This window comes from Pseudomonadota bacterium, from assembly GCA_039024915.1.
In the GTDB taxonomy this organism is placed as follows: domain Bacteria; phylum Pseudomonadota; class Alphaproteobacteria; order Rhizobiales; family MH13; genus MH13.
The window spans coordinates 1-57,671 of sequence record JBCCPK010000008.1; the positions used below are offsets into that span (position 1 = coordinate 1).

50 protein-coding genes and 1 tRNA gene are annotated in these 57,671 nt (G+C 59.7%); 25 read left to right on the forward strand and 26 right to left on the reverse strand.

The window, feature by feature from the left end; all coding sequences use genetic code 11:
• From AAF739_15530 to AAF739_15585, 12 genes are all read right to left on the reverse strand, one after another.
• Window positions 1-2,195 (reverse strand): calcium-binding protein (locus tag AAF739_15530; GenBank protein ID MEM6384083.1); only part of this gene is annotated, 2,195 nt, incomplete at its 3' end.
• Between the two features lie 425 nt (window positions 2,196-2,620).
• A complete protein-coding gene (locus AAF739_15535; protein ID MEM6384084.1) occupies window positions 2,621-3,589 on the reverse strand; it encodes a helix-turn-helix domain-containing protein in 969 nt (322 codons plus the stop codon).
• Between the two features lie 736 nt (window positions 3,590-4,325).
• Complete coding sequence (gene denD / locus AAF739_15540) at window positions 4,326-5,291, reverse strand: D-erythronate dehydrogenase (protein MEM6384085.1); 966 nt, start codon at window positions 5,289-5,291, stop codon at window positions 4,326-4,328.
• Window positions 5,292-5,296: 5 nt separating this feature from the next.
• The gene (locus tag AAF739_15545; protein MEM6384086.1) at window positions 5,297-6,076 is read right to left on the reverse strand and encodes a TIM barrel protein; all 780 of its coding nucleotides are present in this window, start codon (window positions 6,074-6,076) and stop codon (window positions 5,297-5,299) included.
• Window positions 6,073-6,720 (reverse strand): aldolase, encoded by a 648-nt coding sequence (locus AAF739_15550; protein MEM6384087.1) that lies wholly within the window; start codon window positions 6,718-6,720, stop codon window positions 6,073-6,075. Before AAF739_15550 ends, AAF739_15545 begins: the two co-directional genes overlap by 4 nt.
• Window positions 6,717-7,955: a 3-oxo-tetronate kinase gene (gene otnK, locus AAF739_15555; protein MEM6384088.1), complete on the reverse strand. Its 1,239-nt coding sequence runs from the start codon at window positions 7,953-7,955 to the stop codon at window positions 6,717-6,719. The genes AAF739_15550 and otnK overlap by 4 nt, the downstream gene beginning before the upstream one ends.
• Window positions 7,952-8,872, reverse strand: coding sequence for an L-threonate dehydrogenase (gene ltnD / locus AAF739_15560; protein MEM6384089.1), 921 nt, complete (start codon window positions 8,870-8,872; stop codon window positions 7,952-7,954). Before ltnD ends, otnK begins: the two co-directional genes overlap by 4 nt.
• A 2-nt stretch (window positions 8,873-8,874) precedes the next feature.
• The gene (locus tag AAF739_15565; protein MEM6384090.1) at window positions 8,875-9,843 is read right to left on the reverse strand and encodes an SMP-30/gluconolactonase/LRE family protein; all 969 of its coding nucleotides are present in this window, start codon (window positions 9,841-9,843) and stop codon (window positions 8,875-8,877) included.
• The gene (locus AAF739_15570) at window positions 9,840-10,808 is read right to left on the reverse strand and encodes an ABC transporter permease (GenBank protein MEM6384091.1); all 969 of its coding nucleotides are present in this window, start codon (window positions 10,806-10,808) and stop codon (window positions 9,840-9,842) included. The genes AAF739_15565 and AAF739_15570 overlap by 4 nt, the downstream gene beginning before the upstream one ends.
• A complete protein-coding gene (locus AAF739_15575) occupies window positions 10,805-11,770 on the reverse strand; it encodes an ABC transporter permease (GenBank protein MEM6384092.1) in 966 nt (321 codons plus the stop codon). The genes AAF739_15570 and AAF739_15575 overlap by 4 nt, the downstream gene beginning before the upstream one ends.
• Window positions 11,763-13,274: a sugar ABC transporter ATP-binding protein gene (locus AAF739_15580; GenBank protein ID MEM6384093.1), complete on the reverse strand. Its 1,512-nt coding sequence runs from the start codon at window positions 13,272-13,274 to the stop codon at window positions 11,763-11,765. The genes AAF739_15575 and AAF739_15580 overlap by 8 nt, the downstream gene beginning before the upstream one ends.
• 106 nt (window positions 13,275-13,380) lie before the next feature.
• On the reverse strand, window positions 13,381-14,460 hold the full coding sequence (locus tag AAF739_15585) for a sugar ABC transporter substrate-binding protein (protein MEM6384094.1): 1,080 nt from the start codon (window positions 14,458-14,460) through the stop codon (window positions 13,381-13,383).
• Between the two features lie 189 nt (window positions 14,461-14,649).
• Between AAF739_15585 and AAF739_15590 the strand changes: the two genes are divergently transcribed.
• Window positions 14,650-15,630, forward strand: a complete 981-nt coding sequence (locus tag AAF739_15590) for a LacI family DNA-binding transcriptional regulator (protein ID MEM6384095.1) — start codon at window positions 14,650-14,652, stop codon at window positions 15,628-15,630.
• 361 nt (window positions 15,631-15,991) lie between these two features.
• Here the strand turns inward: AAF739_15590 and AAF739_15595 are convergent.
• Both AAF739_15595 and AAF739_15600 read right to left on the reverse strand, forming a co-directional pair.
• Window positions 15,992-16,067, reverse strand: a tRNA-Ala gene (locus AAF739_15595).
• Between the two features lie 212 nt (window positions 16,068-16,279).
• Window positions 16,280-16,714, reverse strand: a complete 435-nt coding sequence (locus AAF739_15600; GenBank protein MEM6384096.1) for a TIGR02300 family protein — start codon at window positions 16,712-16,714, stop codon at window positions 16,280-16,282.
• A gap of 179 nt (window positions 16,715-16,893) precedes the next feature.
• Between AAF739_15600 and aroA the strand changes: the two genes are divergently transcribed.
• The 7 genes from aroA to AAF739_15635 all read left to right on the forward strand — a co-directional run bounded on the left by aroA (window position 16,894) and on the right by AAF739_15635 (window position 23,746).
• Complete coding sequence (gene aroA, locus AAF739_15605) at window positions 16,894-18,261, forward strand: 3-phosphoshikimate 1-carboxyvinyltransferase (protein MEM6384097.1); 1,368 nt, start codon at window positions 16,894-16,896, stop codon at window positions 18,259-18,261.
• Entirely contained in the window at window positions 18,254-18,907 is a 654-nt protein-coding gene (gene cmk, locus AAF739_15610; GenBank protein MEM6384098.1) for a (d)CMP kinase, read from the forward strand. Before aroA ends, cmk begins: the two co-directional genes overlap by 8 nt.
• Before the next feature lie 202 nt (window positions 18,908-19,109).
• A complete protein-coding gene (rpsA, locus tag AAF739_15615) occupies window positions 19,110-20,822 on the forward strand; it encodes a 30S ribosomal protein S1 (GenBank protein MEM6384099.1) in 1,713 nt (570 codons plus the stop codon).
• Window positions 20,823-20,967: 145 nt separating this feature from the next.
• Window positions 20,968-21,939 carry a signal peptide peptidase SppA gene (gene sppA / locus AAF739_15620; protein ID MEM6384100.1) on the forward strand — a complete coding sequence of 324 codons (972 nt, stop codon included), beginning with the start codon at window positions 20,968-20,970 and terminating at the stop codon, window positions 21,937-21,939.
• 158 nt (window positions 21,940-22,097) lie between these two features.
• A complete protein-coding gene (locus AAF739_15625) occupies window positions 22,098-22,391 on the forward strand; it encodes an integration host factor subunit beta (protein MEM6384101.1) in 294 nt (97 codons plus the stop codon).
• Window positions 22,392-22,754 (forward strand): lipopolysaccharide assembly protein LapA domain-containing protein, encoded by a 363-nt coding sequence (locus tag AAF739_15630; GenBank protein MEM6384102.1) that lies wholly within the window; start codon window positions 22,392-22,394, stop codon window positions 22,752-22,754. It abuts the gene before it with no gap.
• Between the two features lie 29 nt (window positions 22,755-22,783).
• A complete protein-coding gene (locus tag AAF739_15635) occupies window positions 22,784-23,746 on the forward strand; it encodes an ornithine cyclodeaminase family protein (GenBank protein MEM6384103.1) in 963 nt (320 codons plus the stop codon).
• A gap of 21 nt (window positions 23,747-23,767) precedes the next feature.
• Here the strand turns inward: AAF739_15635 and AAF739_15640 are convergent, their stop codons facing one another.
• The 5 genes from AAF739_15640 to AAF739_15660 all read right to left on the reverse strand — a co-directional run bounded on the left by AAF739_15640 (window position 23,768) and on the right by AAF739_15660 (window position 27,786).
• Complete coding sequence (locus tag AAF739_15640; protein MEM6384104.1) at window positions 23,768-24,061, reverse strand: HPr family phosphocarrier protein; 294 nt, start codon at window positions 24,059-24,061, stop codon at window positions 23,768-23,770.
• A 26-nt stretch (window positions 24,062-24,087) separates the two neighbouring features.
• On the reverse strand, window positions 24,088-24,486 hold the full coding sequence (locus AAF739_15645) for a PTS sugar transporter subunit IIA (GenBank protein MEM6384105.1): 399 nt from the start codon (window positions 24,484-24,486) through the stop codon (window positions 24,088-24,090).
• A gap of 145 nt (window positions 24,487-24,631) precedes the next feature.
• Complete coding sequence (locus AAF739_15650; GenBank protein ID MEM6384106.1) at window positions 24,632-25,150, reverse strand: hypothetical protein; 519 nt, start codon at window positions 25,148-25,150, stop codon at window positions 24,632-24,634.
• Window positions 25,151-25,201: 51 nt separating this feature from the next.
• Window positions 25,202-27,001, reverse strand: coding sequence for a sensor histidine kinase (locus tag AAF739_15655; GenBank protein MEM6384107.1), 1,800 nt, complete (start codon window positions 26,999-27,001; stop codon window positions 25,202-25,204).
• A gap of 50 nt (window positions 27,002-27,051) precedes the next feature.
• Window positions 27,052-27,786 (reverse strand): response regulator transcription factor, encoded by a 735-nt coding sequence (locus AAF739_15660; protein MEM6384108.1) that lies wholly within the window; start codon window positions 27,784-27,786, stop codon window positions 27,052-27,054.
• A 597-nt stretch (window positions 27,787-28,383) separates the two neighbouring features.
• Between AAF739_15660 and AAF739_15665 the strand changes: the two genes are divergently transcribed.
• The 3 genes from AAF739_15665 (at window position 28,384) to AAF739_15675 (ending at window position 32,692) form a co-directional block, all read left to right on the forward strand.
• The gene (locus AAF739_15665) at window positions 28,384-30,009 is read left to right on the forward strand and encodes a phosphoenolpyruvate carboxykinase (GenBank protein ID MEM6384109.1); all 1,626 of its coding nucleotides are present in this window, start codon (window positions 28,384-28,386) and stop codon (window positions 30,007-30,009) included.
• Window positions 30,010-30,057: 48 nt separating this feature from the next.
• Window positions 30,058-31,575, forward strand: coding sequence for a gamma-glutamyltransferase (locus AAF739_15670; GenBank protein ID MEM6384110.1), 1,518 nt, complete (start codon window positions 30,058-30,060; stop codon window positions 31,573-31,575).
• 103 nt (window positions 31,576-31,678) lie between these two features.
• The gene (locus AAF739_15675; protein ID MEM6384111.1) at window positions 31,679-32,692 is read left to right on the forward strand and encodes a VOC family protein; all 1,014 of its coding nucleotides are present in this window, start codon (window positions 31,679-31,681) and stop codon (window positions 32,690-32,692) included.
• On the opposite strand, the gene polA is transcribed toward AAF739_15675, so the two are convergent.
• Both polA and AAF739_15685 read right to left on the reverse strand, forming a co-directional pair.
• A complete protein-coding gene (gene polA, locus AAF739_15680; GenBank protein ID MEM6384112.1) occupies window positions 32,689-35,598 on the reverse strand; it encodes a DNA polymerase I in 2,910 nt (969 codons plus the stop codon). The two genes, AAF739_15675 and polA, sit on opposite strands and share 4 nt — an antisense overlap.
• Before the next feature lie 42 nt (window positions 35,599-35,640).
• Window positions 35,641-36,768, reverse strand: coding sequence for an acyltransferase family protein (locus AAF739_15685; protein ID MEM6384113.1), 1,128 nt, complete (start codon window positions 36,766-36,768; stop codon window positions 35,641-35,643).
• Between the two features lie 397 nt (window positions 36,769-37,165).
• Here AAF739_15685 and AAF739_15690 point away from each other — a divergent pair, with 397 nt between their 5' ends.
• The gene (locus AAF739_15690; GenBank protein MEM6384114.1) at window positions 37,166-39,220 is read left to right on the forward strand and encodes a PBP1A family penicillin-binding protein; all 2,055 of its coding nucleotides are present in this window, start codon (window positions 37,166-37,168) and stop codon (window positions 39,218-39,220) included.
• 9 nt (window positions 39,221-39,229) lie between these two features.
• Here the strand turns inward: AAF739_15690 and AAF739_15695 are convergent, their stop codons facing one another.
• Window positions 39,230-39,925, reverse strand: coding sequence for a SprT family zinc-dependent metalloprotease (locus AAF739_15695; GenBank protein ID MEM6384115.1), 696 nt, complete (start codon window positions 39,923-39,925; stop codon window positions 39,230-39,232).
• 163 nt (window positions 39,926-40,088) lie between these two features.
• On the opposite strand from AAF739_15695, the gene AAF739_15700 reads away from it, so the two are divergent.
• Window positions 40,089-40,520, forward strand: coding sequence for a VOC family protein (locus tag AAF739_15700; GenBank protein ID MEM6384116.1), 432 nt, complete (start codon window positions 40,089-40,091; stop codon window positions 40,518-40,520).
• Between the two features lie 139 nt (window positions 40,521-40,659).
• Here AAF739_15700 and AAF739_15705 read toward each other — a convergent pair whose 3' ends face one another.
• Together AAF739_15705 and phaZ are read right to left on the reverse strand one after the other, a co-directional pair.
• Window positions 40,660-41,121: a DUF2852 domain-containing protein gene (locus AAF739_15705; protein MEM6384117.1), complete on the reverse strand. Its 462-nt coding sequence runs from the start codon at window positions 41,119-41,121 to the stop codon at window positions 40,660-40,662.
• Between the two features lie 218 nt (window positions 41,122-41,339).
• A complete protein-coding gene (gene phaZ, locus AAF739_15710) occupies window positions 41,340-42,917 on the reverse strand; it encodes a polyhydroxyalkanoate depolymerase (GenBank protein ID MEM6384118.1) in 1,578 nt (525 codons plus the stop codon).
• Window positions 42,918-43,504: 587 nt separating this feature from the next.
• Between phaZ and AAF739_15715 the strand changes: the two genes are divergently transcribed.
• Together AAF739_15715 and AAF739_15720 are read left to right on the forward strand one after the other, a co-directional pair.
• A complete protein-coding gene (locus AAF739_15715; protein ID MEM6384119.1) occupies window positions 43,505-44,875 on the forward strand; it encodes an ActS/PrrB/RegB family redox-sensitive histidine kinase in 1,371 nt (456 codons plus the stop codon).
• Between the two features lie 132 nt (window positions 44,876-45,007).
• Window positions 45,008-45,616, forward strand: coding sequence for an ActR/PrrA/RegA family redox response regulator transcription factor (locus AAF739_15720; GenBank protein MEM6384120.1), 609 nt, complete (start codon window positions 45,008-45,010; stop codon window positions 45,614-45,616).
• Between the two features lie 46 nt (window positions 45,617-45,662).
• On the opposite strand, the gene AAF739_15725 is transcribed toward AAF739_15720, so the two are convergent.
• Window positions 45,663-46,499 carry an EAL domain-containing protein gene (locus AAF739_15725; protein MEM6384121.1) on the reverse strand — a complete coding sequence of 279 codons (837 nt, stop codon included), beginning with the start codon at window positions 46,497-46,499 and terminating at the stop codon, window positions 45,663-45,665.
• A 299-nt stretch (window positions 46,500-46,798) separates the two neighbouring features.
• Between AAF739_15725 and AAF739_15730 the strand changes: the two genes are divergently transcribed.
• Window positions 46,799-47,134 (forward strand): BA14K family protein, encoded by a 336-nt coding sequence (locus AAF739_15730; protein ID MEM6384122.1) that lies wholly within the window; start codon window positions 46,799-46,801, stop codon window positions 47,132-47,134.
• Between the two features lie 73 nt (window positions 47,135-47,207).
• Here the strand turns inward: AAF739_15730 and AAF739_15735 are convergent, their stop codons facing one another.
• Window positions 47,208-47,702, reverse strand: a complete 495-nt coding sequence (locus AAF739_15735) for an MmcB family DNA repair protein (GenBank protein ID MEM6384123.1) — start codon at window positions 47,700-47,702, stop codon at window positions 47,208-47,210.
• Between the two features lie 164 nt (window positions 47,703-47,866).
• Between AAF739_15735 and AAF739_15740 the strand changes: the two genes are divergently transcribed.
• The 9 genes from AAF739_15740 to AAF739_15780 all read left to right on the forward strand — a co-directional run bounded on the left by AAF739_15740 (window position 47,867) and on the right by AAF739_15780 (window position 57,581).
• Complete coding sequence (locus tag AAF739_15740; GenBank protein ID MEM6384124.1) at window positions 47,867-48,199, forward strand: BA14K family protein; 333 nt, start codon at window positions 47,867-47,869, stop codon at window positions 48,197-48,199.
• Between the two features lie 137 nt (window positions 48,200-48,336).
• Entirely contained in the window at window positions 48,337-50,109 is a 1,773-nt protein-coding gene (locus tag AAF739_15745; GenBank protein ID MEM6384125.1) for a hypothetical protein, read from the forward strand.
• Window positions 50,106-50,441 carry an EscU/YscU/HrcU family type III secretion system export apparatus switch protein gene (locus AAF739_15750; protein MEM6384126.1) on the forward strand — a complete coding sequence of 112 codons (336 nt, stop codon included), beginning with the start codon at window positions 50,106-50,108 and terminating at the stop codon, window positions 50,439-50,441. Before AAF739_15745 ends, AAF739_15750 begins: the two co-directional genes overlap by 4 nt.
• A gap of 322 nt (window positions 50,442-50,763) precedes the next feature.
• Complete coding sequence (locus AAF739_15755) at window positions 50,764-51,177, forward strand: hypothetical protein (GenBank protein MEM6384127.1); 414 nt, start codon at window positions 50,764-50,766, stop codon at window positions 51,175-51,177.
• Between the two features lie 63 nt (window positions 51,178-51,240).
• Window positions 51,241-51,864: a L,D-transpeptidase gene (locus tag AAF739_15760; GenBank protein MEM6384128.1), complete on the forward strand. Its 624-nt coding sequence runs from the start codon at window positions 51,241-51,243 to the stop codon at window positions 51,862-51,864.
• 214 nt (window positions 51,865-52,078) lie between these two features.
• Window positions 52,079-52,732 carry a RecX family transcriptional regulator gene (locus AAF739_15765; protein MEM6384129.1) on the forward strand — a complete coding sequence of 218 codons (654 nt, stop codon included), beginning with the start codon at window positions 52,079-52,081 and terminating at the stop codon, window positions 52,730-52,732.
• Window positions 52,725-54,254, forward strand: coding sequence for an NAD(P)H-hydrate dehydratase (locus AAF739_15770; protein ID MEM6384130.1), 1,530 nt, complete (start codon window positions 52,725-52,727; stop codon window positions 54,252-54,254). Before AAF739_15765 ends, AAF739_15770 begins: the two co-directional genes overlap by 8 nt.
• A gap of 335 nt (window positions 54,255-54,589) precedes the next feature.
• Window positions 54,590-55,582, forward strand: coding sequence for a hypothetical protein (locus AAF739_15775; GenBank protein ID MEM6384131.1), 993 nt, complete (start codon window positions 54,590-54,592; stop codon window positions 55,580-55,582).
• Between the two features lie 190 nt (window positions 55,583-55,772).
• Entirely contained in the window at window positions 55,773-57,581 is a 1,809-nt protein-coding gene (locus AAF739_15780; GenBank protein ID MEM6384132.1) for a DNA polymerase Y family protein, read from the forward strand.
• The last annotated feature ends 90 nt before the right edge of the window (window positions 57,582-57,671 follow it).

The following is a 57,671-nucleotide window of genomic DNA, read 5'->3' on the forward strand; positions in this document are numbered from 1 at the left end:
AAGGTGTCGTCGCCAGACCCACCCTGGAGAAAGTCCTGACCGCCCTGGCCGTTCAGCGTATCGTTGTCCGCCCCGCCGAACAGCTGGTCGTTGTCACTGCCGCCATTGATGGTGTCGTTCCCGGCGTTGCCGTTCAGGACGTCAGTACCGAAGCCACCATTGACAAGGTCGACGCCGCCGCCGCCGCTGAGGATGTCGTTCCCCATGGCGCCGCTGAGCGTATCATCGCCGCCATCGCCATTGAGGGTATCGTTGCCATCCTGACCCACCAGACGGTCGTTGCTCGCGCCGCCCGACAGAACGTTGGCGTTCGCATCACCGATGATGATGTCTTCGGCAGACGACCCCGTTACGTTCTGGATGTTGCGCAGCGTATCGCTGCCTTGGCCGATCGCGTTGATAAGATTGCCTGATGTCCCGGTACCCGGGATTCCATCGAGTAGCACGATGACCCCCAGCGCATTGGACGCAAACGAAGCGGTGTTGGTGCCAAAGCCTCCATCGATGAAATCGTTGCCAAGGCCGCCATCGAGGATGTCATTGCCGCCGGATGTGGAAGACACACCGGTAAACGTCGCTCCTGCGACAACGTCGCCATGGATAAAGTCGTTGCCATCTCCGGCATTGATTATGTCGTTACCGAAGACTACGGCGGAAGGCGTCGCGAAGCTGATGCCACCGCCGCTGACGTCGCCAAAGATGAGGTTGCCCGTATCGCCCAGGATGTTGATCCTGTCATCGCCGAACGTCATCGTGTAAGAGTTGGACGAACTCGAAGAGACCGTACCTGCATCGGCGAGGATTTGCCCGATCGTTGGCAGGCTACCACGCGTATCCAAATTGATGACATCGTTGCCAAAGGTAGCGTTGGCCGAACTCACGGACGCGAAATCACCGAAGATGAATGGGCCACTCGACGCGTCGGGGCGGTTAAACGTGACGTTTATCGTGTCGTTGCCGCCGCGGAGCACGGCGTCCGGCCCAGTAGTTCCGTTCGCGTCGCCGTAGATCACATTGTATCGGGTGTTCAGGAGCGTGACCGTGTCATTGCCGCCTGTAAACGTGTTGTTCAGGCCTGTTGAGAAGGTGTCGACATCGAGAAAGATTCCTGTGACGGAGCCAGTGACCATAACGCCCGGAAGGGCCTGGTTTGGTTGGAAGGTCGATTCAACAATGATCGTGTCGTCACCACCAACGATGTTGCGGTTGCCCGCGTCGTTGAAGTCCGCGTAAATGTTTTGCGCTGAGGTATTGCGCAGGGTGACGGCATCATTGCCACCACGCACCGCGGCCGCGCTACTGAATTGATCGAGCGAGACCTGGTCGGCATCGCCAAAAATGTCACCCACCGTTGTGAAGGCGCGTCCGAAGATGTTCGTTTCGATCTGGAGGATATCGTTACCGCCGACAAGCGCGCCGGCCGTGTCGTCCATATCGAGATAGATTGCGGCGGCGCTTCGCAAGTTCGTCAACGTAACCGTATCAACGCCGCCGGTTACGTTACCCAACCCGCTACTGTCGTCAGCGTCGCCATAGATCTCCGCCTGCTGGCGCTGTGCCGTGACACCTAGGTCGGTCGTAATGATTGTGTCGTTGCCGCCAACGAGGGAATCATCCAGGCTAAAGAAGGTGTCGCCGTAGATGACGCCGAGCACGTCTGTGAAGGTATCGTTGCCGCCGTTCAGGGTGCTGTTGTTGGCAAGAACAACATAGTCGCCAATGTACGTGCCGTTCGTGTCAGAGACGGTAAAGCTTCGACCCTGAAAACTGTCGTTGCCCCCAACCGTGGGGGCATTGCCGGCAGTTGCTGTGATCCCATCGCCGGCCATTCTGATCGTGGGGTTGTCGGCTGGCGCCAGGATCGTGGTGTCGCCCGCAAGCACGGTCGTCCAGAACTTCTCAGCGCTGGTGCCAACACTGCTGGCATCGATGAAGTCGGGGAGCGGATTGATGAGGCCCGTGATGTCAAGCAGGGTCGCAAAACTGGTGTCGCGAACGGTGAAACCATTCACCGTCCCGGACGGTGCGCCGGTGAAATCTCCAAGGAAACCGATAGCCGTGATCTGGTTGGTCGCGGGAGCCGGGGTCGTCCAGGTGTAGGTGAAGGGTGTGAAGGTGCCAGTCGCGAAAGCAACATTGCTCGCGACAAGGATATCAAAGGAGCCTTGGAGGCCGGTTGCGTCTACGGTTGCCATGGTGGAGCCCCATCGTGAGAATTCTTGTCAATGGTTTGCCCTCAAGACATGAGGGGCGGACATCTGCTTTCGCCGAGCCGGTTCCAATTGGTCTTTCCTGTCAACACGCCCGTCGCGCATGGAGGCGCGGTCAATCGGTGGGTGGGTTCAGCCCGGGGGTGTTGTGACGAACCCAACTCGGCTGACCTGTTGCCCTGCCCAGCGCCCAGGTTCCCCAGGCTGACGCAGCGGGTCGAAAGAGACGTGGAGACGGCTCCGTAGCTAAGCAAATGTTGCGCGCGTAAACCTAACGCACGGAGCAAGCTATCGAAATCCGATAAGAATCTCTTCGACTATGTGATTTGTCTCATCCACGCGGGGCCCGAGCGAGCTCCAATGCTCGTGCAGTCTTCTTGTGTCGGCTTGAAACCCGAAAGGGTGTGCGCTCAGGAACTACGCGTGTTGAACCAGTCACGAACAAAGCGGGCCTTTTCTGATAAACAGGCGTGAGCAAGTGCCCTTCGCCCGTTCGAGACCTCTGAGGGAGAAATGCCGAAGCGCTCGCGGAACAGTCGGCTGAAATTGGCTGCATCATGGAAGTGCCACCGCCGAGCCACCGCTGCGACCCGGCCACGCTCGCCGCTTGGTATGGACAGCTCAAAAAAACAGCGCTCAAGTCGGGCGTTACGAACATAGCGCGCCACGCCCCGGCTTTCTTCAAAATGCCGATAAATCGTCGGACGGGACACATTGAAGGTCATTGCCAGCGTCTCGGCCCCCAGATCAGGACGATGGAGATTGACCGCGATATGATCTTTCAGGAGCACCCGCATGGGCAACTGAGCTGCGAGCTCATGGTCGTTTTTTCCACTTTGCCCCAGCATCAACTTGCGTACGAGATCAACGAACACCGCGGCGAGTAGTTCCTCGTCGGCAGCCGAGCCATTTTGTTTAGCCGCCCAGAGCTCATCCTGAGCGGACGCCAGCAACCGTCCTTGCGGGCTATCCAGGTCAAGGGTCACAAAGCTTGGGTGTTTGCTTGGATCAAACCCAATTAACTCATGTGGGATGCAAACGCCGCGGCTTTGACATCGCGTTTTCTCAGAAACTAAACGCTTCGAATAGTCCACAAGTTGCAGTTTTGAAGGCCGAACGTCAAAACCGACGCCGTCAACTTCGCTTCTGCCACTGCCGGAAAATATGCGTCCAAAAAGAAGGTAGTCGTGGCGTACAGATTTCTGGATCTTTGGGTCGTGAACAACCCGTTCATGCGGCGTGACGACCTTGCTGATAAAAAGACCACCAGCGTTCTCGACTTCGATATCGACACGTGCATTTTTCGATTGATCATGGCGATAGACTTCGAACATCGGTGATGCCAAGTCGCGCCATCTCTCCAGATCCAACTGCATCATCGAAAGTCCATGCCAGAACCGTTGCGTAGCTTACTGGAATTGACCGCATGCATCGCTCATAAATGCACGATCTCACGATGATTGCATCATCGGGCATGCTCACGTCGCTTCTGTGACATCGATCACAAAAAGCTTTCACGATTTCATAAGACGCGGTGATATCTGTTCAGCAGCCGCGCCTGTGTGGTTCGGTTCAATTGCGAATGGATGGCCGACCTCTGCTTTATCGAGACGATGGCTTCGTGCGTTAGGCTTGAAGCGGCTCCACAAAGCGGCTGTCTTTCGGGATATTCGCTTCACCGACGGGAAGTGGACACCTAACGGCAAAGCATGACATGGACCCGCATGGTCGGCGAAGTCAGCAGAGTGCGCCTTCTCTGCCGGGCGCGCCCGCCGGGTCACGAGTGGTCGGGGTTCGACGTCAAAGTCCCGATCGATTGGGTTCCCTCCAATCTGGGTTGCGTCCGCCCCCTATTCTCTTTGCCCGACAGTTAAGACCGGTCAGCCATGTGGAAGACAAGTCACTAAACTGCATGGGGAAATGCCTTTGCCTGCGGCCGAAGTGATGGGCTTGCCCACCCAGGCCAATCCGAGCTGAGCCGTTCACCAAAAACCTGCAAGACTGCGGAGAGAAGCAAGTTTATCGGCAGAAACGATGGCACTCCTAGGGACCTACAAGTGCCGACACCCCACTTGCAGCCACAGGTGGGTCGCCTCACATTCCTGCAGGTGGCTGCTATCCGTGCGCAAGCCGGTGCTGTTGGTGCTCCCGAATAATCGCATCGATATCTTGATCAACCACAAAACCCAGGCGCTTGACGCGCACGGTATCCAGGTGTTGCGGCCAGGTGCGTACAATTGCATCGATAGCCGGGTCGCTGCTGAACGAAATAAAGCTCGTGTCAATGCCCGCGCGTTCGGCGGCAGAAATCATCTCTGCGACCTCTACCGACAGCCCCGGAAGATTGATCATGCGCGGAAAGTCCAGCGCACCAGACGCCAAGTCAGCCGCATGGATCAAATTGGCGCAAACAGTCTGAGGAGATGAGACCCACATCGCTAAATCGGTGGAGACCGGACAAACGGCTGCCCTTCCGGCGAGCGGCTCCCTTATGATCGAACTGGCAAAAGATGATGCAGCTGCGTTTGGCTTTCCTGGTCGCACCATCACTGTTGGAACGCGGACACTTACGCCGTCGATAAAGCCTCTACGGCTCATGTCATTGATCAGTAGTTCCGACATGGCCTTTTGCGCACCATAGGACGAGTTGGGCAAAGTGGCCGTCTCATCTCCGATGATGTCTGGCGCATGCCCAAAGACAGCGATTGAACTGGGATAGACCAAGCGGGGAACTTGCCCGCCCCTGTGCAGGTTCTCCAGAAGCGCTCTCGTGGCATCAATGTTGACACGCATGCCCAGTTCGAAGTCCGCCTCCGCCTGCCCGCTGACCACCGCGGCCAAGTGAAATACATGAGTGGCTTCAGCAAGCACCGCCTCAGCGATGAAATTGGGACTGGAAAGGTCTCCGATGAGAACCTTTGCCCCACTTGGTGCAAACTTCGGCGCAACAACGTCAATCAGCTTGAACCCGGTGATCGGCTGTTGAGCGCCGTCCGTGTCTCCAATCGTGCCTCGATCAGCGAGCGCCTTGATGATCTTTTGGCCAAGGAAACCAGCCGCGCCAGTGACAACAACGTGCATAGAGCTCAATCCCCGTTGGAGAGATGCTTCATCGACATCCAGCCAAGGGAGTCGGACGTCGGGCCTTTCGGCTTGTACTCAGCGCCGATGGGCCGTTTCCACCCAAGGTCGATCAGCTTTTTGAACACATCCCGGTAGTCAAGCTCGCCTTCATCGGCAGGCCCACGATCAGGCACCGACGCGAATTGTACATGGCCTATGATCGGCATGAGTTGTTCCAAGCGACTGATCACTCCACCTTCGGTTCGGGCCACATGGTAGCAATCGTACATGAGCTTGAGTCGATCAGACCCAACAGCGTTTATGACGGCCTGCGCCTGTTGCGTCGTTCTTAGGAAGTAGCCAGGCGCGTCCACCGGGTTCAGCGGCTCAATCAATATGGTGAGGCCGTGGGCTTCGGCTCGCTGGCAGGCATATTTGAGGTTTGCCTCGAAGGTTGCTTCCGCTTGTGAGCCGTCGGCGACGCCAGCCATAACGTGGACCGAGCCGGCGCCAACAGCCACCGCATAATCAACAGCTTGGTCAATCGCTGCCTTCGCTTCGGACTCACGACCTGGAATGGCTGCCAAGCCGTTCTCACCACTAGCGGTGTCTCCCCGTATCGTGTTCAGCCCCAACATGGGAAGGCCGGTCTCGTCGAGTGCCGCGCGAACATCGGCGGCGGGGAAAGTGTAGGGCCAGTGACACTCGACGGCATCGAAGCCGGCGTCTGCTGCGGCCCTGATGGCATCAGGCAAGCTGAGGTCTGACCACAGGAAACCTAAGTTAGCCGAGAACGAGATCATTCGTCCCACTGGATATCGAACTTGGTCACGACAGCCTTCACTTGATGCGGCGACAAACCGATAGGACCCAGGCCCCTGGTTAACAGAGCAAGGCGAGCGGTGGCTTCGAGTTCCTCGATCGCATTGCAAGCGGCTTCAACGCTTTTCCCGGCAACGACAGGGCCGTGGCTGGCCAACATGACGGCGCTTCGCTTTCCGGCAAGGCCGCGGACCGCATCGCCCATGGCAGGATCGCCAGGAACAAAGAAGGGAAGCAGTTTGACCTTGCCCAGCAGCATGACCGCATAGGGCGTGAACGTCGGCAGGAAATTGTCCTGATCAATGCCCGGCAGAATGGAAAGCGCCACCGAGTGGGCCGAGTGCAAATGGACAACGGCTCCGGCAGCGCTGCGGGTTTCGTAGAAAGCCGAATGGAGCGGCATCTCCTTGGTCGGCTTATCGCCGCTGATATGCTGTCCGCGCGCGTCGAACCGGCTCAGCTTTTCGGGGTCCAGACGACCAAAGCTCGTGCCAGTTGGCGAAACCAGAAGCCCGCCATCTTCAGTGCGAGCCGAGATATTGCCAGTGCTGCCATGGGTTAAGCCGCGATCAAAAAGAGATTTGGCCAGCGAGCACATTTGCTCGCGCAGCTTCAATTCGCTCACGCGCTGGACTCCAGAACCGCTGCTGCCTTTTTGAAGAAGTCCTCCGCGCCAAAATTGCCGGATTTAAGCGCGACATTCAAAGACGCCGATGCTCGCAAGGCAGGTACGCCGGGATCAATCTCTGGCCCGATGTTGAGGGTAGAAAGCCCCAGAGCTTCAACAACCGCGCCGGATGTCTCGCCGCCGGCAGTAATGACCCGCTCAAACCCCGCTGTCAGAGCTGCCCGGGCAATGTCCGCAAAAAACGACTCCAGTCGCTGCGATGTCAGCTCTTTACCGAATCTTGCTTGCGCTTCAGCGACCTTGGCGGGGTCAGCGGAGCTATAGATCAGCGGTATGCCGGGCTGCTGCAATGCCCAATCTGTCAACGACTTCGCCTCGATCGCTCCATTAATCACGGCCTCAACATCAAGCTCGTGGGTCGGGTGTTCCTGGGAGTGCAGGGCCACCTGCGCGCGTGTTGCGTTGGAGCATGAACCCGACAACGCGATCACCGGCCCCTTCTGACCCCGCCAGTCAAACTCACCGGGCATGTGACCGAAGTTTGCCGGCAAGCCAATAGCAATGCCTGAACCACCTGTTATGAGAGGCAAATCCTTCGCCGCCTGACCAATGACAGTCAGATCGCGGTCATTGATGGCATCGACCACGATAAGCCGGTGGCCCATTTGATCTTGTCCGGCCAGCGCTGCCTTAATCGCGTCCGCGCCTTTCGTCACCGTTTGCGCGTTAACGTGGCCGACCGTTCCCTTGGTCTGGAGCGCCAGCCAACGCCTTATGTCCGGGTCGGTCATTGGTGTCAGCGGATGCTTCTCCATCCCGGACTCGTTCAGTAGTCGGTCACCCACGTAAAGGTGCCCTTGGTAGATCGAGCGCCCGGTGCCGGGAAACGCTGGGCATACGATAACATGCCTCGCACCTAGCTTATCAGCGAGAGCCTCTGCGACGGGCCCGATATTGCCCTCGGGCGTCGAATCGAAAGTTGAGCAATATTTGAACAGAAACTGAGTGCAGCCCTGATCCCTCAGCCAAGCCAGGGCATCGATGGATTGCCGGATTGCATCAGCAACTGGGATCGATCTCGATTTAAGCGCAACAACACCTGCATCGACGTCTGCCTGTGCAGGTCCGGAGGGGATGCCAACATATTGGACGGTGCGCATACCGCCTTTCGCAAGCGTGTTTGCAAGGTCACTGGAGCCTGTGAAGTCATCCCCGATGCAGCCCAGCTTCATGCCGCCTCGCCTGGCAACTGAATGCCGATTTTGCGCGCATAGACTTTGGCAACCGCCGCGTCGTCCTCCGACCCCAACCCCATGTCGACTGCTTTCTCATATTGAGCCAAAGCCGCCGCAGTGATGGGCGCATCAAAGCCCGTCGACTTGGCTATCTCCAACACGATGCCAAGGTCCTTCGGCCAGATGGTGACTGAGCTTCTGGGCTCATAGTCCCCTTCCACTACGTGGGGTGCGCGGTTCTCCAGCATCCAACTGGTGCCGGCGCACTGCGAAATCACTTTGAGGAACTGATCGGGCGCGACGCCTTGCGTCATTCCAAAGGTGAGGGCTTCCGCCATGGCCGCAATATGCACACCTGCGAGGAGTTGATTGACTGCCTTCATCGCCGATCCGGGGCCAGCCGCATCGCCGAGCTTGAATACACTTTCTGCGGTAGCGTCGAGGACCGGCCGCGCGGTTTCAAAGGCCTGCGCGCTGCCGGATGCCATGATGCTCAACGAGCCCATCGCGGCCTTCTGTGCCCCCCCGGAAATCGGTGCATCCAAATAGTGGATACCCTGCTCGCAGCACGCAGCTTCCATCTCTCGTGCGAATTCTGGCGGAACGGTTGCGCAGGCGACAACAACGGATCCCGGACGTAGCTTCTCGATCAGTGCGCCAGATCCGGTCAGAAGCTCACGTGTCTGAACAGCATTCATCACCACGATGACAGCAACGTTGATCTCAGGGGCAATCTTCGCGAGGTGATCGGTTTTCCCGCCACGACTGACGAATTGTGCGGTGCGCTCTGTGTTGAGGTCGATCCCGTAGGTAGTCAGACCTGCCCTGATACATGACTCAGCCATTCCGAGCCCCATGCTGCCCAGCCCGATGACGGCGCATGTTGGTCCAGAAGAGTTATTCGAATGCGTCATTCTCAACCTCCGGCTCCCACGGTCTTCTCTTTCATGAGGTGAGCGGCGTCTCTGCGAGACGAGAACACACGATAGACCTTGTCTGACGAGGTTATGAAGAGGGTCTTACCGTCTTCACCACCGAAACAGATGTTGGATGTCTGCGAAGGCAGACCGATCTTGCCGATCCTCTCACCTTCGGGTGTCAGACAGTGAATCCCATCGAGAGCCGAGGTCCAAACGAAGCCTTCGTGGTCCACTCGAAAGCCGTCGGGAACGCCCGGCTCTATGACGGCGAAGACACGGCCATTGGACAGCGTGTCACCCTCGACGTCGAACACGCGAATATGGTGTGGGAGATCATAGTCGATGCCCGGAAAGCTCGCCCCGCGAATGGCGCCGGAATCAGCGATATAGAGCTGTCGCTCGTCCGGAGAGAACGCCAAACCGTTAGGTTTATCGAAATCGGTGGCGACAGCTTTGATCGAGCCGTCCTTGCCGACACAGAAAACATAGCATCCGCCGATTTCGCTCTCGGCGCGATAGCCCTCAATGTCTGAGTTGATTCCATACGGTGGGTCGGTGAACCAGATGGTTCCGTCTGAGCGCACAACAACATCATTCGGTGAGTTGAGCCGCTTGCCTTGGTAAGATGATGCGACGATCTGCAGAGCATCAAAGTTGAAAGGGTTTAAACGGCGAACAACGCGACGGCCGCCATGCTCGCAAGAGACCATGTGCCCACTCTCGTCGAGTGTATTGCCGTTGGCGAAATCGCTGTTTGAGAGGGCGACGGTAACGCCGTCACCCTCAGTCCAGCAGAGCATGCGCTTGTTTGGAATATCGTTGAAGAACAATCGCCCATCCAGCCAGACAGGCCCCTCAGTCCAGACACAGCCTTCGGCTATCACCTCCGGGGGTTGAGACGTTTCAACGAAGGACCCAAAGAGCGGATCTTCAACGAGATAGTGAGGCTGCGCTGGCTCAGTCATGCTGCACCGCTCCTCTTTCTCAAAGACTGGAAGAGAAGCATTGCAAGGATGATGGCGCCGAAAATGATGTTCCGCCAAGACTCGTCGATTTGCATGATCGAGAGGATTGAGGTGAGCAGTGTGATAAAGATTGCGCCGCCTACAGTTCCCGAAAGGCCGCCCCGCCCCCCAAGGATCGAGGTTCCGCCGATCACCACTGCTGCAATGGTTGGCAGCAAGAACGGGTCGCCCATCGACTGGTAAGCCTGATTGGCGTAGCCCGCGAGAAGAACGCCGCCCAAAGCAGAGCACGCTCCAGCGATGGCGAAGGCAGCACAAATGACGCCCGGTGTCCCGACGCCCGAAAGGAAGGTGGCCTTTTCATTGTATCCGGCAGCCCGCAGGTAACGATCGAAGCCTGTGCGGGTCATCACGAGCGCCAGCACCCCAACGACTGCCATCCATGTGAGGAAGCTCGCCGGTACGCCGAGCAGGTCGCCGGTGGCGAGATAGACCATCACATCGCTCGCCTCGCCGCGTGGGTTGAACCCGCCTGTGTTCAAAACGGCAACACCGAGGAGCATGGAGTTGACCGCAAGCGTCCAGACCATGGACGGTATGCGTAAAAAGGCCACCCCCAGGCCATTAATGACGCCAACGAAAGCGCCGAATAGAACAGCTGCTGGAATAGCGATAGCGGCAAGGGTGGGGTCACCGGTCCCAACGAGCGCCGTTGAGAGGATAGCGCCGCCACCGAGAACCCAAGGCACCGATAGGTCTATGTGCCCAAGCAGGATGACTATGGTTGCGCCGGTCGCAAGAATGCCAAGAAAAGCTGCGATCTGGAGTTGCTGCAGAAGGTAGTTGGCCCCGAGGATTTGAGGGAAGGCCATTCCTGCAGCCACAACAAGGGCTGCGGCTCCCACGAATGGCATGAGCGTATCAAGGCTCGGCCAACCGGCACGAATGGAGGCTGCGGCACTCATCGCGCGAACACCTCCAGCTTGTCTCGGACGCGCAAGACGTCAGCGCCGCCAATGGCGATGGCAGCAGCGAGAATTAGCCCCTCGAACAGCGGCTGGGCAAGGGAAGGAATGCCCGAGAAGAACATCAACGAGGCGATGGTCTTCAAGATGAACGCTCCAGCGAAGGCACCAACAAGGGAACCGACACCTCCGCGGAGCAACACGCCGCCGAGAACGGCAGCTGCAATCGAGTTCAAGGTGAAGCTCGCCGCGATCCCGGCATCCCCGGTGGTCGTTACGAAGCCGTAGTAGAGCCCGGCAAGCCCGGCGAAGACGCCGGCTAGCGTGTAGGACAAGATTTTGATGAGGTTCACGTTGAGCCCCGACTGGAACGCGGCCTGTTCAGACGAACCGACGGCGTAAATGCCAAGCCCAAGACCAGTGCGCCTCAAGGGCATCCAAAAGCAAATCACAAGAACAATGGTGATGATGATCGCGGTTGGGATGCCAAACACATCGAGCGTCATCGCATCTGCAAGGTCATAATTGATTTGGCCGCCAGGTGTTGGACGCAGCAACAATGCTAACCCAACGAAAACAGAGGCACTCGCCAGCGTCACGACGATCGCCTGGAGCCGACCAAAGACGATCAGAAGACCGTTGATCAGTCCGCAGGCCGCCCCAATGAGGACAACAGCGCCTATGCCAAGGGCGATGGAGGCAGCTGAACCATCCAACAAGTGAGACGCAAGGGTGTTGGCCAGCGCCATGACCGCACCAACAGATAGATCGATACCGCGCACAACAACCGCGAAGAATTGCGCAGCGGCTGCCAATGCTAGGATCAGGCACTGATTGGCCCAGATCGTCAGGACATATGTATTGGGACCGCTAGGATGGGTCGCCAGATAGTAGGTGATCAAAGCGATCAGGACAGCGCCAGCAACCACCTCCCGCCTGTTGGCCCGCATATACTCAAGCATGGCCGACCTCCGGCGCGCTCAAGTTCATCGACGCCGCAATGATGTTCTGCGCGGTGATGTCTTCGCCTTCCAACTCAGCGACAACTTTGCCGCCGTAAATGATGTGTGCGCTGTCGCACAAGTGGATGAGTTCTTCGTAGTCGGTTGTCAGTAAGAGGACTGCGGTACCCTGATCGGCAAGCTGTCGAAGCATCTGATAAATCTGGGTTTTGGTCTTGACGTCGATCCCTCGGGTCGGGTCCGCAAGGAGAAGGACTTTCGGCTTCAGAGCGAGCCACTTCGCGAGCACCACCTTTTGCTGGTTACCACCTGAGAGCGAAGCAACGGGCTGCTCCAGGCCTCCATGCTTAAGTTCCAGCCTCTGCAGCCAAGGTTGGAAGCGGTCGCCATCTGCACTGTCGGCGGCGGCTTGCCCGATCGACGGAAGCTCCAGGTTTTCAGCAATGCTTTGTTGCTGGATGAGCCCTTCGGTTTTTCGGTCTTCGGGGATGTACGCAATGCCAATGTCCGAGCTTTTGGCCGTGCCCGGGTCTGGCAGTTTCACTGGCTTACCTTCAATGCGCAGGTCGCCTTCGACGCCACGCATGAGACCGAACAGCGCGCGTAACAAGGTCGATTGACCCTGACCATCGAGCCCACCAAGGCCGACGATGTCGCCGCGTCGCAGCTTTACGCTGACGCCCGACAAAGCGCCCTCGACACCCAAATTGTTGGCCTCAAGCACAATCTCGCCACCGTTGGAGGCCGCGCTGCGCTTCTCCGGGAACAGGTGATCAATAGGCTTGCCAACCATCTTGTCGATGATCTCAGAATAGGTGTGAGCACCGTTTGCAAAGGTGTCGACAAGACGGCCATTGCGGAAAACAGAGATCTTGTCAGCAAGTGCTTCGATTTCGTGAAAACGGTGGGAGATAAAAAGCACGCCAACGCCCAAATCGCGCTCAGCTCGAACCAGTTCGAAAACCTTCCCGACCACGGTTGTGTTGAGGGCCGAGGTGGACTCGTCGAGTATCAGGAGTCGCGGTTTTTTCAGCAGACCCTTGACGATTTCGATGACCTGCTGATCGGCCAGCGAAAGGTCACCGACGCGAGCACCAAAGGAGATGTGTTCACAACCAACGCGCTTAAAGAGCTCAGCCGCGCGTGACATAATTGATCTGTCTAGACGCCACAGCCCACTTCCCGGCGCTCCCAGAAGCAGATTTGCTTGGACGTTGAGATCGGGCACCAAAGACAGTTCTTGAAAGACGCAAACAATTCCAGCGTTCGCGGCCTCAGCAGGCGAGCTGAAGCGCACATGTTCGCCGTCAACAAGAACCTCGCCTTCGCTGGGCGGTATCACGCCTGCCATCAGTTTCATGAGCGTCGATTTGCCCGCGCCATTTTCACCGAGCACGGCATGCACCTCAGAAGCGAGACAGGCGAAATCGACGTCGGCAAGAGCTATCGTTGCCCCGTAACGCTTCGTGACGCTTTTCATCTCTAAGATTGCGGCTTGGTCCATTAGATGACCATCTCTTGAGCCGGGCACCAAGCACAGCCGTTCATCGGTTTGTTTTGGACTAGGCACTCGCGCGCCGAGCCCTTTTTTTGGGGAAGGCGAAGCTCGCTCAGGTGTCGTCCGGGTTTTGCCCAAGCAGTTCTTCTGGGGTGAACGGCTCGAAGCAAGCTTCAAAGCCAGTGCCGGTATTGAACGAGGCGGGGAGGTCCGGGAAATAGTTCACGCCAGCTTCAAGCTCATCCGACATAACCGACGGGATGGGCAGGAAAACAGTCTGCGGAAGTTCATTGCCCTCAAGCAGCGCAACTGCCGCTTCCAACGCAATCGCTGACATTGCCGGCGCCTGACTTGCCGATACGCCGGGAATGTCATGCTCAGACATCAACATACGCACGCCGTTCTCGCCATCGACGCCCATAGGCACGATGGGATGGCCCGCGGCGAGCATCGCGTTGATCGAGCCGGCAGATCCGTGCTGGGAAACGACAGCGTCGAATTCGCCATGTGTGGCCAACGCGTCGGCCACAACTGTTTGGCTGGTGCCGGTGTCCCAATTTCCGACAACTTCGATGATCTCAAGACCGTCGACATCTTCAAGGACACTCATCATTCCCAGGCGGCGGTCGCGGTCCGTCGCGTTGCCCGGGAGACCATTGACCATCAATATTCTATCGGCTTCGCCATCGAGCAGGTCCACAACGGTTTGCGCTTTCAAGGCGCCGAGCGCGAGCTGACTTTCATTGATCTGCACGACGGCATCGGTGTCGAGAACATTGTCGAACGGCACGAGAATGGTACCGGCGCGATTGGCACGGCGAATGACAGGCTCAAACGCGGTCGGGTTTACGGCGATGAAGATGATCGCGTCGTAACCAGCTGCAATGAAGTTATCGATAGCGGCGATTTGGGCTGCACTATCGTTACCAACAGAAACCACCGTGAAGTCTTCAATGTGCTCAGCATTTTCAGGTCGTGCAGCCCAGGCTTTAGCAGATTGAATGGCCTGGATGCGCCAGTCATTGCCGGCGAAGCCATTTACAAAGGCAATCTGATAGGGGCCCTGTTTGGCATCGTAGGATATTGTTGTTGAACCCGGCGCCGGACCGAAGCACTCAGGTCGATAGGTGTCAGCAGATGCCTGGCTTAACGAGGCCAAAGCAATACCTGCTGCGAACAGATAAGCTCTCATTGTATCCTCCCACTCGGCGCTTCGCGTTCGGCGCCGCGTATTTTGTGTTTCTATATGTTTACGTAAACATATAGCACGACAGTAAGATGTTTGCGTAAACATATGTCAAGACCGAATTCACCGGTCAGCTGAAATTGAGCTTGAAGCATGTCGCGACGGCCCGTAAAAGATCAGAAAAATCAGCCTACTATGCACGATGTGGCAAGGCAGGCCGGAGTCAGCCAGATGACTGTTTCCCGCGTGATGCGGGGCCGTGGATACATCTCCGATACGATCCGCGCGCGTGTTACAGAGGCCGCCGACCAGATCGGTTACGTTCATAATCGACTTGCTGGCGCGGGACCTGGTTATGACAATCCGCTCGTCGGCGTGATCCTCCCGACCTTGCAGAACCGGGTGTTCACCGAAGTTATGTCGGGCATCAACGACACTCTTGAGTCACTCGAGATGCGGCCCGTGTTCGGCGTCACTGAGTATTTGCCCGAAGCCGAAGAAAAAATTGCCATTGATCTCCTGAAATGGCGACCAAAGGGTCTTATTCTGACCGGCCTTGAACATGCTGACCGGTTCCGGAGCATGATTGAAAAAACCGGCGTCCGGACCGTTGAGATCATGGATATCGACGGTGAGCCGATCGACGCGTGCGTCGGTATTTCTCACATGGCTGCGGGACGCGCGATGGCCCAGCACTTTCTCGAGCGCGGTCACCTTAAGGTAGCCTATGTTGCAAGTGCCGACGGTCGCGATCTACGAGCTGCTAAACGCTTCGAAGCTTTTGCTGAAACGCTCACACAGGGAGGCGGATCGCTGATTGAGCAGAGGATCACACAGGGCGCGTCTTCCATGCCGATCGGCCAGCAAGTCACATCGGAGTTGTTGCGGAAGCACAAAGGCCTTCAGGCGGTGTACTTTTCAAACGATGACCTGGCCGGCGGCGGACTGCTCCACTGTATGGCTAGCGCGATTCATGTGCCCGGCGATGTAGCACTTGCCGGCTTCAACGGTCTCAACTTCTTGGATGCATTTCCAAAGCGCCTCACCACGACGCGAACGCCACGTTACCAGATCGGTCAGGAGGCAGCGAAGATTATTGCTTCTCCTGGGGGGCCTAACAAACATGGCAAGCGTGTCGATCTGGAAGCTGAGTTGTTCGTAGGCGATACAACCTGAGCTAGCGGTCTGACCAAAAAGTCTCAGTGATGCTGATCAAGAATGGGAGCGGGTAGATTATGTCCTCGAACGAAGGCTCCGCACGCGCTTATGCCAGCTCGTGGGATAAGACCAGCCGCTCACTCAGGCCAGGCTGGTCGTTGGACCGAGCCTGACACCGATAAGAGCGTGTCACGTTGGGGATCACGCCATGGCTCGATAGATCGATAGCCAAAAACGTTGATCCAGGCAGTCGCTATTGGTTGTCCATGCGCAAAGGGGTCGGAGAACAAGTCGCTGTCTGCCGGCGGTACAAATGGCCGTGTGAGGGAAAACGAGTGTTAAACAGTTGAATGAAAACAGCGTATTGAGCGAAGGTAAATGGTGGAGCCAAGGGGAATCGAACCCCTGACCTCTTCGCTGCCAGCGAAGCGCTCTCCCAGCTGAGCTATGGCCCCATATTTCACAACGGCTCACTGTGTGCAGATACCCGCACATTAGGGTTTGCGGTGTTTAGATCACCACCAAGTGACGGTCAACTGCCGTTAGCCAGGCGATACCTCGGGCGGTGAGCATAAAGACCCACCACCGCGTATGGCCCTTAATGGGAAGGCCTGGTCTGAAGTATGTTCAAAATGTTAGTCAGCGCGCATAGGCGCTGACCGGCCTGCTAACTGTCGTCATCTTCCCGATTTGAGACGACACTCACTCCGGGATCGTCTTCTTCGTCATCCTCAAGGAAGGTGTCGTCATCATCGTCACCAACTTCATCGTCGATGTCGGTGGTATCGATATCGGGAATCACGTCATCATTATCGTCATCATCATCGTCGTCATCCTTGGAAGCCCCATCATCGGCTTCTTCCAAGGATACCACTTCCACCCCTTCGGCGTTTTCTCCGTTTTCCTCGGCTTCCTCTTCTTTATCGGAGGCTTTTTTGGGGGCCTCCTCCGCCGGTTTGCTCTTCTTGCTTGGCAACTCGAAGGCACTCAGCGGATAACTTATGCCCGTGTACGGAGATACGATCGGATCGCGCCCCAAATCGTAAAACTTTTTGCCTGTTTCCGGGCAGATGCGCTTGGTGCCGAGCTCTTGTTTGGCCACGCGAACCTCTCAACAATGTCTGGACAAGGGTTGGGCGCCTGGGCGCCTGTCAAATCGGTGCCGGTCATAGGCATGGTTAAGCGGTGAAGTCAAAGGCCAATTGCATCCACCCTCGTGCCTTGTCATAAGGCAGCCCGCCGAAGGCTCTATCCCGTTCGATGTGGTTCCGCTCAAACAAAATGACCATCGCTGATCAAGCCATGCCTTCACCTATGCCCATGCGCAGTACACAAGCCACCAAGCTCGTTGGGACCGTTCGCGTACCCGGCGATAAGTCGATGTCACACAGGGCCCTGATACTGGGCACTCTCGCAGAGGGTACGACAGCCATCCATGGTCTGCTCGAAGGTGAGGACGTGCTTGCGACAGCCGAAGCGATGCGCCAGTTCGGAGCGACCATCACGCGCACCGACCAAGGCGTTTGGCAGATAGAGGGCATGGGTGTCGGTTGCCTTTTGGAACCAGAGGGCGTGATTGACTGCGGTAACGCGGGGACTGGCGTCAGGCTGATCATGGGGATGGCGGCCGCCTACCCGTTTGCATCAACGTTCACAGGCGATGCCTCACTGCGACGCCGCCCCATGAGGCGTGTTCTGGAGCCTTTGGAGCTGATGGGCGCCCAGGTTCTGGCTCGCGAGGGAGGTCTGCTGCCCCTTACGCTCCGTGGGAACGCGCCGCCACTGCCGATTGAATACACGGTACCGGTGCCATCAGCCCAGGTTAAATCGGCCATCCTTCTGGCCGCCCTTTCGACCGAGGGGACGACGACGGTTATCGAGCCAACGCCGACGCGCGACCATTCGGAGCGCATGATCAAGGGTTTTGGTGGGTCGATCAGCGCGCAGATAGACGAAAACGGCGCGCGTATCATCACAGTACAGGGCGGCAAGCCTCTCGCTGCTCAAGAGGTCACCATTCCAGCCGACCCGTCCTCGGCGGCGTTTCCCCTTGTCGCGGCTCTGGTCGTGCCGGACAGCGAGGTTACCGTCCAGGACGTCATGCTCAACCCGACCCGTACCGGATTGCTAACGACGCTGCAGGAGATGGGCGCCAACCTGACGATTGAGAACAGGCGCGCCGATGGCGGCGAAGAATTGGCAGACATAACGGCTCGCTTTTCAAAACTAAAAGGTGTCACGGTACCAGCGGACCGAGCACCGTCCATGATCGACGAGTACCCTATTCTTGCGATTGCCGCGGCTTTCGCTGAGGGCGAAACCCATATGCCCGGCCTGCACGAATTGAGGGTCAAGGAATCGGACAGACTGTCGGCGGTTGTTGCGGGCCTCGACGTGAACGGAGTTGACACTGAAAGCGGCGAAGACTGGATGACCGTCACAGGTAAATCAGGCGCGGTGCCCGGCGGCGGATTGGTCCTCACACACCTCGACCACCGCATCGCCATGGCATTTCTTGTGATGGGACTGGCCTCAGAGCAACCCGTGTCGGTTGATGATGGAGACGTGATCGCAACCAGCTTCCCAGCCTTTCAAGGCCTGATGAAAGGTCTGGGTGCCTCGATCTCCAGCACGAGCAATGATGGCTGAGCCATTTATCATTGCCGTCGATGGACCAGCGGCTTCCGGTAAGGGAACGCTCGCCAAGCAACTCGCCAGGCATTTCGGACTTCGACATCTGGACACCGGACTGCTGTACCGAGCCGTAGGAGCACACATGCTCGAAAACGGCGACGATCTCGGCGATGCTGAGACAAGTGAAATGGTTGCCCGGTCGTTGGACCTTTCGACGCTCGACCCGGACTACCTTGCCGAGCACAAAAACGGGGAAGCAGCGTCTCGCGTGGCAGCCCATACACCGGTTAGAGCGGCCCTGCTGCACGCTCAGCGCGACTTTGCCAGCCAAGCCCCCGGCGCGGTCCTCGATGGGCGCGACATCGGAACGGTTGTTTGTCCAGACGCCGCAGCCAAGTTGTTTGTGACCGCAGACCTCGAAGCGCGTGCAGACCGGCGGTATCGGCAAGCGCTGGAAAAGGACCCAGGTGCATCGCTTGCAGCAATCAAGGACGATCTGGCGCGCCGTGATGCGCGTGACTCCGGTCGCAAAGACGCGCCTCTCAGGAAGGCTGATGACGCGCTGTTGCTCGATACGACAAAAATGCGTATAGACGCGGCGTTCGAAGCTGCAAGGGTTTTCGTGATATCCAAGTGGACACCGGAAACCCCTAAGCCGTGAATGTTAGCTGGCCTAAGCGCCCCGCCATTGTGCACTGCTGCGCCCCACGCGACACCGGTTTTAAACCTGTACCGTCGTGTGCATCTGTGCCCGCCGCTCGTTAAGCGGCCTGGCTGACGCCCAAGGCCTCATGACCACACCAACCAAAACCTGTCCGCCAAACTTGGCATGACAGGCGGGCGCCGCGGAAAGAAAGACTTTTATGGCTACCACAGACACGAGCGCAGATGCGTTCGATATGGAAGATTTTGCATCGCTGCTTGAAGAGAGCTTCGGCGGCAATGATCTGCTTGAAGGCACGGTTGTTAAAGGTACCGTGATCGGCATCGAGAAAGACCTTGCGGTTATCGATGTGGGTCTGAAAACGGAAGGCCGCGTGCCGCTGAAGGAATTTGGCGCATCTGCCCGCGACGGCGGAATGGCGATCGGCGACGAGGTCGAGGTTTATCTCGAGCGCGTTGAAAATGCGATGGGCGAAGCGGTCCTGTCACGTGACAAAGCCCGGCGCGAGGAAAGCTGGGAGAAACTCGAGGTTGCGTTCGGCGCCAACGAGAAGGTCACCGGTCAGATCTTCAACCAGGTCAAGGGCGGCTATACCGTCGATCTCGACGGCGCCGTTGCCTTCCTGCCTCGCTCACAGGTCGATATCCGACCGGTACGCGATATCCAGCCGCTGATGAACACGCCGCAGCCTTTCCAGATTTTGAAGATGGACAAACGCCGCGGTAACATCGTGGTGTCGCGACGGGTGGTGCTGGAAGAGAGCCGTGCCGAGCAGCGCCAGGAGTTGGTGCAGAATCTCGCTGAGGGCCAGATCATTGATGGCATCGTCAAGAACATCACCGAGTACGGCGCATTCGTCGATCTAGGCGGCATTGATGGCCTGCTGCACGTCACTGATATTGCATGGCGCCGGGTGAACCACCCCTCCGAGGTCCTGTCGATCGGGCAGACCGTTAAGGTGCAGATCATCCGCATCAATCACGAAACGCACCGGATCTCGCTGGGCATGAAGCAGCTTGAAGCTGACCCATGGGACGGTATCGAAATGAAGTACCCGGCAGGTGCCAAGATGACCGGCCGCGTCACCAACGTTACCGACTACGGCGCGTTCGTCGAACTGGAGCCGGGCATCGAGGGGCTCATCCACGTTTCCGAAATGAGCTGGACCAAGAAGAACGTTCACCCGTCCAAGCTGATTTCGACCAGCCAGGAAGTCGAAGTGATGATCCTCGAAGTGGATCCCAACAAACGGCGTATTTCGCTCGGCCTCAAGCAAACCCTGTCGAATCCGTGGGATTCCTTCGCTGAACAGTTCCCGGTCGGATCGATCGTTGAGGGCGAAGTTAAGAACAAGACGGAATTCGGTCTGTTCATCGGGCTCGAAGGCGACATTGACGGCATGGTCCACCTGTCGGACCTCGACTGGAACCGCAAAGGTGAAGACGTCATCGAAGAGTATGAGCGGGGTCAGATGATCCGGGCTCAGGTGCTTGATGTCGACACCGACAAGGAGCGCATTTCGCTGGGTATCAAACAACTGGGCGATGATCCGTTCGATGCGGCTTCCGACACGGTGCGCCGCGGCGCAGTGGTCACCTGTGAAGTGACTGCGGTTCAAGACAATGGCGTTGAGATCAAGATCGTTGATACCGATCTGACCTCTTTCGTCCGTCGTTCGGACCTCGCCCGCGACCGCGACGATCAGCGGCCAGACCGGTTCTCCGTTGGCGACCGTTTCGACGCTCGGGTAACCCAGTTCGACCGCAAGACGCACAAGGTTTCGGTCTCCGTCAAAGCGCTGGAAATCGCCGAAGAGAAGGAAGCCGTTGCGCAGTACGGTTCGTCCGATTCTGGCGCCTCGCTCGGCGACATTCTCGGTGCCGCGCTCAAGGGCGGCGACGAAAAAGAGTAACCGCTTCCTTACTGAACTCGATAAACGCCGGGCTGCGTCGTCAGTCCGGCGTTTTGTTTTGAGCCGGCTATGATCTTGTTGCGGTCACGATGCGGTGCTAGCCAGCGCACATCTTGCCGCCAAGCACCGACCGGAGCCCCTCGCCATGCCGCTCGACACTCTCACTCCCGATACCTTGGTTGAACGACGCCGGTTGCGCCGTTCGCGCAGCGGCTGGCGGATCTTTGCCGTTTTTTTGGCCGTTGTGCTGGTGTTCGGCCTTGTCGCGCAGTTCACACCGTTGGGCGAACGGCTCCAGGGACGCGATACGCATGTCGCCCGCGTACAGCTTGATGGGTTTATCGATTTAGACGACCCGTTTCTCGAACTTCTTGAGACGCTTGCCGAAGACGAGCAGGTGGAAGCCGTGATTATGACGATCAATTCTCCTGGGGGCTTGGCGGTCGCCGGGGAGGCAATTTTCGAGCACATCCGCGAACTGGGCGAGGAGAAACCGGTCGTGAGTGTGATCGAAGGCGTCGGAACGTCGGCCGCCTATCTCGCCTCAATTGCCGGTGAGCACATCATTGCCCGGAATGGATCGATTGTCGGCTCCATCGGTGTGGTCGCCCAGGTCCCCAACGCGAGCGAGTTGCTCGACACAATCGGCGTTTCAGTGACCGACGTCCGCTCGGGCGAATTGAAGGCGCAGCCGTCCGCCTTCACCGAACCCAGCGAGGAAGCGTTAGCAGCTCTCGAACAGCTTGTGCAGGACAACTTCACCTGGTTCGTTGCGCAGGTAGCGGAGCGGCGCAGCCTTGATCGGGCCGTTGTGCGCGGTTTTGAAGGCGGTGTGTTTACCGGCTCGCGTGGCGTTGAGCTGGGCCTCATCGATGAACTTGGTGGTGAGGATCAGGCAATCGCTTACCTTGCGGAAGCCCATCAGATCGATGAAGACGTTGAAGTCCTGGACCGCGCGCCTCGTCGACCCGTCAATCTACCGGTGGCCCGCGCCCTTGCGTCCATCGGGCTGTCGGAGGACAGGCGGTCAATGGAGATACGTGGCGAAGGACTTCGTGAAGCTCTTCGAGACGCAATGTTGCTTGACGGCATCCTGTCGCTTTGGCACGGTCATTGAGTAAAAAATCCCGCAAACGCAGGGACTAGGGGGGTTCGAGTGAACGTTCCGTCGGAACATTCACCAAGCGGGCCACGAGCCGGGGCTGGTTATCAGCCGTGGACAAAGTCCTCCCGGTCCGGCTGACGCGGTCGGCGAACGTATAACTGGGGGCGCCCGTGATCAAATCCGAACTTATTCAGCGCATTACCGAGCGTAATCCGCACCTGTTTCAGCGTGACGTGGAGAATGTCGTTGCAGCCATTCTCGATACCATTTCCGACGCGCTCGCGCGCGGCGATCGTGTCGAGTTGAGAGGCTTTGGAGCCTTCTCGGTCAAGCACCGGCCCGCCCGTACCGGGCGTAACCCGCGCACCGGCGAGCAGGTCGATGTGGACGCCAAGACCGTACCATTCTTCAAGACAGGCAAGGAGATGCGCGAGCGGCTTAATCCAGGTGATGGAGGCGCCTAAATGCTTGGGAAGATCGCGAAACGCCTATGGACGCTGCTGATTATCCTACCGCTGGCCATTGTCCTCATCGCGTTGGCGGTAGCCAACAGGCAAATGGTGCAACTGTCGGCCGATCCGATGTCGCAAGACGCACCCTTCATGGCCATGCAAGTTCCCCTTTTCGTCGCCCTGTTTGCGGCTCTGCTGGTTGGCATCGTCGTTGGCGGCTGTGCGGTATGGCTGTCTCAAGGGCATTATCGCAAAGAAGCGCGGGCGAAGCGTGCTGAGGCTGACAAGCTTGCCCGCGAACGCGATGTGCACAAAGAGCAGTTGTCCAAGCTCTCTGGGGTCCGCGCGCTGCCAAGCCCGGCTTCATCGCGATAACGCTGGCCTGCCAAGTGATATGACGTCCCATGCGGATCATCACCGCTGCTGATATCGCTGAAATCGCCGATTTTAGGGACCTCGTGGAAACACTCCGCCGCGCGTTCCGCTCATCAATCGTCGCGCCACTACGGCACCATCACACCGTCGAACGGCCAGCTGAGGTTCCTGACTCAACCTTGCTGTTGATGCCCGCCTGGACGGATTTCAAGGCGCACGGGTCCTCACAGCGCGGTTATATGGGGGTCAAGATCGTCTCGGTCGTCCCCGATAATCAGACACGCGATCTACCCAGTGTGGTCGGCGCCTATCTTCTCATGTCCGGTGAGAGCGGTGCACCGCTCGCCCTGATCGACGGTCAGTCACTAACGGTCTGGCGAACCGCGGCAGCGTCCGCTTTGGCGTCGAGCTATCTTTCGAGAAGCGACAGCCGTAAGCTTTTGATGGTCGGGGCCGGCGCGCTCGCTCCCTATTTGATACGAGCGCACGCCGCAGTCCGGCCGATCAATCAAATCCTGCTTTGGAACAGGACCTCCGATCGAGCCAAAAAGCTGCAAGGCAAGCTCGCCGATCTTGGGATTTCCATAGCAACAACCGATGATCTCGAGGGTGCCGTTCGCGGCGCCGATATCATAAGTTGCGCGACCATGAGCGAAGCCGCTCTGGTCGAGGGACAATGGCTTGCAGCGGGGCAGCATCTCGACCTTGTCGGCGCGTTCAAGCCAACCATGCGTGAGACCGATAGCCATGCGGTTGAGAAAGCACGCGTCTTCTGCGATACGCGCGAAGGAGCGCTTAAAGAGGGCGGCGACCTCGCGATACCCCTCTCGGAAGGACGGCTGACGCCGGACGATGTGGCCGGGGACCTCTTTGATTTATGCAAGGGCGTACGCGCAGGGCGTCGTTTCTACGACCAGATTACGCTGTTCAAATCGGTTGGTACGGCTGCGGAGGACCTGGCGGTCGCAGCCCATATCTTTGCCCGGGCCTAGCGGACGAGGCGCCGAAGCAGCTTACGCCTCTTCGCCGAAACGGTCGTTGACCAAAGCGCACATGGCATCAATGGCTTCGCTCGCCTGTGGCCCAGATGCCGAAATCGTAATCTCGCATCCTGGCGCTGCAGCAAGCATCATCAAGCCCATGATCGACGTGCCATGGACGCTCGTTTCACCCTTGGTCACCGTGATGTCTGCGTCGAAGGTTTCGGCGAGTTTCACAAAACGCGCGGAGGCACGCGCATGCAGTCCCCTCTTGTTTCGAATTTTCAGAGACCGGGCCGAGTCGAGGTTTTCGGCATCGGCTTGCACCTGTGGGACCACGGAGGATCGGTCGGTCACGCGTCTAATATCTGGCTGGCAACGGAGATGTACTTGCGGCCGGCCTCACACGCATGGCTCACCGCATCGACAAGCTTCAGCTCGCTGCGGATGGACGCGAGCTTCACCAGCATCGGCAGATTGACCCCAGCAAGAACCTCAACATGCGCGTCATCCATCACCGAGATGGCAAGATTGGACGGCGTACCGCCGAACATATCGGTCAAAACGATAACACCTTCACCTTCATCGACAGAACGAGCGGCTGCGACGATGTCTTCGCGCCTCTCCTCCATATCGTCGTCGGGGCCAATACAAATGGTCTCCAGCTGGCGCTGTGGGCCAACCACGTGTTCAAGGGCAGACTTGAACTCCAACGCGAGATTTCCGTGGGTAACGAGAAGCAGACCGATCATGAGGTCCTTGCTGATTCGACAAAAATTATCGCCGGCCGCCGCAGGCTGCCATCTTTCTCCTGTTTGCTAGGGAAAGCAAGGGGTGCGGCTGTGAGCCCTTTGGCGGGATGCTTTAGGCAGGTGCGCCGTCTGTCCGAGAAAGGGGTCAGGAACCCAACCGGCAGCGCAGACCAAGATCAATCAAGAGGAGCTGATGCGCCAGATCAACAATTGGTAAAGTCAAGCGGGGGACCGTAGCACCAGCGATCTCGGCGCTGGCGTGTTCAGGAACCCGTTGCCACGCACCGGGCGGTACCAGCGAAACCCAAAGATCGACGCGGTGGTGTTCGCACCAGGTGACGTCCGCTATGCCAAGCCCTCTAACCTCGATGGCGCCGCGTAGGTCCATGGCGGGTGCCGCAACCAAAACGCCGGCGTTGACCGACAGATGAACGTGGTCGTCGCCGATCAGGCCAGACCAATCTGGGGCGGGCCGGGATGGTGGACGCGTTGGAGCGTTTATCGGTGCGTCGGCAGGCAGAAGCCGCATGTCGGCCAGGGCTGAGGCGCGCTCGAGCAGAGCCATCGCCAGCCGCGATTTCCCGGAGCCCGGCGCGCCTTCGATTACGATACCAATGCCGCTAATGGCCAACGCTGTGGCGTGAACCGCTTTGTCCTCATCCATGACAGCACCGCATCGTTTTGCGGAACGGTGTCAGGCATGCGCTGGTCCGCATCAGCCCTTTTGGTTCTTGCCGATTGGCAGAACAACGCGGAAACGGGCGCCTTCAGCGTCATCGCGGTTGCTCGCCTCGATAGAGCCATTATGCGCATCGACGATCTGCCTGGAAATCGAAAGACCGAGCCCCGAATTGTTCCCATAGCCAGACTGCTCGGCACGGTCGGTATAGAAACGCTCGAAAATGCGCTCCGCCATATCCTGCCGCAGGCCCGGACCCTCGTCGTCAATGTCGACAATGATGTTGGCCTCATCACGGTGCGCGCGAACGAAGATCGTGCCGGCGCGCGGGGAGAATGAGCGTGCATTGTCGAGGATGTTGTTAAACACCTGGCCAAGGCGCGATTCATGGCCTTGCAACACAAATCCACCCGGCGAGCCTGTCTGCATGAACGCCAGCCGTATCGTCACGCGTTCACGCAGCGCCAATTCGCGCTGCACACCGACGACCGTTTCAAGCAATGCTTTCAGATCAACCGGCACGGAATCTTCGCGCGCAAGTTCTGCATCCAGCCGGGATGCATCCGAAATATCGGAAATCAATCGGTCGAGCCGGCGCACATCATGCTCGATAACATCAAGCAGGCGCTTGCGGCTGTCCTCATTGTGAATGCGTGGCAAGGTTTCGACCGCCGAGCGCAATGACGTCAACGGGTTCTTCAGCTCATGGCTCACATCAGCTGCAAACCGCTCAATCGCATCAATCCGGTTGTAAAGTGCGCCCGTCATTTTGCGCAGCGTCAGGGCCAGGTGACCGATCTCATCGCGACGCCCCTCGAAACTTGGGAGCGTTTCACGGGCCTTGACCGAATGGCGCACGCGCTCCGCAGCATCCGATAGCTTACGGACCGGGCCGGCTATGGTGCTCGCAAGCAGGATGGACAACACGACCATGACGGCGGCAGCAACGAGAAAGACGCGCAAAATCGACATCCGCTCATTGAAGAGGATGTCGTCAATATCTCCGCCCTGTGTCGACAGGAGAAGCGCGCCGAGGCTGGCGCGAAAGCGCTGAATGGGAATGGCAACGGAAACAACCAGCTCACCCTGGTCCGAAACGCGCACAAGGCTCGCGGGCTGGCCGGCCATGGCAGAGCGTAGTTCAGGAAGCACCAAGCCATTCTGCGCTCCGATTTCCTCGTAAGGTGGCATATCGAAACGACGAATGAAAAGCTTCGCGCGCTGCCACCAATCGGTCCAGAAAGGTTCCTGCTCAGCGGTAGCCGAAGGCAAGTCGAAGCGAAGGATGGATGTCCGCGCGTACAGAGCCTCACTATCGAGGATCAGGCCGCCATCGAGATCATAGATGCGCGCGCGCGTACCTGTTGGGCCAACCAGCCGCCGCAAAAGCGGTGCCACCCGTTCGGGATTGATCGGGAACTCAAGCCCTGCAACCGAACTATCAAAGACCGAGAGGCTCTCGCCGGTCTGCAACTGGAGCAGGCGCTCGGGATCGATGACGATGGTGGTGTTGTCATCATCGACACTGGCCGACGCCGCGATCGCCCCGGCAATGATCTCCCCTTGAACCAACAAGCTCTGAACACGTGAATCGATCAGTCCTTCGCGGAACTGATTGAGATACAAAATGCCGGAGACCAAAGCGACCAGGCCCACCAGGTTAAGGATCAAAATGCGACGGGTCAGGGAGGAAAAGACCGAAAAGCCACGGCGTGCCCGGCGGGCGCGTGCCTCGGCGCGGGCGCGACCTATCCAGCCGAATGCGCGCGCACTGGACCGCTCGCCGCTGATCTGCGTCGATCGGATTTGCAGACTGTCATCGCTGCGCTCCGCCATGGTGCGCCACAACCTCCGCTGCCTCGCACACGGTTTAATCCGCGCACAGGTCAGGCTTCCTTGAACTTATACCCTACACCGTACAGCGTTTCGATCATATCAAAGCTGTCATCGACCTGCTTAAACTTCTTACGCAAGCGCTTGATGTGGCTGTCGATGGTCCGGTCGTCGACGTAGACCTGATCATCGTAAGCCGCGTCCATAAGGGCATTGCGGCTTTTGACGATGCCAGGGCGTTGCGCCAGCGACTGCAGGATCAGAAACTCGGTTACCGTCAGGGTGACGCCGCGGTCCTTCCATGAACAGGCATGCCGGTCCTCATCCATCACAAGGTCACCGCGCTTGAGCACACGGCCAGCTTCATCGCCCGCGCGCGGGACTGCGGGCACCTGAGCAGCGGTCGTGCCATTGCCACTGGCGCGTGCCTGAACACGGCGCAGCAGCGCCCGTACACGCTCGACAAGAACACGCTGGGAAAATGGCTTCTTGATAAAGTCGTCAGCCCCCATTTTGAGGCCGAACAACTCGTCAATCTCGTCGTCCTTGGACGTGAGAAAAATAACAGGAAGGTCGGACATCTGACGAAAACGGCGGAGCAGTTCCATGCCGTCCATGCGCGGCATCTTGATATCGAAAATGGCGAGATCGGGCGGTGCCATCTGCATGCCGTCAAGCGCCGATGCGCCATCGGTGTAGGTCTCGACCCGATAGCCTTCAGCCTCCAACGCCAATGATACCGACGTCAGGATGTTGCGATCGTCATCGACAAGCGCGATGGTCGGCATACCCTGCCCTCTTGATGCCCCGATGCTGCCACGGGTGCTCGATAGCATTTCACCTTGCACGGCCCAAGCTCCTGTATGGTGGTCTTGCACGCTTGCCACAATAAGCCTTGCGTTGCGTGGCATGATCGTTGGCAGCGCGATTGCGCGTAAATTAAGGCGGGGTTTGGCATCGCATCCGCGTCGGATGACTGTGTGTTCGCAGATGCGAAGGGTGCAGAAGATGGTGAGCGATGCTGGACCGGTTGACCCTCAAGCTCGGTTTGAGCCTGCATACGGTTGCAGCTCGTTCGGCTAAGGCGGAGGAATGAAAGCGGCCTAACCCCCTGATCTTTCTAACATGTTAGCTGCATGAATCTTGCCCTTGCCGAAATATGCAGCACCGAAAACGCTTTTGGGTGGTCTTGTTCATGATCTTGGTCAATTCACATTGCTCGGCTGTTGTTCAAACTGCACGGCAGACCTATGGCTCGATTGCGCGCGTGTGTGTTGCAATGCAACATTAACTAGCCATTGCCTCGTGAAGTGCGGGCGCCGGACACAATTTGAGCATTCCGCTGCGTGCGGAGCACGCTCGAAAGCCAAAAAAGGGGATAAGGCGTGGCGTATGATGAGTATTCGATCGGAGCACGCAATCCACACGTCGGGCTTGATCAAGCCGGCCTTTCGCGCTGGGGCAGTGCGTTTTTCAATTTCAGCGCCCCCGTCCTTTATGAACATGCAATCCGAAACGGCGAAGCCGAAATCGTCGCTGGCGGCGCGCTGAAGGCGGATACCGGTCGGCACACCGGTCGTTCGCCGCTTGATAAGTTCATCGTGCGCGACACGCTGACGGGTGACAGCGTCTGGTGGGACGGCAATCAGGCGATGCAGCCCGAACACTTTGAGGCGCTGCATGCGGATTTTCTGGACCATGCCCAGGGCCTGGACCTCTACGTTCAGGACCTATGGGGCGGCGCAGATCCGGCCCATCGGCTGCCGACCCGGATCATCACCGAGAAAGCGTGGCATTCGCTGTTCATTCGCACCATGTTGCTGCGCCCCGAGCGCCAAGCTCTTGAGAGCTTTGCGCCAGACATGACCATCATCGATCTGCCAAGCTTCAAGGCCGACCCCGCCCGCCATGGTTGCCGATCGGAGACCGTGATCGCGTGCGATTTCAGCCGGAAGATCGTGCTGATCGGTGGGACGCACTACGCCGGGGAGATGAAGAAGAGTGTGTTTTCCATGCTCAACTTCCTGCTACCTGCTGATGGCGTCATGCCCATGCACGCGTCGGCCAACGTGGACGACAAGGGGCGAGTCGCCATCTTCTTTGGCCTGTCCGGGACCGGCAAGACGACCCTCTCAGCCGATCCGGAGCGGATGTTGATCGGCGATGATGAGCATGGATGGGGCGCCGACGGTGTCTTCAATTTCGAGGGCGGCTGTTACGCCAAGACCATCAAGCTTTCTGCTGAGGCCGAACCGGAAATCTACGCGACCACACAACGCTTTGGAACTGTGCTTGAGAACGTGGTGATCGATCCCGACACCCGGCTCCCCGATTTCGATGATGGCTCGCGCACGCAAAACACACGCTGCGCCTACCCCATCGACTACATTCCTAACGCGCTTCTGTCGGGTCGGGCTGGCCAGCCGACAAACATCATCATGCTGACGGCCGACGCGTTCGGTGTCTTGCCACCGCTCTCTAAAATGACCGCCAATCAGGCGATGTACCATTTCCTGTCCGGCTACACCGCCAAGGTCGCTGGCACCGAGATGGGTGTCACCGAACCCGAAGCGACGTTCTCAACCTGCTTCGGCGCTCCTTTCATGCCGCGCCATCCCGCCGTTTATGGCGATCTTCTGCGCAAGCTCATCGCTGAGCACGGTGTGCAGTGTTGGCTGGTCAACACCGGTTGGACCGGCGGTGCCTACGGAACTGGTTCGCGTATGCCGATCGGTGCAACGCGCCGGCTCCTGCATGCCGCACTCGATGGCGAACTCGATGGTACGGAGTTCACAACCGATCCGTTCTTCAGCCTCGCTGTGCCACGCTCCGTCGACGGCGTCGATAGCGCGATCTTGCAACCACGTCAGACCTGGGCCAACAAGGCCGCCTATGACGCCCAAGCCACCAAACTTGCCGAAATGTTCGCCGCCAATTTTGCCGTGTTCGAGCCGCATGTGGCTGCGGACGTCAAAGCAGCCGCACCGGTTCTTCTGCAAGCCGCCGAGTAGGCGTACCGGCCGGCGTTTTTCCAGCCCAACCTTCAGGGGCGTAAGCGCATGAGTGCGCGCGCCGGGATCGCCGCTGGCCATAAACTGACCGCGCAGGCCGGCGCTGAGGTGCTGGCCGAGGGTGGGTCGGCCGCCGATGCGGCAGTCGCCAGCATCTTCACCGCGTGTGTTTGCGAACCGGTGCTCGCGTCCCCTGCAGGCGGGGGTTTCGCGATGGTCGCAGGCACAACAAAGCCCGCCTGCCTCGATTTTTTCGTGCACACACCATGTTTTCCGCAGGGCAAACGCCACGAAGGCCTCGCGGAGGTCGAAGCAGATTTCGGCGGCGTTACGCAGGCTTTTCATATCGGACCGGGATCGGTAGCAACGCCGGGTCTCCTGCCCGGCCTTTTCCAGCTGCATGACCGTTATGGTCGGCTACCGATGACACGGCTCGCCGAGTACGCCATTGAACACGCCAAGAACGGCTTTCCAATCAGCACTTTCCAGGCCCGACTGGCGCAGATCGTCAGCCCGATCCTGTTGGCAACGCCAGAGGCGCGGACACTGCATGCACCCGAAGGCGCGCTTCGGTCAGCCGACGCGGTGTTCACTAACCCACCCCTGGCAGACGCGCTGGACGCGCTAGCCAACGAAGGGCTTCGCATCGCGACCGAAGGCGAGATCGCACAGGCCATGCTTTCCGCGAGCGCGGGTGGGCACCTTACGGGCGAGGACCTCAAGGCATACCAACCAGTATGGCGGGAGCCGCTGATACGGTCGGTAGGCGGAAAACGGGCTTCGGCGGACGCAAGTGCCGGTGGCGGGCCGTCATGGCAAGTATCCCTCAATCCCTCTCCATCCGCTGGCGGTGGTCTGATCTCGGCGATCCTTGCAAGCTACAGCGGGGGCAGCAGCTTCAACCCGCTTGGTTTTGCCCGCGGAATGGACCTCGTGGACCGCCGTTGGCGCGCGCTCGGCAAGCCCAGTGGATTTGATGAGCGGATGCTTCTAGCGGACCCCGCGCCTGTGGCTGTCAAAGGTACGACCCACGTGTCGGTTATCGACAAGGACGGGATGTCCGTTGCGCTCACGGTGTCCAACGGCGAAGGGAATGGTGCCATCGTTCCGAATTGTGGGTTCATGCTCAACAACATGCTCGGCGAGGACGACTTGCTGCAAGACGGCCCAGGCTCCTGGACGCCTGACACGCGCCTCGCATCCATGATGGCCCCCACGGTGGCCGCCAACGAGAAGGGCGGCTTGCTGGCAGCCGGCTCAGGCGGGTCCAACCGCATCCGCTCGGCGATGGCAAACGTCCTGATCAGACGATTGGTCTGCCAGCAGCCGCTTGAGGAGGCGATCCGGGCGCCGCGGCTGCATGTCGAAGCGGGCCATCTCGATGTTGAGCCAGGCTTTGATCCTGAACCGCTGCAACAGGCGTTTGACGATCACCGGCTGTGGGACGCACCATCGATGTTTTTCGGGGGCGTCCACGGTGTCGAACGGGTGGTGAATTCCAATGGCCGCTTCTCGATCGAGGGCGCGGGTGATGATCGGCGCGAGGGGGTGTTTGTGACGGTGTAGCCAAAGGGCTGATCGCCAATGGCGAATAGTTGAGGCAAAGCTCGATACCCCAAAAAACGCTGCACACCGCACGCATCGCCCCAGCCGAGGATCAGAGCCAGATATGGCCATTGGACACTTCGTGTGGACCGACCTTTCCACCTATGATCTGCAAACCGCCAAGGCAGACTATAAGGCGCTGTTTCGCTGGTCGTTCAAAGGCGATGCGGCGTACGCCTATGCTCACCACAATGGCGAGCCGGTGGCTGGCATCTTCCCGATGCCGCCAAGACTTCAGCAAATGGACATGCCATCTTTTTGGATGTCCTATGTGCATGTGCCCTCCGTTGAAGAGGCCGTTGAGCGCGCGCGGCAGCACGAGGGCGCCATCATTGAGCTTGAACCACAGGCTTTCACTGATGATGCGCGGATCGCTCTAATCCGCGATCCATCAGGAGCCGGGTTCACCGTCTATGAGGGACCGGATATCACGCCCAAGAGCGGTCCGCCGGGCACCGTGGTGGCGCGTTACCATCACGTGCCGGACATCGAGCTTGTTCGCGGCTTTTACAGCGATCTGTTTGATTGGCGATTTGAACGAGCGGATGGCCAGCCATGGCCAAGTTATCGGATTCTACACCCCAATGGCGATCAGATCGCCACAATCGAAGAAGTGCCCGAAACGGTGCGCGGGCGGTTCCGATACTGGGTCCCGGCGTTTGCGGTGGGCGATCAAACACAAACCGTGTCCGTCCTCGAGCGGTTAGACGGTCGCCAACTCAATCGCTTGGATACAAACAGCTACTTGCTGGCCGATCGCCAAGGTGCCCACTTTATCACTCAGACCACACAGGGGCCTCGCCCGGACGAGACATCGAAGGACCCCGTAAAGGCTGGCCCACCCCTGAAGGCGCTTACCGGCCTGATGTGCATTTGGCTCGCAGTGTTCCTCGAACTGCAAGCCTTTTGGGGTGTTCTGTTCCTGATATGGACCTGGCCGGCCTTGCGAAACGGTCGAGCCGACTTCATTGAGCCGGTGTCGCGCTCAGCTCAGCCAATAACCTACTGGGCCTTGCTTGGTACGTGGATCGCCCTCAGCGTTTGGCTCATTACTTCGCCACTTTTTCCACCGGTCTAATGCGCATCATCCCAGTTATCAGCCGCACGCGCATCCACCTCAAGCGGCACCGATAGCGCCAGAGCAGGGTTTGGAGCATCGATCATGACCTGCTCGATAACAGGCAAGGTTTTCTCGACCTCGCTTTCAGGCACTTCGAAGATCAGCTCATCATGAACCTGAAGCAGCATCTTCGCGTTCAGCTTTGCTTCGGCCAATGCGGGCTCCATGCGTACCATCGCGCGGCGGATGATATCGGCAGCTGACCCCTGGATGGGCGCGTTGATGGCAGCGCGCTCATTGAAGGCCCGCAAGCTGGGGTTGCTGGCCTTTATCTCGGGGTAATGCGCCCGGCGCCCGAAGATGGTCTGGACGTAGCCATGCTCGCGGCAGAAGGCCTTGGTGTCGTCCATGTATTGCTTGATGCCGGGGAAACGCTCGAAATAGGTCTTAATATAGGCGCCGGCTTCCGACCGTTCGATGCCCAGCTGATTGGCGAGCCCGAAGGCCGAAATACCATAGATGATTCCGAAATTGATGGCTTTCGCCTGTCGGCGAACGATCGGGTCCATGCCTTCGATGGGCACATCGAACATCTCAGACGCGGTCATGGCGTGAATGTCGAGCCCGTCAGCGAAGGCCTGTTTGAGCTGCGGAATATCCGCCACATGCGCCAAGACACGCAGTTCGATCTGGCTGTAATCGGCGGAAACGAGCTTGCAGCCTTCCTCGGCAACAAACGCCTTGCGAATCTTACGGCCAGCCTCGGTCCGTACCGGTATATTCTGCAAGTTCGGGTCGGAAGACGACAGCCGGCCTGTACTCGTCGCTGCCAGCGCAAACGAGGTATGAACGCGGCCCGTGTCGGGATTGATGGCCTGCGCGAGCGCCTCGGTGTAAGTCGAGCGAAGCTTCTGAAGCTGCCGCCACTCGAGAACCTTCTTCGGCAACTCGTGTCCTTCAGCCGCCAATTCATCAAGCGCTGATGCAGGCGTCGCCCAAGCGCCGGTTTTGGTCTTCTTGCCCCCTGGCAGGCCCATCTTGCCGAACAGAATGTCGCCAAGCTGCTTTGGCGAGCCGACATTGAAGTTCTCGCCCGCAAGCTCCTGGATTTCCGCTTCAAGCCCGGCCATCGACTGCGCAAAGTCGCCGGACAGGCGCGACAGCATCTGCCGGTCCACCTTGATGCCATGGCGCTCCATTCGCGCCAGCACCGGCACCAGCGGTCGCTCCAGCGTCTCATAGACCGTGGTGGCTTTATGGGGGATCAACCGCGGCTTGAGCGCGCGCCACAGGCACAGCGTGATGTCGGCGTCCTCGGCGGCGTAGCGCGTCGCCTTGTCGATCGGCACATGGTCAAAGGTGACCATGGATTTGCCCGAACCAACGAGCTCCTTGTAGGGGATGGGCTCATGGCCAAGCCATTTGCCCGACAGCTCATCCATGCCATGGCCGCCAGTGCCCGCGCCGCAGACATAGGACAGCAGCATCGTGTCATCGAAGGGCGCGACCGCGATCCCCTGACCCGCCATGATGGCCATATCGTATTTCATGTTCTGGCCGATCTTGAGGATTGCAGGATCTTCCAGAACCTCCTTGAGAAGCGCCAGAGCGGTCTGCCCGTCCATCTGCCGGTCATCATGGCCATCGCCCAAAAGATCGCCGCCAGCGGTGTGCTTCAAAGGAACGTAAAAGGCCTTGCCCACCTCCATGGCGAACGAGAAGCCGACCAGATCGGCACGCATCGGGTCGAGCGAAGTGGTCTCGGTATCGAACGCAAGAATTCCCGACCAGCGCGCCTCATCGAACAACCCCCTAAGCCTGTCTGGTTCGAAGATGGTCTCGTAGCTGTCGGGGTCTATTGAGGCGTCCGCCATTTCGGCAGCCCGAGCGTCAGCCAGCGCAGCGGGGGTCATATCGCCGCCGTCCGCCGTGCTTTCTTCGACGCGGCTGCTCTCAAATCCGGGCGTTTCGATGTCGGCTGCCTCAACATCGGCCATCTTGAGGTCGGTGGCCGCTGCTACGCGCTTGGTCAGTGTGGTGAACTCCATGGCCTTGAGGAAGCCGATGAGTTGATCACCATCGAGATCGCGCACGAGGCTCGACTCCACCGGCTCCTTGGCGGGTACGTCCGTTTTCAAGGTCACCAGCCGCTTGGAGATGCGCGCCTGGTCAGCAAATTCGATGAGGTTTTCGCGCCGCTTGGTCTGTTTGATCGTTCCGGCCTGCGCCAGCAGCGTGTCGAGGTCACCAAACTCTTCAAGCAGTTGCGCGGCGGTCTTGACGCCAATTCCGGGAACACCGGGGACATTGTCGACCGAATCGCCAGCGAGCGACTGCAGATCGATCATCTTTTCTGGCGGCACACCGAATTTTTCGGCCACCTCATCGGGGCCGGTGCGCTTATCCTTCATGGTGTCAACGAGCACGACACCGGGCATCGTCAACAGCTGCATAAGGTCCTTGTCGGACGACACTATGGAGACCTGAGCACCCGCCCCGACAGCCTGGACCGTGTAGGTGGCAATCAGATCATCCGCTTCATAACCTTCCTGTTCGATGCAGGCGACGTTGAAGGCGCGCACCGCGTCCCGGATAACCGGGAACTGGGGGCGAAGATCCTCGGGCGGTTCGGGCCGGTGGGCCTTGTAGTCGGGGTAGATATCGTTGCGAAATGAGTAGGCCGAATGATCGAAGATCACGGCAAGGTGGGTGGGTGGTGGTCCCAGGACACTTCGGTCTTCCTCCCGCAGTAGCTTCCAAAGCATGTTGCAGAAAGCGTAAATCGCGTTAGTAGGCAGACCATCAGATCGCTTTGTCTTCTCTGTAGCTTGATAGCCGAAGAAGGCACGGAAGATGTAGGTCGAGCCATCGACCAGCATCAGATGGTCATCGGCGTTCAGCGGGCGAAAGTCGGTATCGGTCATGGTGGCGCGACCTTAAGAGGGCCGCGCACCAGAGGAAAGCGCTTATTCCGCCGGAGCGATTGCAGCCCGTCTGCGCCCGGAACTGTCGCGTTCGATGCGCGCCCATTGCGGCCGCTCGAACAGGAATGCGAAGATCCCCAGAGGCTTGACCGTCTTGATCAGCCAATACCCCAACAGCGGCAGAGACACAGCCGCCAGCGTCGTCACGAGCGACAGAAGGCCCGTGTCGGTAATGAGGCCAAAGCGGACGCCCGCTTCGCGCACGATCACCATCGGCACGAAGAACGCCAGATAGATTACGATGGAGCGCGCGCCCATGTAGGACAGGAGCCGGCCTAGGGCGCCACCTGTGACCACCGCCGCAAACGAGATCACGGCCAGAGCACCAAGTCCGCCCATAACCAGCGAGACGACCGGGAGCTGCGCGATGGTGCGCGTCTCGCCCAAAAGTTCCACCGGGGTGAAGACCGCAAAAGTGTTGACGATCGCCCAACTCGACAGAAAAACCAACGCAAGCAAGGGCTTGTCGCGTGCCTCATCGGCCATCCGGAAAGCGTGCGTTGCCAGCGCATACCCGGCATAGAAATACACAAACCGCGCGCAAAACTCATCGAGCAGGAAAATCCCGCTCGTGATCGGCGCGATTTCCAGAGCCGCTGTTACCACCAGCATCAACCAGACCGGTACCTGCCGCGTCAGCCGCACAACCATAAACATGATGGGCAAGATGTAGATGAACCAAAGCGTGCCAAAAGGTTCGTAAAGAGCGGTCAGCAGAACACCGGGCACCGCACCCGGATCGCCCGTCAACAGACCGCCCTTGAGCACACCCTGAATGACCATCCAGATGAGGTAGAAGTAGACGAAGTGGATGATCTTTCGGTCAATGAAACGCAGCCATGGCGCATCAATCGTCCGCATCAGAAACAAACCGGCAATGAAGAAAAAATCGGGCATCCGGAATGGCGCTGCCCACGCGACGATCGACCCCATCCAGCTCTGCTCGCCGGTGATCTCCTGTACGCCCAAGGTGGCGTGCATCATCACAACGAAGAAAATGCAGACGCCTTTGGCAACATCGACCCAGTCGACCCGGCCATCAGCGGTACTGAACAGTGGCTTTTCCGGACGGGCTGGATGAGCGGGCGCGGAGGCTGGCATTGGAGACATACTGACAAACCTTGTGACGCAAACCATGGAAGGCAGATAGGCTGCTGCTGTCCGTCCCGCTTCGCAACGATCGCAAGGCGGCTCGATGCCGGCACGGATGCCACCTAATTACCGGTAAACCGCCTTATTTTCGATGAATTGGAGCTATTAGGGTAAAGCGCTTCGAAACGTTTACGCACGGCGATCTGAAACCGCGTGTCTTTACGTGACCTTAAGCCCGATAGCGTTCTGTGGCGTTGTGGTCGCGGCAACCATCCGCGCGGCCGCGCGTTAACCAGTATCGTTTGAGTACCGTTCCGCCATGGCTTCACGCAGATCACGTTCATCGACTTCCGGCCAGTCGCGAATCGAACCGAGTTTTGATGGCGCCACGGCGCCCGCCCCCCAACGACCTCCGGTGGGACGCGGCAAACCTGCGGCGCGCAAGGCTAAAAAATCGCGTGGTCGTTCGAGGGCAAAACGCGGTGGTCTGGGTCGTGTCTTTGGCCGCATGATGTACTGGGGCGCGGTGCTGGGCCTATGGGCTGTTATCGGTCTGGCTGGCGTCATCGGATACCATGCGATGCAACTGCCACCGGCTTCGGAATGGCGTGTGCCTGAGCGCCCCCCTAACGTTCGTATTCTCGCCAATGATGGCGCTCTGCTGGCCAACCGAGGCGACACGGGCGGCGAACAGGTTCGCATGGAACAGCTACCCAATTACCTGCCGCAGGCGGTGATTGCGATCGAAGACCGGCGCTTCCATCACCATTATGGGCTCGATCCGATCGGCCTCACGCGTGCGATGGTGGTCAACGTTCAAGCCGGGCGATTTGTTCAGGGTGGTTCCACCATCACCCAGCAGTTGGCCAAAAACCTATTTCTGACCGCCGAGCGGACCGTCAGCCGGAAGATTCAGGAGCTTATTCTGGCGGTGTGGCTCGAGACGACTTACTCGAAAAACGAGATCATGGAACTGTATCTCAACCGGGTCTATCTCGGCGCTGGGGCTTATGGCGTGGACGCGGCGGCTCGGCGCTATTTCGGCAAAGCGGCAAGCGAGGTCACGCTTGCGGAGGCTGCAACGCTTGCCGGTCTGTTGCGCGCTCCTTCCCGCTGGGCACCGACGTCAAACCCCGAGGGTGCACAGGCTCGCGCTGCCACGGTTCTGCGGGCGATGGTGGAAGAGGACTTCATTACCGAAGAAGAAGCGCGTCTGGCGCGCGAAAACCCGGCCGCAACCGTGGACCGGATGCGCCGAGGCGCAGGCAACTATGCGGCAGATGCGGTTATGGATGAGTTGGACCGGCTCATCGACTTGATTGAGGGCGATATTACGGTCGAAACCACGATTGATCCCTATCTGCAGGCGCGCGCGGAGATGGCGTTGCGCGGCGCATTGGGCGCTCAAGAAGCGGCTGACCTCCAAGGTGCCGTGGTTTCCATTGATGGAACCGGTGCGGTCCGGGCGCTCGTCGGCGGCCGTGACTATGCGGCAAGCCAGTTCAACCGCGCCACCCGCGCTTTCCGGCAACCGGGATCGGCCTTCAAACCGTTCGTCTACCTCGCCGCGCTCGAAGCCGGGCTGCGACCCAACACGATCCGCAATGACCGACCGACGACCATTGGCAACTGGTCACCCGAGAACTACTCGCGGGAGTATCGAGGGCCTGTGACGCTGGCCGATGCGCTTGCCCTGTCACTCAATACCGTGGCTGCTCAGCTTGCAGCGGAGGTCGGGCCAGCGCGGGTTATCAATACCGCGCAAAGGCTTGGGATCGAGTCGGATATGGAGCGTAACGCGTCCATCGCGCTTGGGACCTCGGAAGTCTCACCGATGGAATTGACAGCTGCCTATACCCCGTTTGCCAATGGCGGCTACGCCGTCGACCCGCATCTGATCACCCGCATCCGCGATGAAGCTGGCCGCACTGTTTTCGACCGCAACGGGGCTGGCTTCGGCCAGGTTATCGCACCCCAACATGTTTGGGCCATGAACGGCATGCTGTCGCGAACTTTGGTCATTGGAACCGGTCGGCGTGCTGCGCTCGATACATGGGTCGGTGCGGGCAAAACCGGGACCACCCAAGGTCTTCGTGATGCCTGGTTTGTCGGCTACACGGCCAACCTGACCACTGGGGTGTGGATCGGTAAGGACGACAACTCGCCGATGGACCGCATCACCGGTGGTGGCGTCCCCGCGCAAGTGTGGCAGGCGTTTATGACGGATGCACATGTTGGCGTGCCGGTGGCCATGCTGCCTGGGACTGATGCGGGCAGCCTCGCATCTTTGGACCCTGGCGCGATTATCGGCAATCAGGCAATCCCGGGCGTCGGCGTCGGCGGAGTTCCCGAACAAGTCCCACAGATGGCTGGCAGGCAGGCTAACCGGGATGACACAAGTTCGATCGTGCTGCCGCCACCGAGCAATGGGCCTAACCCGATTGCGCAGTTTTTCGGCAATCTTTTCTAGGTCTTACCCCTAAGAAAACGCAATCGAAAGCAGGTCCTTTTCGACCCGCTTCAGCGCCCTTTGCCCGTGTTTCCACTCCGGCTCAAGGGCCGCAACCGTCGCCCAAAATCGCCGTGAATGATCCATGTGGCGAAGATGGGCGACCTCGTGGGCAACCAGATAAGCCTGTGCTTCGGGCGGCGCCATCATCACCCGCCATGACAAGGTGATAATCCGCTTGGATGAACACGAGCCCCATTGGCTGCGTGGGTCCCGATAGCGGATCGCAGCCGGTCTCGAACCAAGTTGCGCCGAAATGTCCAGCACCTGCGGCGTCAGAACCCGCTCAGCTTCCGTTTTGAGGAATGCGGCAAGGCGCGGCATGATGCGGTCCGGCGCGCCGGGGACAAACAGTTTCCCGCCCTCGCCGATGCGCACGAGGCCTCGCGTTTTCCCTGTTGGAACAAGGGTGTGCGGCACGCCCGCGATCGGCAGTGTGGCAACGAACGGGGTGTCGGGGTTGGCAAGCGGTGGCGCGTTGTCATCGATCCAGCGGGCACTTTGGGACAGGAATGCCCGCGCGGCCGATGGGGCCGTGCCGGGCGGAACCGTAAGCCGGCCGTATCCGGTGCGTGGATCAAACCGCAAGATCATCCGACGGGCGCGGGCATGCATGCGCAGCTTCAGCGGCCGCTCCTCGCCACGGACCGTGACGGTGTCAGGCATCGTCAGCGGCGGCAAGATTGCAGAAAACCGGGCGCCTGATCCGCTACGGCGGAAGAGCAGAGGTTTGACCATAGGGACTTGAATTCCGTCGCTTTTGGCGTCACGGGGACAAGGTGACCGGGCGGAGCGCCCAGCTTCGAATCATGTAGGCGGAACCCACATAATGACCACTATGCCACGCTTTCACCTTGCTTTCCCCGTCGATGATCTCGCTGCGGCGCGGTCTTTCTACGGCGAGCTTTTGGGCTGTCCGGAGGGTCGCTCGACCGACGATTGGGTCGACTTCAACCTGTTTGGCCACCAGATCGTCGCGCACCGGGCGCCCGAAGAGGTGGGCGACGCGGCATCGAATGGCGTCGATGGCAAACAGGTACCGGTGCGCCATTTCGGCGTCTTGATGGACTGGGACGCGTGGGAAGCGCTGCACACCAAACTGAGCGCTGCGGGCCTCGAATATGTGATCGAACCTTACACCCGCTTTGAGGGGCAGCCCGGCGAGCAGGGCACGTTCTTTGTCAAGGATCCCGCGGGAAATGCCATAGAATTCAAGACGTTCCGCGATGATGCAATGGTGTTTGCGAAAAGCTTCGACTAGTCATTCGGACAGACCTTTCAGCCCTGTAGGCGGCCAAAAGAAAGGGCCGCCCATATGGGCGGCCCATCAGCCTTTTTTGTCGCGACAAACGCCGGAATAACGCCCGCCTTGTCGCGAAACCTTCATTTCCCGATGACGGTTAGGCAGCTGGCGCTGGTTGCGCACCATCGTCGGAAGGATGATCGCCATTGTGGTTGTGGCGAGCCTTCATGAAGGCATCAAATTCTTCCTGATCCTTCGCGCGACGAAGATTGCGCAGATGCTCGTCGAACTCGTCGACCATCGCGTCGAGCTTGCGACGCTCTTCTTCCAGCCGCTCGATCTCCGCCTTGCGGAAATCGTCAAAGGCGACATTGCCCGTCCGGCGCTCGGAAGAAAAACCGTTCATGTCCATCTCGCGTTTGAAGCGGCCGAAGCCACGGCGCATTTCATGCTTCATATCATCCATGCGATCGCCCCAGATGATGTAAGCGAGCATGGCCAGACCAAGTGGCCAAGCGATCATAAAGCCCAGCACCATCAAGCCGATGGTCGCTGGGGTCCAAGCCGGGCGAATCCAGCTCTGGCGGCGACCAGTATAGGTGGCGGATTGGGTCATCATCTGCGTGCAATTCCTTCTCTTGATTGTCCGATATCTTGTGCCACCAAGACGTGGGTGGGTGACAACGGGCTTTCAAGAAATTGGCGCACGATTCCGCGCAACATTCGCCAAACTACTTGAAATACAATGGAAATTTTTGGCGATGTTGACGGCCGCTCGACGGCTCTTTTGCCGTGCTATGAAGCCATCAACGACACGTATGAGCCGTTTGAAACCGTCTAAGACGCAACGGTGGTGGATCGAGCGTCGCTCAGCCTCTTGGCCTGGTCAATCCAGCCTTCGCGCGCAATCCGTCCTTTGAAGGAAAGGCGGGTTTCGAGATCGTCGATTTCGGCCGAGGTCATTGTCGCCAATTGCCAGAAATAGAAGATGCCGTGCTCGTTGAGCAAGGTCTCAAGCTTGGGGCCAATGCCCGTTATGCGTTTGAGATCGTCCGGCTTGCCTTGCGGCTGCGCCAAACCGTAGGGGTCGGCTGCAGGCGCGGCTTCGCTGGCATCCTTAACAACCGCATTGTCCTTGGGTTTGCCACCGGCCTTCGCGCTTGGCTTGCTGCCGTTACGGCGCCATTCCATCGACAGCATGAAGTCGGTCATGCGCGGCTGGATCTCCGCGCGGAAGCGCGAACCGTTGAAAACACCATAATGGCCAACGCGCGGCTGCTCGTAGTGCACCTTCATCTCGTCATCGAGACCAGAACACATATCGAGTGCGGCTCTGGTTTGACCGCGCCCGGTTATGTCGTCCTTCTCGCCCTCAACGGTCAGTACGGCGCAGCGCTTGATCGCCGAAGGCTTCACCAAACGGCCACGGTGCGTCATCGTGCCCAGCGGCAGGCTGTGACGCAAGAACACCGTATCGATGGTTTGCAGATAAAATTCGGCCGTCAGGTCCATGACGGCGAGATATTCATCATAGAACTCACGATGTTTCTCTGCTCCGTCACCATCGCCATCGACAAGGTGATTGAAGAACTCCTTGTGCGCATCAATGTGCCGGTTGAGGTTCATGCCCATGAAGCCCGAAAGCTGCAGGAAACCGGGATAGACGGGGCGCATGCATCCCGCATTTGGAAACGGTACCAGTTTGATCAGGTTACGCCGGAACCACCCCAGTTCCTTGCCGTCAGCGAAGGCGTTGACCTCGGTGGGACGGATGCGGCTGTCGATCGGCGCTCCCATCAAGGTCATCGTCGTCGGTGACGCCGGATCGTTGTCCTCTTCCATCAGCGACACCGCTGCAAGGACGGGCACACCGGGCTGGCAGACCGCGACTATGTGCGTATCGGGGCCCAGACGTTGCAGCATCGAGATGATGTAGCTGATGTAATCATCGAGATCGAAATTGCCCTGGGCGAGCGGTACATCCCGCGCATCGACCCAGTCGGTGATGTAAACATCGTGGCGCGGCAGGAACGCTTCCACCGTTCCGCGCAGCAAGGTTGCGTAGTGCCCGGACATCGGCGCGACCAGCAGCACTTTCGGGTCGGTGTAGCGACGCTCGACCGGCAAATGACGTTTGAAATGCAGCAGCTTGCAGAAGGGCTGCTCCCAGACGACCTCTTCCGTTACGGGACAGCGTGTACCACCGACCAAAGTGGTGTCGATGCCAAACGCCGGTTTGCCATAACGCCGCGTCATACGCTCAAAAACTTCAGCGCCGGCCGCCATTTGCTTACCGAAGGGCGTCCCCGACAGCGGGTTCAGCGGATTGGTAAAGGCGAGTTTGGTCATGTCGGCGGTTGCGCGCGCTGGCGCAAGGGCAGCATGGGTCCATTCATAAAAGGTGTAGGCTGGCATGGCTTTACGCTCACCACTCGCTCGCAGGATGGCCGACATGCGGCGTTCGACGCCACTTTGCCCGTCCCGATGAAAGGTAATCCCCACACGTGGAGATCAAGTTGACAAAGACGAACCCGCATTCGCCTACGAAATCTGTATTCCCGGCCCCCAATGCCGGTCCTTCAAGCCCTACGTTCCGCGCGACATGACGCCTGCGGAAATCCTCTCCATTCAACTTTCGTCTTACCGTCTTTGCCAAAGCGGTTGGCTCAGCCAGCGAGGACGCTCCGTCGCATTTGCGGGTATCGCTGCGTTCCGCTTGGCGTCTCAAACCGCCTCGCGTACCCATCGACCCCTGACTGAGCCATCATCTTGCACCGCATCAAAGACCCATCTTCAATGTTTGAGGTGCGTGCCTCAGCTTGTCGCGTTGCATCCTGCACAGATCGGTGCTTTTGAAAACATAAATAGCCTCAAACTTTCTGTGTAAGGGTTTGAGAGACACCGCTTGCAGGCATGATCATGCCATGATGTTGCACTGCACACAAGGCTTTTCGCATATGCAGCATTTTGCATCTGCATAACCATCCATTGACGGCTCACCGATGACAGAGGCCCAAACAACGCTTTCGCCTGCAGACACGGGGGGCGACCTACCCAGCCCGGCCTATTTCGGTCCGTCAACACAACGGGTGCGCGTCGAAACGCTGGTCCGGCTGCGTTGGCTGGCGATCACCGGCCAGCTGTTTGCCGTGATAGGGGTCTATTTTGGCCTCGGCTATTCACTGCCGCTGATGGCCTGTCTTGGCGTCATATGCCTCGCCGCCGGCCTTAACCTTTATCTTTGGTGGTCTTACCCGCGCGCGGCGCGGATCAGCGACCGGCGTGCCGCGTTGGTTTTGGGTTTCGACCTCGTCCAGCTTGCCTCCTTGCTTTATCTGACGGGCGGATTGGCCAACCCCTTTTCGGTTCTCTTGCTGGCGCCGGTTCTGATTTCGGCAACGATTCTGCGACTGCCAACCACTGTCGCGCTCGGTCTGTTCGTTTCGGTTCTGATCTCAGCGCTTGCGATGTGGCACATGCCCCTGCCGTGGGGTGATGAAGCGCTGCCGGTGTTTCCTCTGGTTTACCGTATGGGCGTTTGGGCTGCGCTGCTGACGGCCATCGGCTTTATCTGCACCTATGCGTGGCGGGTCGCCTATGAGAGCCGCAAGCTCGCCAACGCACTGGTTGCGGCGGAGCTTGCGCTCGAGCGTGAACAGCACCTATCCGACCTTGACGGTATGGCCGCCGCAGCTGCGCACGAGTTGGGAACGCCTTTGGGAACCATAACGGTCGTCGCCAAGGAGATGAGCCGAGCCGTCGAGGCCGGCAGTCCGCTTGCCGATGATGTGGCGCTGATCCTCGATCAGGCGGAGCGCTGCCGAGCCATCCTGGGCAAACTGTCCTCACTTGGCACCGCCCCAGACGAAATGATTGCCACGAAAACGCTCGACGCTGTACTCGACGACCTTATCGAGCCGCACCGCATGTTTGCTGTCCCCATCAGTGTGCGGACGGAAGGCGAGGGCGAGCTGCCGGTGATACGGGCCAACCCGGCACTCAGTTACGGTCTGGGCAATCTCATTGAAAACGCTCTGGATTTTGCCGCCGAGCAGGTTCGGGTATCGGCCAACTGGGACGCCAACGAATTGAGCATCCGTATTGACGATGACGGGCCGGGGTTTTCGAACGACGTGTTGGCGCGGTTGGGCGAGCCTTACGTCAGCAAAAGACCCAGCAGCGATGGATCACGCGAGGGCAATGGCGGCGCGGTGGGCGGCGGGTTGGGGCTCGGCTTCTTTATCGCACAAACCCTGCTCGAGCGGGGCGGAGCATCCGTTTCGGTGAGCAACCGCGCACCGGATCTGGGCGGCGCAAGCGTTCGCGTCACCTTTCCAAGAGCGGCGCTGGAGCGACAACCGCGCTTCGCCTAAAGCCTTGGATTTTCTAGGCGTTTAAGCAAACCAACAGCACTGCCGGTGCGTATCTTGTCTATCCGGGCAACAAGCCTATTTCGATAAGCATCAGATAATGCACGCGCGCGGGCGCGCGAACGGGAGTTTTTGATGACACAGACTGCAACAAGCTTGCTTGACGACAGCCTAGCGGGTGGACCGTCAATCAGCCCTGGGCAGGCGCTATTCGCACAGGGCGAACGCAGCCTGCTGGTGGTTGACGATGACAAGCCGTTTCTCAGCAGACTTGGCCGGGCGATGGAATCGCGTGGCTTTGCCGTCCGGCTGGCGGGGTCCGTCGCCGAAGGTTTGAGCGCCGTCAGGGATGAAGCGCCGGCCTTTGCGGTCGTCGACATGCGTCTTGAAGATGGCAATGGCCTCGACGTTGTCTCGGCCATTCGCGAGGCGCGGCCCGAGGCGCGGGCGATCGTGCTGACCGGCTATGGCAACATCGCGACCGCCGTCAGCGCGGTGAAGATGGGCGCAACAGATTATTTGGCCAAACCCGCCGATGCGGACATGGTGGAAAAAGCGCTGATGCAGACCGAAACGGGCGATATGGACTTGCCGGAGAACCCGATGTCGGCTGACCGGGTCCGCTGGGAGCATATTCAGCGGGTCTATGAGATGTGCGACCGCAACGTGTCAGAGACCGCGCGGCGGCTGAACATGCATCGCCGGACCTTGCAGCGTATCCTCGCCAAGCGCGCGCCGCGCTAAGCTATTCTGGGTTCGGCGCGGCTAAGCTTGCGTCGGCTCGGCGGGCTCAGGAAGCATCCCTGAAATTCTGCGGTATCAAGCCTGCATGGGCATACACCCTGGGAAGGGAGAAGCCGTAACGGATCGCGTCGATATCCTTTTCGGCGATGAAGGTCTCGACCTGCGGCTTGGCGAAGAAATAGCCCTGAAACAGTTCAATGCCCAGCCGCACCAGCGTTGCGGTCTCCGCTTCGGTTTCCACGCCCTCGGCCAGGACGCGGACGTTCATCAGCCTGCACATGCGTATGATGCCGCTAACGATCGCTTCGCGCGCCGGGGAGGCGTCAATATCGGCCACCAGTTCACGATCGATCTTGATGATATCGCATTTGAGGCGCGCCAGCAGGTTCAGGCCTGAATAGCCCGCGCCGAAATCGTCGATCGCGGTCGTGAAACCCATGCGCTGATATTCGCTGAAGATATGACTGACATGGTCGATGTCCGTCATCTGTTCGTTTTCTGTGAATTCGAACATCAACCGGCGCGGGCTGAACCGGTGGCGGGCTGCGGCGGCGAGGGTCGAACGGATGCAGGCTTTGGGCTCGTACACGGCATTTGGCAGAAAGTTGATCGACAGATGCGCGGAACTGCGCGGGTCCATGTGGGTTGCCGCCAGCTCGATGGCGGTAACCCGGCAAGCCTGATCGAATGCGTAACGGTTGGTGTCGTCGACCTGGCTGAGGACCTCGCCGGCGCCTTCGCCGCGCTTGCCGCGAACCAGTGCTTCGTAACCCCAGATGCGGCCACGCGACAGATCCACAATCGGCTGGAAAGCCATGGTAAAGGGGATGTCAAACGCGTTCGCGTTCGCACCTCGGCATCCGCCACAACCCTTGGTTCCCATATGCCAATCCTCCACGCGGTCTGGGAAGATACCCATGGCTATTGGTATTGCGTTAAACTTAACAAATCCTGATAGACCAACGCGTTGCGGACCGTGGCACTGCAAATGCCCGCTCCTCATGGGAAGCAACCTAAGATTGCCCATGCGCCGTAAAGTAAGCTAAGAGCATTGATTTTTATCCGCCAATTTGTGACGCCCGGCACATTTGTCCGGCGTCATCACGCCTAGTGTCTTTTCATCAGACGCGGCCACCAAGACTTCAACCCAACAGGCCGGGTCACACACAAAGGAAAAGACCGATGACCGCTCCCAAGACCCTTTCAAAGAAGATCGCCGCCGTTGCCCTGTCCGCCGCCACAATCGTTGGCGCATCAGCGGCGACCACGACCACCGCTCAAGCGGGCGATGAAGCAATCGCAGCAGGCATCGGTTTCGTTGCTGGCACCATTTTGGGCGGCGCTGTCGCCAGCCAGCCGCGCGTCGTCCATGCCCATCCGCAGACGGTTGTCGTGCATGGCGGCCTGCAGCCCTGGACCCCAGCCTGGTACTCCTACTGCTCGAACCGCTACCGTTCGTTCAATGCGAACACGGGCTACTTCCTGGCCTACTCCGGCAACTACGTCTTCTGCCGCTAGGGCCTCCATCGCACCATACGGAAAACTCGTCGGGTATCATGCCCGGCGGGTTTCGCCTTGTGTGGAGACTTGATCAGCTGTCGGCGATTGCCTGACCGGGATCGTCCAGACGCTGCAAGCGGCCCATGGCGTGCCGGGCGAGCCGCAAGGTGAGCGCCTTGCGGCGCGACGCATGAAGCTTGATCAGTTTCGGTTCGCGGATGGCGTGCGCCCCGAACGCATCGGCGATCAAAAGGCCCTCCGTCTCTGGGAAAGCGTTGACAGGCACATCGGGCGCGGTTGCAAAGGAAAAGCGGTCGCAGAAATCGATGTAATCGGGCCATTTGAAATCCGCCCGCAGGTCTGCAAGCGATGACTTGACCTCGACAATCGTGATCAGCCCATCGGGCATCAGCGCGACCACGTCAGCGCGGCGGCCATTGGCAAGGCTCGCCTCGTACAGGCACACCGCTCCGGCCTGGGCGAGCATGCGCGCGACCCCGCGCCGGATGGCCATCGCCCGGTCAGACTGGCGACCGTCTGCCAGCGGGTCGGGCGACAAGGGATGCGGCGCAGAAGAATCGACCATGGGCATGGCTGCAGTTTCACCTGCCACAGCGAACAATTGCAAATTGAGACCAAATGTGACGCCCGGCACATTTGCGCAGCGTCATCACGCCTAGGGTCCTTTCATCAGACGCGGCCACCAAGACTTCAACCCAACAGGCCGGGTCACAAACAAAGGAAAAAACAATGTCCGCTCCCAAGACCCTTTCGAAGAAAATCGCCGCCGTTGCCCTGTCCGCCGCCACAATCGTTGGCGCATCGGCAACCACCACAACGACGGCACAGGCCAACGAAGCGGTCGCCGCAGGCATCGGTTTTGTTGCGGGCACCATTTTGGGCGGCGCTGTCGCCAGTCAGCCGCGCGTTGTCTACACCCAGCCGCGCACGGTCGTTGTTCGTGGTGGCCTGCAGCCCTGGACCCCGGCCTGGTACTCCTACTGCTCGAACCGCTACCGGTCGTTTAACCCGAACACGGGCTACTTCCTGGCCTACTCCGGCAACTACGTCTTCTGCCACTAAGTCTGCTCCCCTGTCCTTCCACCCCTTTGTTGGGAAGCAGCCAGAACCCGCCGGGCAACTCCCCCCGGCGGGTTCTGCTTTATCGCGGGAACACCCCACTAAGGCGAATGTTAACCCCCATCGTGGACTGTTCGGCCATGAGTGTGCTCCCGATCATGCCCGTCAGCGAAACGGTCTCCCGGCAGGCCGATACCGGCACGCTGAAGACTGGCGGGGACGGCGCGGCAGCGCGCGCAAACGCCGCGAATGCCGCGAGCGGTCAGCAAGCGACCAACCTCACATCACAGGCAACAACCCAAGCGCAGTCTGCGAGCGCGCAGGCCGTCCTCACCTTGATCAAGCTCCTTGGCCGGCCGCTTTCCGGAACGGTTTTACCCGGCCCCCAAGTGGCATCAGGCGGTGAAGCGGCGGCTCAAGCGCCCTCCAGCCCCGCATCTCAGAACGCTACAGCGCCTCAACAGCGCGCAATACCCGTCCAGCTCAGCGTGGAAAACCTTTCAGCTCCGCGCGCCCAGTCGGCAGTACCGACGAATACTCCGCAGCCTGGCGGTCAACCAGCGACGCCGCAACAGATCGAGACACTGCTCCCCCTGCCTCGCGAGGTGCGGCCCCCTCAAGCTGGCTCAGCCATTCGTGTCAGCGCGCCGCCGTCCAATTCGGGATTTGATCTCCAGATCGAGGTTTTGCGAAACGGTCCACCACCATCGCCGCAGGCACAGTTGCGCGCTGACCTGGCTAGACAAACATCGCCCGCACCCATGGCGGCTGATCTGCTCGCCTTGCGATCCTCTGTTACGGGCAACCAGCCGCTTGATGCCGCGATCGAGCGTGTTGTTGGGCACATTTTGAAACCGGGTCCCGCCCAATCAAGCCCGGCGCAACCAGCTCCAGCGCAACCCGGTACACAGGTACCGGTTTCGGCGCAGCCCGGTACGCAGCCGCCCGGTCCAGCGCAACCCGGTTTTCAGGCAACAAGTGCTGGGGGCAAAGACGCGTTTACCCAAACCTTGAGACAGGTGCTCGCCCCTCTTTCGGCGTCCTCAGCTTCGGCCCCGCTGCAAACGTCTGCGGGGAGTGGCAGCGGTTCCGGTTTGCAGGGCGCGGTCGCAGCATTGGTTCGCGCACTCGGTATAGCCATGAACCAACAAACAGGCAGCCCCACATCGCCGATCACAACCGCTTCGCCAGCAGGAAACCAGACCGCTGGGCAGCCAAATCCGGGGCAGGCAAATCTGGGGCAGCCAAATTCGGGCCAGCCAAGTCCGGGGCAGCCCGCCTCGCCGGCGCAGGCAGGTCCGTCAAAACTTACCGCTCAAGCGCTCCCAGCCCCTCCTGATTTGGCTGATCCCGTGCAAAGGGCGAATCTGCTCGCCAAAGCGGAGGGTGCGCTGTCACGGATCAATGCCATGGCAGCCTTGGACCAGCAGACAGTGCCAAGCGCAGCGCGCGGTGAGCCCGCGGCTACGCTGCCACAAACGCAGCAGACCCAACCGACCCAACAGCTCGCGCGGCTCGATATTCCCATGCTTATCGGACAGGAGGCCGCCGTGCTCGGCGTTGCCATTGAAGCGGATCGTGACGAAGGCCGATCCGGCCCCGATGCAGCGGTCAAGGCCTGGCGCTTTCGGTTCGCCTTTGAAGCGCGCGACGCGGGTGGCGTCGAGGGCGTGGTTGCCTTGCAAACCGACCCCAATGATTCACGATCCGTCATCGATGTCGGGGTTTGGGCGAGCGACGAGGATATGCTGGTTCGCCTGAAAGCACATCGCGCTGCGCTATCGCAGCATTTGAACGCTCTGGGTCTGACTGTCGCCAGTCTGACCGTCGCTGAGACTGAGAAGGCGGCATCGTCCGAGCGATCCCCAGTCGAGACTGCATCACCATACCATGCCGTGGATGTCCGCTCGTGAGCGTGGATGAAGGCCCTCGGTCACCCAACGCAGCGAACGACGCTGGGCCGACACTTGCGGTTGCCTTGCGCTACACGGAAGACGATGCAGCACCGGTTGTCGTTGCGTCCGGCCGCGGACACGTCGCCGATACAATTGTCTCAATCGCGAGCGAGGCGGGCGTCACCATTGATGAAAATCCGGCGCTTGCCACAGCCCTTGAACACGTACCGCTCGATGAGCCGATCCCCGAAGCGCTCTATATAGCGGTCGCAGAGGTCATTGGGTGGGTTCTGTCGCACCGAAACTCTGCCGGACAGAGATCCGAGCATCAGGGCAACGCAGGGTCGTGAGCGGGTTTCGTCTTGTCTGCTTCAGCACTGTTCGACGCGGCGGCCCCATGTCCCCCCAATGTCTGTGCCACTTTCTCAAATGCCTGCGCGTTACAAGCGATTCGCTCCATGTCGGTGCCCAAAACCTTGAAAAACGAAGGTTAGCCGCATTGCCACCCAATAAATCAGCGTCTGCTTAACCAATCTCATGCACCTTGATGCAGAACTGTTGTGGCGTACTGGCAACATTTGAGCGAAGACTGATCATCAGCTTCCAGCGCGAAGTGTGCGTAAGGGCAAAGGGGGATGGCGTGGTAGGACAAAGCACGTCATGGTGTGAGCGATGATGACGCAGGGATCACGTCTGGGGGCTATCGCTGGCGCGGTTACGGCATTGCTGCTGCTTTCGAGCACGCTGTTGCCGACGCTGTCCTATGCGCAGAAATACGCCAACCATATCAGCAATTACAGTGGCGCTGACGCTCGAACAACCGCCATTCGCGGCTTCGCTCGGCTCTATGTAAGCCCGCAAGCAGCTATGCTTCCCGTTGTCCTTTTCGAGGCCGCGGATACGAGCTTTGATGCCCTGCCGTCTAACTGTCTGGTCGAAAAGCACGTGCCTTCCCAGGGCCCGCTAGCGTTTGCGCCCGAATTTGCTTGGGGTGGAATGTACGGGAGCGAACGTCATCCCGTTGGTTTGAGCCCAGCCGCGATGCCCGGGCCGCCCAAAAGTGTGGCCCCCATCACAGTTGTTTGATGCGACCTGTGACACTCTCTCTTTATTGAATTCCACGACTTTCATCCTTTCAGGAGTACCAACATGATTTCTCGTCGTTCCTTGCTGCTTGGCGCGCTTGGTACAGCCGCTGCCGCCAGCACCGCCCGCGCCGAAAGCGCTATGGATGCCTTCCTCGATTCGATTGGCCTCGATCCGTCATCCGGCGGCACTGGCCGTCAGCGTGCCTTCCGTCTTGACCCGCAATTCCGTCCGCAGACGGTGTCGTATTCAGGACGTGAGCGCAGCGGCACAATCGTTATCGATGTCGCCAACAAGTTCCTCTACCACGTCAATGGCGATGGTAGCGCGCGTCGCTATGGGATCGGCGTTGGCCGCGATGGCTTCCGCTGGGCTGGTGCTGCACGCGTGGGCCGCAAGGCCGAATGGCCGACCTGGACGCCGCCGCGTGCGATGATCCGCCGTCAGCCGGAGCTGCGTCAGTGGGCTGGTGGGATGCCCGGTGGCCCCGAAAATCCGCTGGGTGCCCGTGCGCTTTACCTGTATCGCGGTGGTCGCGACACGCTGTACCGCATCCACGGTACCAATGCGCCGTGGTCCATTGGTCAGGCGATGTCGTCAGGCTGCATTCGTATGATGAACGAGCATGTGGAAGAGCTGTACGAGCGCGTACGCATCGGCAGCCGCGTTATCGTTCGCCAAGTCTAGGCATAGGCCTTTTTCAGAGCATGGGTGATGGGCGGTGGTGCCTGATCTGTCGCTCTGAACCAAAAGACTCGAAGCCCGGCGGTTTTCGCCGGGCTTTTTCTATGGCGTTGATGCAACCCATCATCGTCGTTATCCGGTTACCCGCCTTTCTACGCTGTGGCGAACTGCGTTCATGCCATTGACTTGAAGGCCCTCACGCGCACCATCTGCGCCGATGAATGTGGAGCGCAAGACCATCTATCCGGCGGACAGCGGCCACGATCCCGATGCGCTTGAATCCGGTGATGATGGCGGCGCGCGCGACCAACGCCGAAAAACGCGCCGGAAGCCTCGCAAGATGACCGCAGAGCGGCTGCACCGGATCGCGTTGGCCTATCTCGACCGATATGACGCGAGCGAAGCGCATTTCCGCGGCGTACTTGAAAGGCGCGTTGTCAAAGCCGCCCGCGCGCACGACCAGGATCCGGCAGACTTTGCGGAGATGATCAACGCGCAAGTCGCCAAGATGGTCGAAGCTGGCTTCATCAACAACACCCGCTATGCGGGCCAGCAGGTCAACACCTTGCGCGGACGTGGGGGCTCAACCCGCATGATTACCGCAAGGTTGCGGGCGAAAGGTGTTGAAGATGACGCCATTTCGAGCGCGCTGAACGAGGCCGAAGGGAACGACACGCTGGCCGCAGAACGGTATGCGCGACGCCGGCGGCTTGGTCCGTATCGGCTTAACGGCCGTGCCGAACGACGCGACCGCGACCTCGCCGCACTGTGTCGAGCGGGGTTTGACTACGGGCTGGCCGTCTCGATTGTCGACCGCGATACCGGCGCGATTTCCGATGGCCCGACCAACGGTTTGTCTGGCAATGGATGAACTGCTTACCCCAGACCAGATGGGGCGGTGCGACGCGCTGGCGATCGCTGCTGGAACCCCAGGCACAACCTTGATGGCGCGCGCGGGTGCGGCCCTGTTTGAGGCGGTCAAGACGCATGTTGAGCCTGGCGGCAAGGTGCTTGTCGCGTGTGGCCCCGGCAACAATGGCGGCGATGGCTATGTTCTGGCGAAGTTTCTGGCCGCCGCCGGGTATCACAGTACGGTTTTGGCGTTGGGTAACCCGGCCAACCTGACCGGTGATGCTGCATGGGCCCATGAAACCTGGGGTGGTCTTGCTATCACTCCATCCATGCTTGACCCGGGGACGTACCGGCAGCAGGACTTGCTGGTCGACGCGTTGTTTGGTGCTGGCTTGTCGCGCGGGCTTGAGGGCGAAGCCGCGCAGCTGGTTGGGTACTTCAACGACGCCGACCGCCCGGTCCTCTCGGTGGACCTGCCTTCGGGGCTTGACGGCCGCACAGGCCAGCCGCTCGGCCCCAGTATCCACGCCACGCAAACGGTGACCTTTCATCGTCGCAAGCCCGGTCATGTGCTGTTGCCCGGTCGCAACCTGTGCGGAGAGGTTCTTGTTGCCGATATCGGGATCGATAGCGCGGCATGTGCCGACGTAGGTTTTGCCGCTCGGCTTACCGGGCCGGGCCTGACCAAACCGCTGCAAACGCCAGCGCCGCTGGACAGCCACAAATATGATCGCGGGGCGGCGTTGATCATGGCTGGACCTTTGGAGACAGCCGGAGCAGGGCTCCTGGCAGCACAGGCTGCCTTGCGAACCGGGGCCGGGCTGGTGACGCTGGGGGGCTCGCGCACGCTGCATGAGGCGAGCCTTGGGGTCTCGCCGGCCTTGATGCGCGCGCTTGTCGAAACCCCAGCCAATCTGGCCCGTGTGCTGGCAAATCCAAAGCTGTCGGTTTGTGCGCTTGGCCCGGGCCTGGCCCCCGATGAGGCGACCCGCCAACTTGTTTACGCGGTCCTGCAGTCCTCCGCTTCGGTCGTGCTCGATGCGGGCGCTTTGACTGCCTTTGCAGGTATGCGCGACATGATGCTGGACGCGATCCACGGCCGCAAAGCGCCCACGATTCTGACACCGCACGCTGGCGAGTTTGCAAGGTTGTTCGGCCCGATGGACCCGGACGTCTCGAAGATCGAAGCGGCCCAACGGGCGGCGGGGCTCTCGGGCGCCGTCATTGTGCTCAAAGGCGCAGATACGGTGATTGCCCCGCCCGATGGGGATACCACGGGTGCATTTGTCAACGCTAACGCACCACCGTGGCTCGCGACAGCAGGATCTGGCGATGTTTTGTGCGGCATCATCGCCGGTCTTGTTGCCCGGTATGGTGGCTCCGCCAAACCTAGCGCGCTGTGCGCACTTGGCGTTTGGTTGCACGGCGCGGCGGCGCAGGCAGCTGGCCCCGCGTTGATTGCAAGCGATCTCGAGGGCGCTTTGCACGATGTTCTCGACGATCTGCTGCCAGCGGATTTCCTGCCGCTCAACGCACCGTAAGCACACCCGCTCAGGGGCGGGTCGACCCCAGGGGCAAGGCTAACTCGCTTGCTCATAAAACGCTCGCAAGGATGCTCGAAAAGCTGTCGGACCAATTGTCGGATAAATTGTCTTGCGGGACCGCTTGACTCTTTTTGGATTCGATTCCTAAATGAGAACAAAAGTGGAACAAATATCTCTGTACGATTGCCAGATACAATCGTGCAGGGCCTTAAAACATTGATATCACAAATGAACGTGGAGCAAGCCCGGCTGTTCCGCGAACGGGAAGGTTGTGCGTGATATACGCTGAAAACCGCGACAGAAATAAAAGCGACACGCGCCGCAAACGGCAGATGCAGGCTTTGGAAGCCACCATCGCCAAGCTTGAAGGCCGCGTGACAGGCTTTGAAGCCGATGCGCGGGCACCAGCACGCAGTTTCGATGCGGCTGGCCAAGCCGTACAACCCTGGCGGCTGGGAACAGAGGCGTTGGACCGGTATCTGCCCCATGGGCTGGCGCTGCGCGGGGTGCACGACATCACGCCGGAAATGCCAGTGTTCACGCCGGCAGCAGGCCTGTTCGCACAATGCCTTGTGCAGCGCTTCATCATGAGCGCCAAGCGCCCCGGCCCGGTGGCCTATGTGCAGGTTGAGACGGTGGCGCGCGAATATGGCCGGCCCTACGGCCCCGGACTGTGCCAGCCGATCATGGCGGACGGCCTTTCGGACGGTCCCGGCAATTCTCTGGGGTCGCTGGCAAGCCGCCTCCTGTGCATCCGCGTCCGACACCAGCGCGATCTTGCGCAGACCCTCGAAGATGCGGTGCGCACGGCGGGTCTTGCTGCCGTGATCGGCGAAGGGGCCGCATTGCCGTTCAAGATGACCAAGCGGCTCGATCGGGCGAGCCAGACCAGCGGTGTCCCGCTGGTGATGGTGCATGCTTGCGGGACGCGCGACGCGTCGGCGGCGAGCACCCGCTGGATGCTGCGGCCAGCCCGCGGTCCCGGTGACCATGATGACCCCAAGGCGCCGGGCGCGCCAGGTTTTCACCTTCGTCTTTCCCGCATCAGACACGGATCAGGCTCTGTTCCTGCGGAACAACCGCTGCACTCACCCGGCTCTGTTCCTGCGGAACAACCGCTCATGTCACCCGGCAGTTTCAGCTGTCCGGGCGATGACAGGATTTTTCATGTTCACTGGGACCCAACCACGTTGGCTTTCGATCTGGTTTCCCCGCTTCGCCATGGACAGGTGTCTGGCGATGGAACGCAGGGCGCACAGATTTCGAGCAGTCGTTCCGCAGGAACGGAGCGAGAAATCAAACAGCAATGGCGCAACACAGGCTAGTGGTTGGACCGCTTTGAGTGGCTCCGGGCTTTCAGCCCGACCGACATTGTCACCTGGCTCCGGGCTTTCAGCCCGACCGCTGCACTCACCTGGCTCCGTTCCTGCGGAACAACCGGCATTGTCGCCCGGCTCCGGGCCTTCAGCCCGACCGCTGCACTCACCTGGCTCTGTTCCTGCGGAACAACCGCTCATGTCACCTGGCTCCGGGCCTTCAGCCCGACCGCTGCACTCACCCGGCTCTGTTCCTGCGGAACAAACGCTGCAAGCCCCAGAGCAGCAAAATGCAGCGTCTGCACCCCAGGCACATAAGGACGGAGATGCATCAGAAAACCCACGCGTCCTCGTCGAACTGAGCGCGCGCGGTCCGCGCATCACCGCCGCCAACGCAGCCGGCTTCCAGGCTGGCGCGCAAATCGGTCAACGGCTGCACGATGCCCGTGCAGCCTGCCCGCATTTGCAAGTCGATTATGCCGACGAAGAAGGTGATGCGGCCATGCTTGAGCGTATGACCCGCTTTGCGCTGCGCTTCTCGCCGATTGTCGCCCCCGATGGGCTGACGGCCACCGATGCCGGGCTGATGATCGATACCGCTGGCTGTGCCCATCTGTTCGGTGGCGAGCAGGCGATGGTGGAAACAGTGGTCGCGCGGTTCACCCAGCTCGGCTTTCTGACGCTCGCAGGGCTTGCGCCAACTCCCTTGGCCGCGCGCGCGCTGGCGCGTTACGGCCACGACCCGGACGCTGATCAGCCACCGCCTGTTCTTGGCGACCCATGGTCTCACGGTCATGCTTCCAGCGGACATGCCTCCGATGATCACTGCTCGGATGAACCGGGAAAATCCAGAGATCGCAACCGCATAGAACCCAACGCTTTCGATGCCTTCCCCATCGAAGCCCTGATGCTCGACGAGGACCGGGTCACGCTTCTGACCCGGCTGGGCCTCAAGACCATCCGTGCGCTGCGCCGCGTGCCCCGTTCGGCGCTCGAAAGGCGGTTCCGTTCCCGCCAGGCGGCACAATCGGTGCAGCTGAGGCTCGACCAACTGTTCGGTGATGTGGCTGAACCGATCACCCCGATCCGCCCGCCAGAACCCTACCGAACCGCCCTCGCCTGTCCCGAGCCGATCATGGAGGTGACCGGTATCGAATGGGCGCTACGGGACATGCTGGCGCGGCTTGAAGGGCGGCTGGAACGCGAGGGCCTTGGTGCGCGCCGTTTCCGCCTGCATGCGTTCACCGTTGATGGATCGTCAAGTCAGGTACCCGTTCAGCTGTCGCGCGCGGGCCGCGATGCCCAGGGGCTGATGCGGTTGTTCACCGAGCGGTTGCAGGCGATCGATCCGGGCTTTGGTATCGAAGCGTTCGTGCTTGCCGCTGAAGGCACCGAACCGATGGATGCAAGCCAGACCGGATGGGTGCCGTCGGTGGTTGCGGGCGGTGGTGGCGATGCGCTGCGCCTTGATGAGGATGTCATGGCGCTGGTCGACCGGCTTGCCAACCGGTTTGGCGCGCTTGCCGCCTTTCAACTGCAGCCGGTTGCGAGCCATGTGCCCGAACAGGCGTCCAACGCTGTGGCTGCCGGACATCTGGGCCAAAGCCCGCGTGTGGCAGGGTCGCCTGCCGCCGCGTCCTGGCAGCATTGGCAGGATGAAGCGCCCCACACGGCGCCGCGCCCGGCCCGGCTTCTCGACAGGCCCGAGCCCGCTGATGTGGTCGCCGCGATCCCCGATGGGCCGCCTGCACAGCTCGTCTGGCGTCGGGTGCGGCGCGGCATCGTGCGCGCCCGAGGGCCGGAGAGGATCGCCGCGCCATGGTGGCAAGACAATGGCCAGAGCGCAGATGAAGAGGCCGGCAAACGGGCGGGGATGCGCGTGCGCGATTATTACGATGTCGAAGATGGCGAAGGCCGCCGCTACTGGGTGTTCCGGGCGGGGCTTTACGGCGACCTATCAGGTGACGACCAAGCGCCCGAATGGTTTGTCCATGGGTTGTTTCAGTAACTGCGGTCGGGCCGTGTTGTTCGCTCCGGTCCTTCGGACCGACCGCTTGAAAGCCAGGAGCAAAAGATATGCGGTTGTTCCGAAGGAACA

Coding starts and splice junctions, on each gene's coding strand:
- AAF739_15535 (MEM6384084.1), bottom strand. CDS start 3,589: ATGATGCAGTTGGATCTGGAGAGATGGCGCGACTTGGCATCACCGATG.
- denD (MEM6384085.1), bottom strand. CDS start 5,291: ATGCACGTTGTTGTCACTGGCGCGGCTGGTTTCCTTGGCCAAAAGATC.
- AAF739_15545 (MEM6384086.1), bottom strand. CDS start 6,076: ATGATCTCGTTCTCGGCTAACTTAGGTTTCCTGTGGTCAGACCTCAGC.
- otnK (MEM6384088.1), bottom strand. CDS start 7,955: ATGAAGCTGGGCTGCATCGGGGATGACTTCACAGGCTCCAGTGACCTT.
- ltnD (MEM6384089.1), bottom strand. CDS start 8,872: ATGACGCATTCGAATAACTCTTCTGGACCAACATGCGCCGTCATCGGG.
- AAF739_15565 (MEM6384090.1), bottom strand. CDS start 9,843: ATGACTGAGCCAGCGCAGCCTCACTATCTCGTTGAAGATCCGCTCTTT.
- AAF739_15570 (MEM6384091.1), bottom strand. CDS start 10,808: ATGAGTGCCGCAGCCTCCATTCGTGCCGGTTGGCCGAGCCTTGATACG.
- AAF739_15575 (MEM6384092.1), bottom strand. CDS start 11,770: ATGCTTGAGTATATGCGGGCCAACAGGCGGGAGGTGGTTGCTGGCGCT.
- AAF739_15580 (MEM6384093.1), bottom strand. CDS start 13,274: ATGGACCAAGCCGCAATCTTAGAGATGAAAAGCGTCACGAAGCGTTAC.
- AAF739_15585 (MEM6384094.1), bottom strand. CDS start 14,460: ATGAGAGCTTATCTGTTCGCAGCAGGTATTGCTTTGGCCTCGTTAAGC.
- AAF739_15590 (MEM6384095.1), top strand. CDS start 14,650: ATGCACGATGTGGCAAGGCAGGCCGGAGTCAGCCAGATGACTGTTTCC.
- aroA (MEM6384097.1), top strand. CDS start 16,894: ATGACCATCGCTGATCAAGCCATGCCTTCACCTATGCCCATGCGCAGT.
- cmk (MEM6384098.1), top strand. CDS start 18,254: ATGGCTGAGCCATTTATCATTGCCGTCGATGGACCAGCGGCTTCCGGT.
- rpsA (MEM6384099.1), top strand. CDS start 19,110: ATGGCTACCACAGACACGAGCGCAGATGCGTTCGATATGGAAGATTTT.
- sppA (MEM6384100.1), top strand. CDS start 20,968: ATGCCGCTCGACACTCTCACTCCCGATACCTTGGTTGAACGACGCCGG.
- AAF739_15630 (MEM6384102.1), top strand. CDS start 22,392: ATGCTTGGGAAGATCGCGAAACGCCTATGGACGCTGCTGATTATCCTA.
- AAF739_15635 (MEM6384103.1), top strand. CDS start 22,784: ATGCGGATCATCACCGCTGCTGATATCGCTGAAATCGCCGATTTTAGG.
- AAF739_15645 (MEM6384105.1), bottom strand. CDS start 24,486: ATGATCGGTCTGCTTCTCGTTACCCACGGAAATCTCGCGTTGGAGTTC.
- AAF739_15650 (MEM6384106.1), bottom strand. CDS start 25,150: ATGGATGAGGACAAAGCGGTTCACGCCACAGCGTTGGCCATTAGCGGC.
- AAF739_15655 (MEM6384107.1), bottom strand. CDS start 27,001: ATGGCGGAGCGCAGCGATGACAGTCTGCAAATCCGATCGACGCAGATC.
- AAF739_15660 (MEM6384108.1), bottom strand. CDS start 27,786: ATGCCGACCATCGCGCTTGTCGATGACGATCGCAACATCCTGACGTCG.
- AAF739_15670 (MEM6384110.1), top strand. CDS start 30,058: ATGAGTGCGCGCGCCGGGATCGCCGCTGGCCATAAACTGACCGCGCAG.
- AAF739_15675 (MEM6384111.1), top strand. CDS start 31,679: ATGGCCATTGGACACTTCGTGTGGACCGACCTTTCCACCTATGATCTG.
- polA (MEM6384112.1), bottom strand. CDS start 35,598: ATGACCGATACCGACTTTCGCCCGCTGAACGCCGATGACCATCTGATG.
- AAF739_15685 (MEM6384113.1), bottom strand. CDS start 36,768: ATGTCTCCAATGCCAGCCTCCGCGCCCGCTCATCCAGCCCGTCCGGAA.
- AAF739_15695 (MEM6384115.1), bottom strand. CDS start 39,925: ATGCCTGACACCGTCACGGTCCGTGGCGAGGAGCGGCCGCTGAAGCTG.
- AAF739_15700 (MEM6384116.1), top strand. CDS start 40,089: ATGACCACTATGCCACGCTTTCACCTTGCTTTCCCCGTCGATGATCTC.
- AAF739_15705 (MEM6384117.1), bottom strand. CDS start 41,121: ATGATGACCCAATCCGCCACCTATACTGGTCGCCGCCAGAGCTGGATT.
- phaZ (MEM6384118.1), bottom strand. CDS start 42,917: ATGCCAGCCTACACCTTTTATGAATGGACCCATGCTGCCCTTGCGCCA.
- AAF739_15715 (MEM6384119.1), top strand. CDS start 43,505: ATGACAGAGGCCCAAACAACGCTTTCGCCTGCAGACACGGGGGGCGAC.
- AAF739_15720 (MEM6384120.1), top strand. CDS start 45,008: ATGACACAGACTGCAACAAGCTTGCTTGACGACAGCCTAGCGGGTGGA.
- AAF739_15725 (MEM6384121.1), bottom strand. CDS start 46,499: ATGGGAACCAAGGGTTGTGGCGGATGCCGAGGTGCGAACGCGAACGCG.
- AAF739_15730 (MEM6384122.1), top strand. CDS start 46,799: ATGACCGCTCCCAAGACCCTTTCAAAGAAGATCGCCGCCGTTGCCCTG.
- AAF739_15735 (MEM6384123.1), bottom strand. CDS start 47,702: ATGGTCGATTCTTCTGCGCCGCATCCCTTGTCGCCCGACCCGCTGGCA.
- AAF739_15740 (MEM6384124.1), top strand. CDS start 47,867: ATGTCCGCTCCCAAGACCCTTTCGAAGAAAATCGCCGCCGTTGCCCTG.
- AAF739_15745 (MEM6384125.1), top strand. CDS start 48,337: ATGAGTGTGCTCCCGATCATGCCCGTCAGCGAAACGGTCTCCCGGCAG.
- AAF739_15755 (MEM6384127.1), top strand. CDS start 50,764: ATGATGACGCAGGGATCACGTCTGGGGGCTATCGCTGGCGCGGTTACG.
- AAF739_15760 (MEM6384128.1), top strand. CDS start 51,241: ATGATTTCTCGTCGTTCCTTGCTGCTTGGCGCGCTTGGTACAGCCGCT.
- AAF739_15765 (MEM6384129.1), top strand. CDS start 52,079: ATGAATGTGGAGCGCAAGACCATCTATCCGGCGGACAGCGGCCACGAT.
- AAF739_15770 (MEM6384130.1), top strand. CDS start 52,725: ATGGATGAACTGCTTACCCCAGACCAGATGGGGCGGTGCGACGCGCTG.
- AAF739_15775 (MEM6384131.1), top strand. CDS start 54,590: ATGCAGGCTTTGGAAGCCACCATCGCCAAGCTTGAAGGCCGCGTGACA.
- AAF739_15780 (MEM6384132.1), top strand. CDS start 55,773: ATGTCACCTGGCTCCGGGCCTTCAGCCCGACCGCTGCACTCACCCGGC.